Raw genomic sequence first — 54,267 nt, forward strand, 5'->3', positions numbered from 1 at the left:
CCCAGCGCCTCCAGCAGCCCGACCATGTCCCCGACCAGGTGGAGGATGGTGTAGTCCTCGACCGCCGCCGGCGCCTCCGTCCCGCCATAGCCGCGCATGTCGGGGGCAATGGCGCGGAAGCCGGCCCCGGCCAGGGCGGTGATCTGGTGGCGCCAGGAATGCCAGGCTTCCGGGAAGCCGTGGCAGAGCAGCACGGCGGGTCCCTCGCCGGCCTCCGCGATATGCATGCGGATGCCGTTGGTGGCGATGGTCTGGTGGCGGATCTGCATGGCGGCCTCCCCTCCCGCCCCCTGCCGTAGCCGAAAGCCGGCCGGGCGAATCATCGCAAATGCGGGGGGGAGGGCGGCCCCGGCCCGTCCGGCGCGGGCCGGCGCGATTGCCGGTCGGCGGCTTTCCACCCATCCTGTGGCGCAACCGCGCGCCGCACGCGCAAAGGGAGGAACGCATGATGAAGCGCCGCCACATGCTGGGCGCGGCCGGGCTGCTCGCGGCCCCGGGGCTCGCCCGCGCGCAGGCCTGGCCGGCCCGGCCCGTCACCCTCATCGTCCCCTGGGCCGCCGGCGGCGGCACGGATACCGTGGCCCGCATCTTCGCCCAGGGGCTGGAGCGGGAGCTGGGCCAACCCGTGAATGTCGTGAACCGCACCGGCGGCAACGGCATTACCGGCCATTCGGCCATCGCGACCGCGACGCCGGATGGCTACACCATCGGCATGGGGACCTCGGAATTCGCCAATTTCCGGACCCTGGGCCTGGTGGATTTCGGGCCGGAGAATTTCGACCTGCTCTCGCGGGTGGCGGTCCTGCCGGCCGGCGTGACGGTGTCGGCGCAATCCCCCTGGTCCGATTTCCCGGCCTTCGCCGCGGCCCTCAGGGAAAGCCGGCGCGGGCAGCTCACCGGCTCCGGCGTCGGTGCCGGCGGATCCTGGCACCTGGCCGCGGCCGGCCTGTGCCGCGCGCTCGGCCTGGAGGCCGACCGCATCCGCTGGATCCCGAGCAATGGCGGCGCGCCGGCGCTGCAGGACCTGGTGGCGGGCGGCCTCGGCGTCTTCACCGGCTCCCCGGTCGAGGCGCAGTCGCTGGCCGCCGCCGGGCGGGTGCGCGTGCTGGCGGTGATGGGGGAGCAGCGCCTCTCCACCATGCCGGAGGTGCCGACCCTGCGCGAGACGGGGCTGGACTGGGCCTATGCCAACTGGTTCTCCCTGGTCGCGCCGCGCGGGATCCCGGCCCCGGTGCGCGGCCCGCTGCTGGCCGCCGCGGCCCGCGCCCATGCCCGGCCCGAGGTGCAGGACCAGCTCCGCGGCCGCGGCATCGTGCCGGTCTGGGACGGGCCGGAGGGCTTCGCGGGCTTCGTCGCCGATTTCACCGAGACCTCGGCCAGGCTGCTGCGCGAGCTTGGCCTGGCGAAGGGATGATATCGCCCCGCAGGCAGGCTTGCGCTTGTCTGCGGCCCTGGGCGCCGATGGCACCTAGAAGGCAGGACCTTGCCGGCCGGCAGGAGCCGGCAGGACCGCGCGCCTATCGCGCGAAGTCCGGCGCCTCCTGCATCAGGATCCGCTTCACGCTCTCCAGGTGCAGGCGGGCGCTCTCGCGGTCGCCCTCCCGCATCTGCTCATAGGTCCTGCGCGCCATCTCCGGCGGCACGACCTTCAGCGGGCGGTTCATGGTCATGGCGAGCCGCTGCACCTCGCAGGCGCGCTCGAGGTAGTAGAGGTCGTCCCAGGCCTCGGCGATGGTCGGGCCCAGCACCATGACGCCATGGTTCTTCATGAAGACGATGTCCGCCTCCCCGATCGAGGTGGCGATGCGGTCGCCCTCCCTCTCGTCCAGCGCCAGCCCGCCATACTCCTCATCGACCACCGTGCGGCCGTAGAATTTCAGGGCCGTCTGCCCGGCCCAGACCAGCGGCGGGCCCTCCAGCATCGCCAGCGCGGTCGCGTTCGGCATATGGGTGTGGAAGGCCGCCCTGGCGCGCGGCACGTTCTTGTGGACGCGGGCATGGATGTAGAAGGCCGTTGCCTCCGGCACGCCCTCGCCGGCCACCACATTGCCGTGGAAGTCGCAGACCAGCAGGCGGGAGGCGGTGATCTCCGCGAAGGCCCAGCCATAGGGGTTCACCAGGAACAGGTCGTCCCGCCCCGGCACCACGAAGCTGAGGTGGTTGCAGATCCCCTCATGCAGGCCGAGCTTCGCCGCCATGCGGAAGCAGGCGGCGAGGTCGATCCGCGCCTGCTGCACCGCATCGGCGTCGAGGTCGCTGTTGCGGAGGATGGCGGGCGCCTTCGCGCCCCCGAAGGCATGGGCCATGGCGGGACTCCCGGTCGTTCCCGCGGAGGCTAGAACCGTTCGCCGAAGGGCGGAAGCATCCGCCGGTGCCGCGTTCCACCGGCCTGCATCCATCCGGACCGATATGATCCTGCCACCTGGCGCGCAGCCGCCGCACCGGCCCGGCGGGCGATGCCGGAGGGCGGAAGTCGGGGCGTCCGCGGCGCGGCCTCAATACGGATAGCTGCGCCAGCCCTGGCGGCGCCAGCGCTGGTACTCCCAGCGCTCGATCTGGTCGCGGGTCAGGTTGCGGCGGGCCTCCCGCGGGCCGTTCCAGAAGCGGTCGGCCGCCTCCTTCTCCCGCTGCCGGTCCCAGAACCCTTCCAGCTGCCGCTGGCGCTCGGCCGGGCTGGCGGCGGCGGGCGGGTCCTGCCGGGTGGGCAGCTCCGCGGCGCAGCCGGCCAGCGGCAGCACGGCGAGGAGGGCGCATCGGTGCATGCCAGGGATATCGGGGCCGCCGGCTCCTCTCGCCAGGGCGTGGCTTGCGCCGACGGCCGAGCCAAGGGAGGATCGGGCATGGCCGATGCCCCTCCACTCGCCGGCGTGCTCGAGACCGCGCTCTATGTGGACGACATGGCGCGCGCCCGCGCCTTCTACGAAGGGGCGCTGGGCCTCGCGCCGATGTTCGGCGATGAGCGCCTGACCGCCTATCCCGTGGGTGGCCGCAGCGCGCTGCTGGTCTTTCTCCGCGGCAGCACGACGGAAACCGTGCACCTGCCGGGCGGCACCATCCCGCCGCATGACGGCGCCGGGCCGGTCCATTGCGCCCTGGCCATCACCGCCGCCGATCTGCCGGGCTGGGAGGCGCGGCTGGCCGAGCGGGGCGTCGCGATCGAGGGCCGCACCCATTGGCCGCGCGGCAGCATCAGCCTTTATTTCCGCGACCCGGACGGGCACCTGCTGGAACTGGCGACGCCTGGCCTCTGGCCCGTCTGGTAGGCCGGGCAGGACCGGCAAGGGCGGTCCGGCCTTCCTGTCCGAAGGCCGATCCACGGCGGGGCCCGATATCTCCCGACCTGCCGCGATCTGCGCTAGACGGGGACGGAACCGTCCAGGGAAGAACCGCCATGCCGCTGCCAGGGCTCGAGGGCCTCGACTGCTACCGCGTCGAGGTCGAGGATTTCGTCGCCACCGCCACCATCGACCGCCCCCCGGTGAACGCCCAGAACGCGAAATTCCGGGAGGAGACCTGCCGGCTCTTCGATGTGCTGCATGACAGCCCGGAGGTCCGCGCGGTGGTCCTGACCGGCGCCGGCCGCGCCTTCTCCGCCGGCGCCGACCTGAAGGAGCGGCCGGGCATGGCGGAGAGCCGCGGCGCCTATCCCCGCCACAACCGCCTGGTCCGCGCCGCCTTCGATGCCCTGATCGAATGCGACAAGCCGATCATCGCCGCGGTCAACGGCGCCGCCATCGGCGCCGGCTGCGTGCTCGCCCTCTGCGCCGACATCATCCTCGTCTCGGAGGACAGCTTCATGTCCATGACGGAAGTGGATGTCGGCCTTGCCGGCGGGGTGAAGCATGTGCTGCGGCATTTCGGCCAGTCCGACGCGCGCCTCATGCTCTACACCGCGCGCCGCATCAGCGGACCGGAACTGTACCGGATGAATGTTGCCTCCGCCTGCCTGCCCGGCGACAGGCTGCTGGAGGCGGCCAAGGGGATCGCGCGGGAGATCGCGGGCAAGGTGCCGCTCGCGGTGCGGGCCGCCAAGCGGTCCTTCACCCTGGTCGAGGACATGGCCCTGCATGAGGGCTACCGCTACGAGCAGACGCAGACCGTCGCCCTGTCCACCACCGAGGACACGAAGGAGGCGCAGCGCGCCTTCGCGGAGAAGCGCAAGCCGGTCTTCAAGGGCCGCTGACGCCCGCAGCGGACCGGCATCCGGGACTGAATGCCGATCCGCCGGTGCTCTTTGTTTTTCGGGCAGGATCGCGCATTCGGTCGGTCACGGCCTCCGCGATCCGCTCTGGCCGGGAGAATACCAGGATGTCCATGTTGACCCGCCGCGCCGCGCTTGGGGGCCTCGGCGCCCTCGCCCTCGGTGCGCCCGCCCTGGCGCAGCCGCAGCAGCGCACCATCCGCGCCCTGCTCGGCTGGCCGCCCGGCGGCTCCTCCGACATCGTCTGCCGCACCATGGCGGAGCGCATGCGCGGCCCGCTCGGCGCCAATATCGTGGTGGAGAACCGGCCGGGCGCCGGCGGGCGCATCGCGCTGGAGGCGATGAAGGGCGCGCCGACGGATGGCAGCCTCTATATCCAGACGCCGGCCTCCATGCTGGTGATCTACCCGCATCTCTACCGGAGCCTACGCTACGACCCGCTGGCGGATTTCACCCCGGTGACGACGGTCTGCGCCTTTGCCTTCGCCTTCACCGTGCGCGCCGACCACCCCGCGAGGACGCTGGCGGAATTCGTCGCCTGGGCGAAGGGACGCCAGCAGACCGACTGGGCCAGTCCGTCGCCCGGGACGGCGCCGCATTTCATGGGCGTGGAATTCGCGCGGCGGGCCGGGATTGCCCTGAACCACGTGCCCTATCGCGGCGGCGCCCCGGTGATGACCGATGTGCTGGCCGGGGTCATCAGCGCCGGGATGAACGTGCTGTCGGAGCCGATGCCCTTCCACCAAGCCGGGCAGATGCGCATCCTCGCCATCAGCGCGCCCGCGCGGTCGCCGCGCCTGCCGGATGTGCCGACCTTCGCGGAGGCGGGCTTCCCCGAACTGACCCGGCAGGAATGGTTCGGCGTGCTGCTGCCCGCCGGCGCGCCGCAGAATGTGGTGCAGCCGCTGCATGCGGCCCTGGTCGCGGCCGTCCGCACGGCGGAGGTGCAGGAGGTGCTGACACGGCTGGAATTCACGCCGGAGGTGATGGAGCCCACCGCCTTCGCCGAGCGCATCCGCGCGGAGCGCGAGAGCTGGGGCCCGATCGTCGCCGCCTCCGGCTTCAGGCCGGAGGAGTAGGCGAGGCGGGGCCGGGTCCCGTCAGCCCTGCGCCGGCCCACCGAGGAAGCGGGAGAGGGTTGCGGCCTTCTCCCGCGGCCCGGCCTGGTCCGCCGCCATGTCCTCGTAGAAGCGGGCGATCGCCTGGTAGATCGCCGCCGCCTCCGGCCCGGTGAAATCCGCGATCTCCTCCATCTCGCCCACCCAGCGATAGGCCTTGTCGGGCATGGGCGGCACCATGCGCCGGAACCAGGCGAGGAGCTGGGGCTGGCTGCGCTCCAGCTCCGCCCGCAGCCCCTCCGCCGCGCCGGCGCGCGTCGCCGCCAGCATCATGGCGGAGGAGAGGGCGACCAGCCCCTTGGTGATGCCGGCATAGGACATTTTCAGCGCCGAGGCGGCCCCGATGGGCCCGGGCGTCACCCGGACATCAAGGCCGTGCTCGCGCAGCGGTGCCAGGCGCTCCGCCTCCTCGCCCGAGACATAGAGGGCCGGGGTGTAGCCGTCCTCGCGCGGCGGGCCGCCGCTGATGCCGCCATCAACGAAGGCCGCGCCGGTGGGAGCGATGATGGCTGCGACCTCCTTCGCCGTCTCCGGGCTGATTGCGTTGCAGTCCACATACACGGCCTTGCGCGGCGCGGCGGCGAGGGCCGGCGCCAGCCATTGCGCGCAGGCCCGCGCTTCCGCCGGCGGCAGGACGCTCAGGACGATGTCGGCGCCGGCCATCTCCTCCGGCGTCGCGTCCCGCATCCCGGCCTCCGCCGCCCGGCGGGCGCTGGCGGCGCTGCGGCCGGCGAGGCTGGTCAGCACCGTGGCGCCGCGCTGCGTCAGGTGGCGGCCCATGCCGGCGCCCATGGCGCCCTGGGCCTGGATGGCGATGACGGCCATGGCGTGCTTTCCTCCCCTGCAAGGAACCGTCCCGAGGAAGCGGCATCATGGACCACCTCACGCTCGCCGTCGTCTCCCGCAACTACTTCAACCTGCCGGCCTGGATCGGGCTGCATGCCGGGCTCTTCGCGGCGGAGGGGCTCGAGGTCCGGATCGACCATATCGAGGGCATCGAGGAGGTGAACGACCGGCTGCGGGACGGCCGCGCCCAGCTCGCCTATGGCGTGACCGAGCACGTGATCCTGGAGGCGGAGGCGGGCGGCCGGCAGAAGATCATCGGCGGCAATGTGAACCGCCTGCCCTTCTCCTTCATCGCGCGCCCCGGCATCCGCGATTATGCGGATCTGCGCGGCAGGCGGATCGGCGTCTCCTCGCTCCGGGCCGGCTCCTCCTCCCTCATCATCAGGCTGCTGGCGAAGCGCGGGCTGCACTGGCCGGAGGATTACGAGCTGGTGCCCTGCGGCCCCATCCTGGCGCGCTGGGACATGCTGCGATCCGGCGGCATCGATGCCGGGCTGCAGGGCGCGCCGCTCGATCATATCGCGCTCGACCAGGGTTTCGTCAGCCTGGGCAACCCGCGGGAGGAGGTGCCGGAATTCCAGTTCACCAGCCTGGATGTGGATGCCGGCTGGGCGGCGGCGAACCGCGACCTGATGCTGCGCTTCTGCCGCGCCTTCCTGCGCGCGCATGAGCGCTTCTACACGGACCAGGAGACCGCCAGCCGCATCGCCATGCAGGAGAGCGGGATCGAGCGCCGCTATGCCGACCGCGCCTGGGAGGAATACACACGCGACGCCATCTTCCCGCGGGACGGGGAGGCGAGCGAGGCCGGCGTGCAGGCGCTGATCGAGATCAGCAGCCTGATCCGCGCGCTGCCGGAGCGACCGCGCCGGGCGGCCGATTACATCGACCGCTCCTGGCTGGCCGAGGCGAGGGCCTCGCTGTGACGGGCGGCAGTGTAACCATCGACTACGGCGACCGCGCCCGCATCGGGCTGCTGGTGCCCTCCGGCAACAGCGCGGCGGAGCCGGAGATCCACGCCATGCTGCCGCCCGGCGTCACGGCCCTGGTGACGCGGCTGGAACTGCGCGGCAGCTCGGAGGCGGAGCTCACGGCGATGCTGGCGGCGCTGGAGCCGGCGGCCCGCCTGCTGGCGGATGCCCGGCCGGATCTCATCGGCTTCCACTGCACCGCCGTCTCCACCTTCGCGCCGGAGCGGGCCGGGGGCATCCGCGCGCGGATCGAGGCCGCCACCGGCCTGCCCGCCTGCAGCACGGCGGACGGCATCCTGGCGGCGCTCGCCGTGCTCGGCCTGCGCCGGGTGCTGCTGGTGACGCCCTATATCGAGCCCGTCCATGCGCGGGAGGTCGCCTGGCTGGCGGCGCATGGCATCGAGGTGGCCGGCGGCAGCCATCTGGGCGTCAACACCAATGCGGAAATGGCGCGCATCCCGCCCGCGACCATCGCCGAACAGGCGAGCGCCGCAGCCCGTGCCGCACCGGATGCGGCGGCCTGCTTCATCAGCTGCACCGCCATCCGCTCGGCCGGGCTGGTCGCGCCGCTCGAAGCCGCGCTCGGCATGCCCGTTCTCACCAGCAACCAGGTGATGGCCTGGCATGCGCTGCGCCGCCTCGGCATTCGCGAGGCCGTGCCGGGCTATGGGCAATTGATGGCGCTGTAGGGCCGGCGAGGGGGCTCCAGTGCCGGTTGGCGCGGCATGGCGGCCGGTGCTGACGGCCCGGCCCGGCGCCGGACGCCTCCGCCACGCGGCAGCGGATTGCATTCATGGCTGAACGCCCATCCGCTGGAGCTCTCTGATCTCCCGGCAGATTCACGCTCCCGGGCGTTCACGCCCGTCCGCGATCCACTCCAGGCAAGGTGCAGACCGACCCGAGCCCGCTTCTCGCGGGCCCATGGCTTGTTGCGCTGTCGCGGGCCTCTATGATCGGCGGCACGCGCCGGCGACAAGCCGGCCATGGGAGAAACGACCCGATGACCAGCCTGACCCGTCGCGGCCTCGGCGCCGCGGCCTTCCTCGCCGGCCTCGCGCCCGCCCTGCTGCGCGCTCAGGGCAGGACCGTGCTGCGCCTCGGCTGGACCAGCGGCGACGGGGCGCAGGACCCCTATGCCGTCGGCGCCCGCGCCTTCCAGAAGGCGCTGGCCGCGCGCGTGGGCGACCGGATCGAGGTGCAGCTCTACCCCAACCGCGCCATCGGCGACGAGCGCCCGATGCTGGACGGCATGCGGCTCGGTACCGTTGATATGGGCGTCATCACCAATGCCGTGATCGCGCAGATCGAGCCGGCCTTCCAGGTGAACGACATGCCCTTCCTCTTCAGCTCGGAGGCGCAGGCGCATGCGGTGCTGGACGGGCCGGTGGGCGCGCAGCTCCGGCAACGGCTGGAAGCGAAGGGTGTCATCCCGCTCGGCTACATGGAAGGCGGCTTCCGCCACATGATCAACAATGTCCGCCCGGTCGTGACGCCGGCGGACCTGCGGGGCATCAAGTTCCGCGTGCTGCAGAGCCCGATCTATATCGAGATGTACCGCAGCCTCGGCGGCAATGCGGTGCCGATGGCCTGGGGCGAGACCTTCACCGCCGTGCAGCAGGGCGCGATCGACGGGCTTGAGATCCCGCTCGGCATCATCGACCAGAACAAGTACCACGAGGTGACGAAGTACCTGTCCCTGACCGGCCATATCTACTCCATGATCGGCCTGCTGATCGCCAGGCGCAGCTTCGACCGGCTGCCGGCGGACCTGAAGGCGGCGGTGACCGAGGCGGGCGCCGAGGCGACGAAGGAGCAGCGCGCGGCCAATGCCAAGGCCCAGGCCGTGTTCCTGGATAACCTGAAGCGCAACGGCATGCAGGTGAACGAGGTGCCGGACAAGGCCGCCTTCCGCCGCGGCGTCATGCCGATGTACGAGAGCTTCAAGGGCCAGATCGGCGCCGACATCATCCGGGACGCGCTGGCGGCGGTGCAGTAGGTGCCGGTCCTCGGACCGCTGGCGCGCGGCGCGGCCTGGCTGACGCGCGCGAGCATCGGCCTCGCCGCCGCGCTGATGCTGGCCGCCATCACCTACCAGGTGGTGATGCGCTACGTCTTCGGCGACACGCCGAGCTGGTCCGAGGAACTGGCCGTGCTGCTCTTCTCCTGGACCGTGCTCGGCGGCCTCGCGCTCGGCGTGCATGAGGGCTGGCATGTCCGGCTGACCCTGCTGCCGGAACGCCTGCCGCGCGGCGGCCGCATCCTGGCGGAGCGGCTGACGGATGCGGTGACGGCGGCGCTCGGGCTCTTCCTCGCCTGGTCCGGCTGGCGCTTCCTCGACATCACCGCGGGCAGCGTTTCGGCCGCCATCGGCTACCCCATCGAGATCCTGAACGCGCTGGCGCCGGTCGCGGGCGCGCTGATGGCGCTGTTCGGGCTGGAACGCGCGCTGCGCCCCGGTGGCGCACTGCCTGTCGAGGAGCCGCCGGCGGCATGAGCGTCACTGCCTGGTGCCTGACCGCGGGCTTCGCCGGGCTGGTCCTGCTCGGCTTCCCCTTCGCCATCGCCATCGCGCTGGCGGTCACCGCCGCGCTGCTGCTGGCGGATATCGAGCCCGCCTTCCTGGCCCAGGCGGTGATCAGCGGCAGCCAGCAATTCAGCCTGCTCGCCATCCCGCTCTTCATGCTGGCGGGCGAATTGATGACGGCAGGGGGGCTTTCGCGGCGGCTGGTCGATCTGGCGGGCACGCTGGTGCGGCACCGGACGGGCGGCCTCGCCATGGTGGCGGTGCTGGCGGCGCTGGTCTTCTCGGCCATCTCCGGCAGCGCGCCCGCGACCACGGCGGCGATCGGCGCCATCCTGATCCCGGCCATGGTGCAGGCGGGCTATGACCGCGGCTTCGCCGCCAGCATCGCGGTCTCGGCCGGCGTTCTGGGTCCGCTCATCCCGCCCTCCATCGCCTTCGTCATCTGGGGGATCGTGGCGGAGCAGTCGATCGGCCGGCTCTTCCTCTCGGGCATCGTGCCGGGGCTGGCGCTGGCGCTCGGGCTGCTGGTGATCTGCTGGGTGCATGCGCGCCGCAACGGCGTGCCGCGCCTGCCGCGTGCCTCCCTGGCGGAGACCTGGGCCGCCTTCCACCAGGGCAAATGGGCGCTCGCCTCGCCCGTGCTGGTGCTCGGCGGCATCTATGGCGGCGTCTTCACGCCGACCGAGGCGGCGGCCATTTCCTGCGTCTATGCCCTGCTGGTCGGGCTGTTCATCGAGCGGCAATTGAAACCCGCGGCGCTGCCGGCGATCTTCGCCCGGGCGATGAAGACCAGCGCCATCGTCTGCGCCATCATCGCCGTCTCGGCCGGCTTCGGCATCCTGGTGGCGCAGGAGCAGATCGCCACGCGCTTCGCCCAGTGGATGGCGGAGAATGTGGAGCAGCGCTGGCTGGCGCTGGCCTCCCTCAACCTCGCCTTCTTCCTGCTGGCGGCGGTAATGGACGAGATCGCCATCATGGTGATCCTGGGCCCGATGCTGATCGCCATCGCCAACCGCTTCGGCGTGGACCCGATCCATTTCGGTGCCATCATCGTGACCAATGTCGCGATCGGGATGGCGGCGCCGCCCATCGGCTACTGCCTCTTCATCGGCATGGCGATCAGCGGGCTGTCGCTGGGGCGCATCGCCCGCGCCATCTGGCCGATGATCCTGCTGATGCTCGTCGTGCTCTTCCTGACGACCTACATCCCGGGCTTCGCCCTGATGCTGCAGCCGGCCGGAAGGTGACGATGCGCCCGCTCTTCGACCCCGCCGAATTCCGCCTGCCGCCCGGCATCACCCATGTCTGCGCCGGCGGGGAGACCGCCTTCCTCCGCCGGCACGACGCGGCGCTGGCGCGCTATGCCGAGGACAAGAGCGCGGGCCCGGCCGGGCGGCAGGCGCAGGAGGCGGAACTGGACCGCGCCCGCGACCTGGTCGCGGCATCCTGGGGCGTGGAGCGCGGGGATATCGGCTTCGTCTCCTCCGTCGCCGAGGGCGTCTCCCTGCTGGTCGAGAGCCTCGACTGGCGGGAGGGCGACAATGTCGTCGTGGACCCGGACGAGTATCCCTCGGTGGTCGCGCCCTTCGCCATGCGGCGCGGGGTGGAATTGCGGACGGCGCGCGCCGACGACCCGGCGGCGCTGGCGGCCGCGGCGGATGCGCGGACGCGACTGATCGCCGTCTCCCACGTCTCCTACCTGACCGGCACGCGCTACGACCTGGGGGCAATCCGGCGCCTGGCCGACAGCGTCGGCGCGCTGCTGGTGGTGGACCACACCCAGGCCGCGGGTTACCTGCCGATCCGGGCCGATCTCGCCGATTTCGCCTTCGCCGCCACCTACAAATGGCTGCTCGGCATGACCGGCACCGCCATCGCCTATTGGAACCGCAAGCGCCAGCCGGGCTGGGCGCCCAGCACGGCGGGGTGGCATTCGATCGAGGGCATGGCGCGGCCGGACTATGCCGCCGGGTTGCGGCTGCGGCCGGACGCCATGCGCTTCACCCGCGGCAACCCGGCGCATGCCGCGGTTTATGTCCTGGGCTCGGCGCTCGATTACCTCGGGCAATACGCGGCGGCCGAGGTGCAGGCGCATGTGCAGGCGCTGACCACGGCGCTGCAGGCGCGCCTGGCGGAGGCCGGCATCCCCAGCACCACGCCCGCCGATCCCGCCCGCCACGGCGCCAGCATCTGCATCGCCCATCCCCGGGCGGCGGCGCTGACCGAGGCGCTGGCCTGCCGCGGCGTCTGGGCCTGGAACGGCCGCGGCCGGATCCGCTTCAGCGTCCATGGCTACAATGGCGGCGCGGATCTGGACCGCATCATGCAAGCCCTGCTGGCCGAATGGCCGGGGGCGGCCCCGAACCCGGTTTCCCCATAGGATCACCGCCATGTCCGAGACGCTGAGCCCCGAACTGCAATCCTGGATCGGCCGCAGCCGCGTGGTGGAGGAGGAGGTCGGCCTCTCCGCCGTGCGCCGCATCGCCGGCATGCTGGACCTGGACCCCGGCGCCTTCCGCAACGGCGACCTGCTGCCGCCGCACTGGTTCACCCTGTTCTTCGCCGATGTGGCGCGGCAGAGCGAGATCGGCCCGGACGGCCACCCGAAGCCCGGCGTCTTCCTGCCGCCCATCCCGCTGCCGCGGCGCATGGGCGCGGGTCGGCGCGTGACGATCCATGACAGCCTCCGTGTCGGCGAGGTGGCGAGCAAGACGGCGGAGGTCGCCGCCATCCTGCCGAAGCAGGCGCGCACCGGCTTCATCACGGTGCTGACCATGCGCCACACCATTCGCGCCCTTGGCCGCCGCGGCAGGCAGGTGATCGCGGTGGACGAATTCGACGCCATCTACCGGGAGGCGGTGAAGCCCGGCGAGAAGAGCGGCACTGGCGCGCCCGTGCCGGCGCCCACGGACGCAGCCTGGCGCGTGGAGAAGCATCTGAGCGCGCCGCTGGTCTTCCGCTATTCCGCCGTCACCTGGAACGCCCACCGCATCCATTACGATGCGGACTACTCCCGGCAGGAGGAAGGCTACCCCAACACCGTGCAGAATGGGGGCCTGACCATGCAACTGCTGCTGGATGCGGCGGTCGCGCACACGCCCGGCACGCTGCGCGGCTTCAGCGCGCGCCTGACGCGACCGATCTATGTCGGGGACACCATCACCCTCTGCGGCCATGCGCCGCGGGATGGCAGGATGATGGCCTGGGTGCAGGACAAGGACGGCCATCTCTGCGCCCAGCTCGATTGCGAGTTCGCGTAATGGCAGGTGGACCACTCGAGGGGGTCAGGGTGGTGGACCTGACGACGGTGGTCGTCGGGCCGATCTGCACGCGCACCCTGGCCGACCAGGGGGCGGAGGTGATCAAGGTGGAGGCGCCGGACGGCGACATCCTGCGCACCCTCGCCGCCGGCAGCCGCACGCCCTCCATGTCCGGCAAATTCATCAACTTCAACCGCAACAAGCGCGCCATCACCCTCGACATCAAGCAGCCGGCAGGGCTCGAGGCGCTGCGGCGGTTGATCGCCGGCGCCGATGTCTTCGTCTCGAATGTCCGGCCCGCCGGGCTGAAGCGAGCGGGGCTCGATCCCGCCTCGCTCGTGCCGCTGAATCCACGGCTGATCCATTGCGGCATCGTCGCCTTCGGGGAGGGTGGGCGCTATGCCGGCCGCCCCGCCTATGATCCGGTCATCCAGTCCCTCTCCGGCGTCGCCGGCACCTTCGAGCGCGCGACCGGGGAGCCGCGCTTCGTGCCCATGGTGATGACCGACCACATCACCGGCCTGGTCGCGGCCCAGGCGATCGGCTTCGCCCTCTACCGCCGCGAGAAGACGGGGGTGGGGGAGGCGATCGAGGTGCCGATGTTCGAGGTGGCGGCAAGCTTCGTCACGTCGGAGCATCTCGGCGCCGCCACCTTCGACCCGCCGGAGGGGCCGACCGGCGATGCCCGGCTGCTGAGCCCCGACTACCGCCCTTTGCCGACGAAGGACGGCTACATCACCGTCCAGCCCAACAGCAACCCGCAGGCCTTCGCCTTCTTCGACGCCATCGGCCGGCCGGAGCTGAAGGAGGATCCGCGCTTCGACACCCCGATCGCCCGCACCGAGAACGCCGCCGAGTATTTCCGGGTGCGCGTGGAGGGCCTGGCGCAGAGGACCACTGCCGAGTGGCTGGAGATTTTCGCCGCCGCGGATGTGCCGGCGGCACGCTACAACCGCATCGACGATCTGCTGGAGGATCCGCACCTGCGGGATGTCGGCTTCTGGCAGTTCGACGAGCACCCGACCGAAGGCCGCATCCGCCGCACCCGCACGCCCGTCACCTTCGGCGGCGGGATGCGGGCGGAGGTGCTGCCCGCCCCGCGCCCCGGTGCCCATACCGATGAAATCCTGATGGAAGCCGGCTACAGCGCGGAGGAGATCGCCGCGATGCGCGAAACCGGTGCTGCCCAATGAGGACCCGACCCATGACGCTGCCCAACTGGCGCTCCCTGCTCTTCGTCCCCGCGACCGCGGAGCGCTTCGTCGCCAAGGCGCATAGCCGCGGCGCTGATGTCATCATCCTCGACCTCGAGGACAGCATCCCGCCGACCGAGAAGCAGGCGGCGCGCGATGCGCTGCCGGCGGCGGCGGCAACGGTGGGCCAGGCCGGCGCGGAGGTCGCGGTGCGCATCAACCGGCCGCTCGAGCTTGCCGTGCCGGACATCGCAGCCGCCGTCATGCCGCAGGTGACGGCGTTGATGCTGCCGAAGGTGATGGGGCCGGAGCATATCCGGCTGCTCTCCGAGGTCGTCGGCGCGCGCGAGGCGGCGCTCGGCCTGCCCATCGGCCGCACGCGCTTCATCGCCATCGTGGAGACGCCGCAGGCCCTGCCGCATCTTGCTGCCATCGCCGCCGCCGATCCGCGCATGGCGGCGCTCGGCGTGGGCTCGGAGGATCTCTCGACCGAGTTGGAAGCGGTGCCGGGCGCCGACCTGCTCTACCATTTCGGCATGATGGTGGTGGCGGCGGCGCGCGGCGCCGGCATCCTGCCGCTCGGCAGCGTCGGCGCCTTCGCCGATTTCCGCGACCTCGAGGGCTACCGGGCCTCCCTGCAGCGCTCCCGCAGGCTCGGCTTCGCCTGCGCCGCCTGCATCCACCCCGCGCATGTGCCGATCATCAACGAGGAATACGGCGTGCCGCCGGCCGAGGCGGACCGCGCCCGCCGGCTGATCGCGGCCTTCGAGGAAGCGCTGGCCCGGGGCGAGGGCGCCGTCGCCTTCGAGGGCGCGATGATCGACCTGCCTGTCGTCGAGCGGGCCCGCAGGTTGCTCGCTCGGGTGCGATAGGATGCGCGCGCGGCGCCTGCCGGCGCGGGCCCGCTGAGGAGGAGAGCAAGATGGACGCGACCCACGACCCGAAGCGGCGCAGCTTCGTCGCCTCCGCTAACGGGCATGCCGATTTTCCGGTCCAGAACCTGCCGCTCGGCGTGTTCAGCCCGAAGGGCGGCGAGGCGCGCGGCGGCGTGGCAATCGGCGACAGCATCCTCGATCTCGGTGCGGTGGCGCATCTGCTGCCGGGCGATGCCTGCAGCGCGGCGGAAGCGGCGGCGGGCGATGCGCTGAACGCATTCTTCGCCCTCGGTGCCGGGCCGCGCCGGGCGCTGCGCGCGGCTTTGTCCGACCTGCTCGCGGAGGGCAGTGCGCAGGAAGCCGCGCTGCGGCCCAACCTCTACGACGCCGCCGACTGCACCCTGCACCTGCCGGCGCGCATCGGCGACTACACGGATTTCTTCGCCGGCATCCATCACGCGACCAATGCCGGCAAGCAGTTCCGCCCGGACAACCCGCTGCTGCCGAACTACAAATATGTTCCGGTAGCCTATCACGGCCGCGCTTCCTCCGTGCGCGTCTCCGGCACCGCGGTGCGGCGGCCGAAGGGCCAGCGCAAGCCGGCCAAGGAGACGGTGCCGTCCTACGGCCCCAGCCGCAATCTCGACCACGAGATGGAATTCGGCATCTGGATCAGCACCGGCAATGCGCAGGGGGAGCCGATCCCGATCGGACGGGCCGCCGAGCACATCGCCGGCTTCTGCCTGCTGAACGACTGGTCGGCGCGCGATATCCAGGGCTGGGAGGCGCAGCCGCTCGGCCCGTTCCTGGCCAAGAATTTCGCCACCTCCATCAGCCCCTGGGTCATCACGCCCGAGGCGCTGGAACCCTTCCGCATCGCCCAGCCGCCGCGCCCGGAAGGCGATCCGAAACCGCTGGACTATCTCTGGGACGAGCAGGACCAGGCACGGGGCGCACTGGACCTGGCGGTGGAGGTGCTGTTGCAGACGAAGCAGGGCGGGCCCTTCCGCCTCTCGCTCTCCAACACCAGCCATCTCTACTGGACCTTCGCGCAGATGGTCGCGCACCATTCCTGCAATGGCTGCAACCTGCAGCCGGGCGATCTCTTCGGCAGCGGCACCATCTCCTCCCCCACCGAGGACGGCTTCGGCGCGCTGCTGGAGATCACGCTTGGCGGGCGCAAGCCGGTGATCCTGCCGAATGGCGAGGAACGGCGCTTCCTGGAGGATGGTGACACGGTGATCTTCCGCGCCCGGGCACAGCGCGACGGCTTCGTGCCCATCGGCTTCGGCGAGTGCCGGGGCACGATCCTGCCCGCGTCATGACCGGCATCCTGGCCGGCATCCAGGTCGTGGAACTCGGCCAGGTGCTGGCCGGACCCTTCGCCGGCGCCATCCTCGCCGATCTGGGCGCCGAGGTGGTGAAGGTGGAGAAGCCCGATGGCGGCGACGATGCCCGCCAGATGGGCCCCGCCTTCCGGCATGGCGATGCGCTGAACTTCCACGAGTTCAACCGCGGCAAGCAGAGCGTCACGCTCGACCTGAAAACCCCCGCGGGGGTCGAGGCGCTGCACGCGCTGCTGCGGGAGGCCGATATCCTGATCCACAACCTTCGCCCCGGCGTGGCGGAGGCGCTCGGCATCGGCCCGGCGGAGGTCACGGCGCGGCACCCGCGGCTGATCTACTGCGCCATGGGCGCCTTCGGCCACAAGGGGCCGCTGGCGCATCGCCCGGGCTATGAGCCGCTGTTCCAGGCCTTCGCCGGCCTCTCCTCCATCACCGGCGAGCCGGAGGGGCCGCCGGTGCGGATGGGCGCCAGCGTGGTGGACCAGGGCACCGGCATGTGGACGGTCATCGGCGCGCTCGCGGCCCTGCAGCAGCGCGCCCGCACCGGCCGCGGCTGCGTGGTGAACACCTCCCTGTTCGAGACGGCGCTGCTCTGGGCGGGGCAGAAGATCAGCGCCTATGTGAACCAGGGCAAGCTGCCGGAGCGCCACGCCTCCGGCCATCCGAATTTCGTCCCCTATCAGGCCTTCGACTGCGCCGATGGCCCGCTGCTGGTCTGCTGTGGCAATGACCGGCTGTTCCGGAAATTCGCCGAGGTGCTCGGCCGCCCGGACTGGCCGCAGGATCCGCGCTTCGCCACCAACCGCGCGCGGCTGGCGAACAAGGATGCGCTGCTGCCCGGGATCGCCGCGCTGCTGCGCGCCCGGCCACGCGCCGCGCTGGCGGAGGCGCTGGTGGCGGCGGGCGTGCCCTGTTCCCCCGTGAACAGCATCCCGGAGGTGCTGGCGGAGCCGCAGACCGCGGCCATGGAGATGCTCCAGCCCGTGCCGGGCGAGGATTTCTCCCTGGTCGCCATGCCGCTGTCCTTCGACGGCGAAAGGCCGCGCATCCGGCATGGCGCGCCACGACTTGGTGAGCAGCCTGCCGCCATGACCCCCGACGTCATCGATTCCGCGCCGCGCGACGGGTGATCCTGCCTGCGTCGGCGGACAGGTGCCGCCGCGCAACGCAGGAGAGACCCGATGCATGACGTCATCATCGACCGCTATATCGCCTGCTGGAACGAGGGTGATGCAGCGCGCCGGCGCGACCTGATCGCCGCTACCTTCACCGAAGCCGCCACCTATTGCGACCCGATGCTGCAGGGCGAGGGCCAGGCCGGCATCGACGCGCTGATCGCCGCGGCGCGGCAGCAATTCCCCGACCTGCGCTTCCGCCGCCGCGGCGGCGCCGATGCGCACCATGACCGGCTTCGCTTCGCCTGGGATCTGGGGCCGGAAGGGGCGGCGCCGGTCGCGGGCGGGACGGACATGGCAGTGGTCGCGGGGGATGGCCGCCTCGCTGCCGTCACGGGCTTCATCGACTTCGCGCCGAAGGGGGAGTGAGTGCCATGGAACGGATCATCCCCTCCGCCTTCCTTCGCCGCGTGCTCTGGGCGGATGCGCTGAGCTGCCTTGCCATGGGGCTGCTGCTCGCCCTGGCGGCCACGCCGCTCGCCCGCTGGTTCGGCCTGCCCGGCATCATGCTGCGGGAGGTCGGACTTTTCCTGCTGGCCTTCGCCGCGCTGGTCGCGGTGCTGGCGTGGCGCCGGGCCTCACCCAGGCTGCTCTTCTGGGCGGTCATCATCGGCAACGCGCTCTGGGCGCTGGACAGCGTGCTGCTGCTGGTCTCGGGCTGGGTCGCGCCCACGGCCCTCGGCGGCGCCTTCGTGGTGGCGCAGGCGCTGGTCGTCGCGCTGCTGGCGGAGCTGGAATACAGCGGCCTGCGCCGCTCCGCCCCGCTGGCCGCGTGAGGCACCCGGTGCAGGCCATGGCGGGCCGGATGCGGCCCGCCAGCCCTCCTACCAGTTCTTCTTCAGCCCGCCCCCGCCGGAGCTGAGCGGCTGCGCCGGGGCCGGCGGGATATAGCCTGCCTGCGGCGGCACATAGCCGGCCGGCGGCACGATCCAGCTCGGCGCCGGCGGGGCATAGACCACCGGAGGGGGCGCGTAGATCACCGGCGGCGGGGCATAGACGACCGGCGGCGGCAGCCAGGCCGGCGGCCCCCAGTAACCATAGGGGCGCGGCGCGTAGTAGTAGGGCGCGGGCGGGCCGAAGGTGATGCCGAAGCCCACCCCACCCCCGCGCCGGCCATGGGCGGCCGCATCGGCCGGGGCGAGCGCGACGGCGAGGCCGAGCGCGGCGGCGAGACAGGCGGCGCGACGGATCGACATGGGCGGGGCCTCCGGGGCCGCGCCGGGCGCGGCCAGCAACTGCATCCATGAGATAGTGCGGCGGCTTCGTGGCGCAATCAGGGCCGTCACCCCGCCAGTTCCCGCGCCAGGGCGAAGCAGCGGTCGCGCGCCGCTGCGACGCGCCGGGCGATGCCTTCTGCCGCCGCCGCATCCCGCACCAGGGCGCCGCTCCGGGCCTCCAGCATCCTCGCCATCTCGGCCGGCGCCGGGCCGCCCTGCACGGTGCGGGCACGGATATTCGCCGCCGGATCGAGCGCCTGCGCCACCGCTTCCTCGGGGATGCCGAGCGGCCTGCCGAAGAGCGCCTCCGCCGCCCGGTCGAGATCGGCGCCGCGGAGCGTCTCGGCGCTGCGGCCGGCCTCCAGCGCCTCCCGCACCACCAGCGCAACCACGTTATGCGCCATGCGGAAGGACAGGCCGCTTTCCCGCACGATGACATCGGCAAGCTCGGTCGCGGTGCCGAAACCCTCGGCCGCGGCACGCGCCATAGGTTCGGGCCGCAGGGTGAGGCCGGCGAAGACCTCTTCCATCAGCGCGAGGATGCGGCGGGTGCGGGTCGCGGCATCGAGGATGGGCTCGTTCACCGCCGTCACGGCATCGTTCACATCGGCGAAGGCGGTGTTCTTCGTGCAGCCCAGCGCGGCGGCGAGCGCGCCCTGCACCATCCCGGCGGCGGCGCGGACATGCTCCAGCGCCGCCGGGTTCTTCTTCTGCGGCATGATGGAGGAGACGGCGCAATGCCGGTCCGCCAGTTCCAGGAAACCGTATTCCCAGGTGGACCAGGCCATCAGGTCGGTGGCGAGGCGCGACAGGAAGGTCGCCAGCACCGCCAGCGCCGCGCCCGCCTCCAGCGCATCGTCGCGGGAGGAGACGGCATCATAGGCGATCTCGAGCGGCGCCGGAAAACCGAGCAGTTCCGCGGCGAGGCCGCGGTCAAGCGGGAAGGCGGTGGTGGTGAGCGCCCCGGCGCCGAGCGGGCAGAGATCCGCATGCGCCAGCGCGCCGGCCAGGCGGGCCTGGTCCCGCGCCAGCACATCGGCGGCCGAAAGCAGCCAGTAGCCGAAGGTGACGGGCTGCGCGTGCTGGGTGTGGGTGTAGCCCGGCATCACCACCCCGGCATGCTCCCCGGCCAGGCGCAGCAGCGTGCCGCGCAGCCCGAGCAGGGCGCGCTGCGCGTCCAGCAACTGCGTGCGCAGCGCCATGCGCCAGGTGGTGGCGTTCAGGTCGTTCCTGCTGCGCCCGGTATGCAGCCGCCCGCCGGTATCGGGGCCGAGGGCCTGGACGATCCGCTTCTCGACATAGGAGTAGAGATCCTCCGCGCGGTGATCGACCGGCACGCTCTCCGGCCCCTGCGCCGACATCTCCAGCACCACGCGCAGGCAGGCGGCAATCGCCTCCCGCCCCACGATCCCCTGGCGCTCCAGCATCAGCCCATGGGCGCAATGGGCCCACATCTCGTGGTCGAAGACCTGGGCCTGGGCGCGGGCGACGGCCGGGCGGTAGTAGCTCTCGACCAGCATGGCGGAGGGCGGCTCCTTCACCCGTTCGCGCAGGCTCACTGCCTCGGCCATGGCGTCCTCCCCCTTGTTCCTGCCGTGATTGGCGGCGAGGCTAGCGCAGTTGCGGAGCGGATTCACGCCTCCGGGTCCATTCGCGGCAGCGCCGCGAAGCCCTCCGGCGATCTGCCCCGGGCCAGGGACGGAAACGGGACAAGCGCCATGCGCATCGAGCGGATCGAGGCCATCGCCATCGAGATACCCCTGCCGCGGCGCTTCGCGGGCAGCGTCTATGCCATGACGACGCGCTGCGCCGTCATCACCCGCCTCCGCACCTCGGACGGGCTGGTGAGCGAGGTCTATAACGGCGACAACCGGGAGCATGGCGCGGAGATCGTCCGCCTCATCACCGGGGAGATCGCGCCGCTGATCCTGGGCGAGGACGCGACCGCCTATGAACGCCTCTGGCGGAAGGCGCATGCCATCACCATTCCCAACCGCGACCGCAAGCTGGCCATGGAGGCGATCGCCTGCGTGGACACGGCGGTCTGGGACCTGCTGGGCAAGCGGGCGGGGCTTTCGGTGCGGCAGTTGCTGGGCGGGTACCGGTCCGAACTGCCGATCATCTCCATTGGCGGCTATTACGCCGAAGGCAAGACGCTGCTCGACCTGGCGAAGGAGATGGAGCAGCTGCGCGCCTGGGGGATGGGCGGCTGCAAGGTGAAGGTCGGCGGCCTCTCGCCCGAGCAGGATGCCGAGCGCGTGCGGGCCGCGCTGGACGGGGCGGGGGAGGGCTTCCTGATCGCAGTGGATGCCAATCGCGGCTGGAGCACGGCCGATGCCATCCGCTTCGCCCGGCTGATCGAGGAGTGGCCGATCGCCTGGTTCGAGGAACCCTGCCACTGGTATGACGAGGCGCGCGGCATGGCGGAGGTGCGGCGCGCGACGCGCATCCCGGTCAATGCCGGGCAGAGCGAATACAGCGCGCATGGCGTCCGGCGGCTGCTGGATGCCGGGGCGGTGGACATCGTGAATTTCGACGCCTCCGAGGCCGGCGGCATCACCGAATGGCGCCGCGCCGCGGCGGCCTGCGCCCTGGTGGATGTGCGCATGGCGCATCATGAGGAGCCGCAGATCGCGGCGCATATGCTGGCGGCGATCCCGCACGGGATCTGTGTGGAGTGCTTCGCCGATCCGGCGCGCGACCCGCTCTGGCCGCATCTGCTGCCCGATGCGCCGCGGCCGAAGGATGGGATGCTGGCGGTGCCCGACCGGCCCGGCTTCGGGATCGCGCTGGACCAGGATGCGGTGCGGAAGTTCACGATCGCGTCCGCTGCGGCGTAGCCCAAGGCCGGGTCCAGGGGGCGGATGAGCGCCTTTGGCGCTCAATCCCCTGGCGGGGAAGCGCGAGGGGGCGAGGCCCCCTCGTTGCTGGTTATTCGTAGATCAGCGACAGCGTCTCCGCGACCAGCGCCGGCCGCTCGCTGCCCTCGACCTCCACCGTCGATTCCATGGTCAGCCGGGCGCCGCCCTCGATTGTCTCGACATTCTTGAGCGTCAGGTGCCCGCGCACGCGCGCCCCCGCCGGCACCGGCGCGGTGAAGCGCACCTTGTTGGAGCCGTAATTGACGCCCCGGCTCCGCTTCTTCACGCGGAAGATGCCCTGGTTCAGCTTCGGCAAAAGGGAGAGGGTGAGATAGCCATGGGCAATGGTCTTGCCGCCCGGCATCTCCTTCTTCGCCCGCTCCACATCCACATGGATCCACTGGTGGTCGCCGGTCGCCTCGGCGAACTGGTCGATCATCCGCTGGTCCACCACGAGCCAGTCGCTGGTGCCGAGCTTCTTGCCGACATGGTTCGGCAGGTCGGCGATGGAGTCGATCTCGAGCATCGTTTCCTCCTCATGCTTCGCCGGAATTCCTGCCATGCCCGACCGGGCTTGGCCAGACGCGCGGGCCGGGGGATCATCCGGCGCGATGCCCGAATTCCAGCCCGCACCCGCCACCCTGCCCCCCGGCCACCGCGTCTATGCCATCGGCGATGTCCATGGCTGCGATGACCGGCTGGCGACGCTGCATGCCAGGGTCGCGGCGGATCTCCGGGCGCGGCCGGTGGCCGAGCCGCTGCTGCTCCATCTCGGCGACTATGTGGATCGCGGGCCGGACAGCGCCGGAGTGGTGGCGCGGCTGGCCGCCGGCTCGCCGCTGCCGGGCGTGCCGATGGTGAACCTCATGGGCAACCATGAGCGCACCATGCTGGATTCGCTGGCGGGCGAGCGGGCCTCGATCACGGACTGGCGGATCTGCGGGGGGCGGGAGGCGCTGGCGAGCTGGGGGCTCGATGCGGATGGCGACCCGTCGCTCTGGGCGGCGGGCATCCCGGTGGCGCATCTCGAGTTCCTCCGGGGCCTCGCGCTGCATCACCGCCTTGGCGGCTATCTCTTCGTCCATGCCGGGCTGCGGCCGGGCCTGCCGCTGGAGGCGCAGTCGCCGGACGACCTGCTGCGCATCCGTCACAGCTTCCTGAACTCGGAGGCGGATTTCGGCGCCGTGGTGGTGCATGGCCATTCGCCGACGCGCGGCCCGGTGGTGAAGGCCAACCGCATCGGCATCGACACCGGCGCGGTCTTCGGGCGGGAGCTGACCTGCCTGGTGCTGGAGGACGACCGGCTGGCCTTCCTGCAGGCATGAGGCGCGGCTCCTACCCGGGCCACCGCCCTGGCCGCGGCGGCGCCAGGCGCGCCGCGCCCCGGCAGGACGGCAAGGGCAGGGGAGGCCGGCGCCGGCCCTCCCGCCGGCCGGGCGGCCTGCCCTGATGCGCGGCAGGGTAGGGGCCGCGCTCCTCCGGCTACCCGCCATCCTCCTCCTCGCGGCGCTGCTGGGCGGCGGCTGCGCCGGGTCGGCGGCCAGAGAGGGCGCGCCATCCGCGCAGAGCCACGGCGAGCTTCTCTGCGCGCCGCGCATGGGCGCGCGCCGGGAGCCGCCGCCCGCGATGGCCAGCGGCGATATCGACCGCCTGGTCGGGCTGGGCGTTCCGCGCGCCGCGGCCGAGGTCGCCGATGCCATCGGCGCCGGCGAGCCCCTGCTGCACCTGGCGGCGCTGGAGGCAGAGGGGCGCCGCGGCACGGCCGCGCAACTCCGCCTCCTGCATCTGCGCCAGGCGGTGATGGACCGGATCATGCTGGCGATGCTGGACGTCTCCGGCATGCTGGCGGCGATCGACTGCGAGGGGGAGCGGGGCGACCAGCTCCGGGTGCGCCTGCAGGGCATCGAGAACCGGCGGGCGCGCCGGCTGGGCATCGCCAGCATCATGGTCGGCGCCCTCACGGCGGCGCTGTCCGGCGGCCTCTCGGTCGCCGGCAGCGGCAGCGCCGATGTCGTGGCGATGGTGGGCGGCCTCGGCGAGGCCTCGGTGGCGACGGCCCTGCTGGTCGGCTCGGCCAGCGGGAAACTGCGCACCGAACGCAATCTGCTGCGCGATGTCCGGGAGCAGCCGGCCCGGTCCGAACTCTTCCCCGCAACGGTCTGGCGCTACCTGACGCGGCGGCCGGGCGGCGAGGCCGGCCGGCCCAGCATCGCCGAGACGGTGGTCGCGGCCTGGCGCGCCGCCGAACTGCTCGGGGAGCCGGGCTCGGAGACGGAGCGCAGCCGGGCCGCGCTGCTGTTCGGGCCGGGCGGCACCTATACGGTCGAGGAGCTGGAGGCGCGGGATGCGATGCTCGACCTGCTGGAGGCCAGCATCGCGCTGATGAGCGAGGACCTCCGGATGCTCCTGCAGGAGTTGCCGGCGGCGGGCGGCCAGGGGCCCGCAGGGCGCTGACCGTCGGGCCGTCCGCCCGGAGCAGATCGCGGGAGGCCGTGGACGACCGGGCGCGTGACCCTGCCCGGACACCGAAAAGCTTCAGCGGATGGGCGTTCAGGTATGAAGGCCCATCCGCTGGCGTGGGGCCAGGCGGTCCGGGCGCGGCGCGGTCAGCGCCGGCCCATGCCCCTGGGGCTGGTGTACATCACCTGGGCGTCCTCGCCCCCGCCGAGCAGCCAGGCCTCGCGGCCCATGCCGCCCGGGGCGGGCGCGCCGTAGATCCAGTACGGGCTCCCGCCATTATTGCCGCCGAAGGTGGCGACCCGGCCGGGCTGCTCCTGGGTGGCGCCGCCGCCGGCGCCGCCACCGCCATAGGTGATGGTCCGGTCGTCGCCGCCACCGCTGAGGCTGGCGCTGCCGCCGCCGATGACATTGCCGGCCCGGACCGGCAGGCTGCCGCCATCGAGCGGGGCCTGGGCGAGGGCGGCTGCCGGGGCGGCAGCGAGGGCGCCGAGGAAGGCGAGGGACTGGAATGCGGTGCTGCGTGCCATGGTATCCTCCATCGCGGCCTTCTGAATGCCGCGTTCCGGGAGCGGGCTGAAAACAGGCAAGTCGGCAACGCCGTCTCTTTTATGCGGCCGGGGCGCTAAAATCTGTGACGCGGCGCACGGTACGGGCAGGGGCGGCCAAGGCCAGGACCCGGCCCTGGCGGCCGGTGGTCCGCCGGTCGGGAGGCTTCCCATGCCTGGCGCGTGACGTCCCGAGCTGCGGCCGAGGAAGGCGCGCCGCGGCCGGTGCTGCGCAGCCAAGGCCCGAAGGGCCGCCCGCTTCTGGGGCAGGACAGGCGTCAGCCTGTCCTGCCCCAAGGATCAGGCGCCCGGCTTCTTCCTGGTCTGGCTCCAGCCGATCCACAGCCCCGCCGCCATGATCACGGCGGCGCCGAGCCAGACGCCGGCATCCGGCCAGTCCCGGAAGAACAGCCAGCCCACCGCGACCGAGCCGATGAGCTGGAAGTACTGGAAGGGGGAGACGATATTGGCCGGCGCATAGCCCAGCGCCTTCGCCACGCACCAATGCCCGAGCGCCCCGAGGATGCCGAGGCCGCAGAACAGCGCGATGTCGAACAGGCTGCCCGGCGTGATCCAGACGAAGGGCAGGACCAGCAGCATCCCGAAGGCGCCGATGACCGAGCTGTAGACCGTCGAGGTCTCGGGCGAATCCACCCCGGCGATGCGGCGCGTGAGGATCTGGTAGATCGCGTAGCAGGTCGCGCTGCCGAGCACGAGGAGCGAGGCCCAGTGGAAGACCTCCGAGCCCGGCCGGATCACGATCAGCACGCCAAGGAAGCCGCAGGCCAGCGCCGCCACCCGGCCCGGTGTCGTCCGTTCCCCCAGCATCGGCCAGGCCAGCAGCGCCACGATCAGCGGCGCGGTCAGGCTGATGGCGGCCGCCTTGGCGATCGGGATGAAGGTGATGGCGAAGAAATGGCAGAGATTGGAGGTGAACAGCATGCAGGAGCGCAGCAGCTGCACCCCGGGCCGCCTGGTGCGCAGGATGCCCAGGCCGTAGCGCGGCAGGAACAGCGCCAGCAGGAAGACGATATGGCCGAAGGCCCGGGCCCAGGAGACCTGCAGGCTGGAATAGTCGGCACCCAGGATCTTGGCGAAGCCGCCCATGACCGGGAAGAGCAGCCCCGAGAGGCACATGAAGACGATGCCGAGGAGGATGCGCTGGGCAGGGTAGGCCGGGGTGGCAGGGGTGGTGGCCGTGGCGGCGGCCGGCGCCGGTGCCGGCGGCCTCGTCTCATGGGTCACGCGTGCTGCCGCCCCGTTTTTTGCTGCCATGCAGCATGGAGGGTGACGCTTTCCCTGGCAACGGCCTGCGTCGCTCCCATATAAGGCATGCCGCCGGCAGGGGTGTCATCGCGCCCCCGGAACGCCTAAAAGGCCATCGAACGGCCCACGGCTTGCATCCGGCAGCCCATCTGGCCTGTTCCATGGCGCGACCCCCGCGAGGGTCGCGGAGAGTACTGCTTTGACCACACCCTATGATGTCCCCTTCGACCCGGTCGACCTGCCGGAGGCCGATCTGCGGCGCGGCGTCTCGCCGGCCGAGGCGGCGATCCTGGCCGCCGGCCTGGAGGTCGAGGCGCGGGAGATGCCCGCGCTGATCCGCCGCGTGGAGCGGCGGATGCCGGCCGATGCCGACGCCGTCCGGACCGCGCTCTGCGAGGTGCGCCGCCGCGGCTGGATCGCCCGGCTCAACGACCTCGCCAACCGCGCCGGCCGCGTCTGGGTCCGCCGGGCGGATAACGAGACCGCCGTCGGCACCGTGACCGAGCTGGTCCCGGCCGATGAGACCCTGCTGGCCGCGCTGGACCAGGCGCTCGCCAACCGCTTCCGTGCACTCGGCCCGACGCCCGAGGCGGCGCTGGAGGCGGTGGTGGCGGAGCTGACCGAGTCCGGCAATGCCGGCCTTTCGGCCGACCGCCATGCGACCCTGGCGCGGGAGGTCGCGGCCGCCTTCGGCCTGACCGGCGACGACTCCCTGCCCTTCCTCGATGAGGTCGGCGCCCGCGAGGCCCGCCGGCGCCGCGAGGTACGGGAGGCCGAGACCGCCGCCCGGGCCAAGCGCCGGGAGGAGGTCGCGCGGCTGCGCGCCTGGGAGAAGAGCCTGGTCGAGTTCCGCGAGGTGCCCGACCTGCTCGCCTGCGGCGAGCGGGAGGCGCTGCGCTGGATCGCCGCCGGCCTCATCCCGGTCGCCCGCCGCATCCCGCAACGGGGTGGGCGGGAGAAGTGGGAATTCGACCCGGCCGAGCTGGCGCCGTTGCGCACCGTGGTCCCGCAATGGCGGGAGGCCGACAAGGCGGCGGTCGAGGCGAAGAAGCGGGGCGGCCCGGCCGCGCCGGCGCTGAAGCTGGGCAAGGGGGCGGTCGCCGCCATCGCCCGGGTCGCGGCGCTCGACCGCTATGCCGGCCATTTCGCCACCGCCCGCGCGCTGAACCGGCGGATCACGCTGGTCACAGGCCCGACCAATTCGGGCAAGAGCCATACCGCGCTGGATGCCCTGGCCAAGGCCGATAACGGCATGGCGCTGGCCCCGCTGCGGCTGCTGGCGCATGAGTTCCGCGATGCGCTCGGCAGCCGTGGCGTCCCGGCCTCCCTCTCCACCGGGGAGGAGCGGATCCCGGTTCCCGGTGCCCGGCACCTGGCCGCCACCGTCGAGATGTGCCCCTTCCACCTGCCGGTGGATGTGGCGGTGGTCGATGAGATCCAGATGCTGGCCGACCGCGACCGCGGCGCCGCCTGGACCGCCGCCATCATGGGCGCCCCGGCCCGGCATGTCTTCGTCCTCGGCGCGCCGGAGGGCGCGACCCAGGTGCGGCGCATCGCCGAGCTCTGCGGCGACCCGCTCGAGGAGGTCAGCCTGCAGCGCAAGAGCCCGCTGATCGCGGCGAAGGCCGCGGTCGGCCTCGGCGACCTGCGGCCGGGCGATGCGCTGGTCGCCTTCTCCCGCCGGGAGGTGCTGGACCTGCGGGCCGAGCTGGTCCGCCGTGGCAAGCGCGTGGCGGTGGTCTATGGCGCCCTCAGCCCCGAGGTGCGGCGTGCCGAGGCGGCCCGCTTCCGGGAGGGCGATGCGGACATCCTGGTGGCGACGGATGCCATCGGCATGGGGCTCAACCTGCCGATCCGCCGCGTCATCTTCTCGACGCTGCGCAAATTCGACGGCGAGGAGCGCCGCGAGCTGCATGCGCAGGAGGTGAAGCAGATCGGCGGCCGCGCCGGCCGCTTCGGCCGCTTCGAGGAGGGCGTGGTGGCGGTGCTGGCCGGCGCCGGCAGCCCGGAATTCGTGCGCATGATGCTGGAGGCGCCGCCGGTGCCGCCGGAGGACCCGCGCCCGCTGGTGCAGCCGGATGCCGACATCATCGCCAATGTCGCCCAGGAGATCGGCTCGGACAGCCTGTTCGGCGTGCTGGCGCGCATCAAGCGCGCGGTGCTGCGGCCGGATGATCCGAACTACCGCCTGGCCGACCTGACCCAGGCCATGGCCGTGGCGGGCGCCATCGACGGCGTCGGCGGGCTGGACCTGCTGCAGCGCTGGACCTATGCGCTCTGCCCGGTGGATGAGCGCGACAATGGCGTCGCCCGCCTGGCCCGCTGGGCCATCGAGCATGGCGCCGGCCGCCCGGTCCCGCCGCCCAATGCCGGCCGCCTGCCGGCGCCGGAGCGCGCCAGCCGGGATGAGCTGGAGCGGGCCGAGAAGACCCACAAGCGCCTGGTCGCTTGGCGCTGGCTCTCGCTGCGCTTCCCGCAGGCCTATGTCGCGCGGGAGGAGGCGGTGGCCGAGACCGAGCGGCTGGACCGCTGGATCGAGGATGTCCTGCGCCAGCAGCGCCGCGCGAAGCTGGTGGCCTGAGAGCAGATCGCCGCAGGGCCGACCCGCCCGGAGGCGAGACGCTGCTCCATGAGACAGGAGCAGATCGCCGCGGGGCGGAAGCGCCCGGCGGTGTCACTCTGCTCCATGAACGAAGGCCGGAGCGTCCCGACGCCGCCATGGGCGGCGTCGGGACGCTCCGGCACGGCCCGCCCTGCCCGCCCCGGGGCACGGGCGGACCACCGACCCCCTGCAGGCCGGTCCCGAGCCGGCCACCCCCTGTGCGCCTCCACCCGCCGCTCGGCGGGGCGCGGAGTCGCCCCGACCCGAGTATCGCATCAATGCCTTTCCCCTCCCTTCCTGCCCCGCTCCTCGCCGCGCTGACCGAGCGCGGCTATGCCGAGCCTACCCCCGTGCAGGCGGCCGTCCTGCAGCCGGATGCCGTGGGCCGCGACCTGCTCGTCTCCGCCCAGACCGGCTCCGGCAAGACCGTCGCCTTCGGCCTCGCCATGGCGGCCGAGCTGCTGGGCGAGGCCGAGCGCCTGCCGCCGCCCGGCGCGCCGCTGGCGCTGGTGGTAGCCCCGACGCGTGAACTGGCCCTGCAGGTGCAGTCGGAACTCGCCTGGCTCTACGCCCCGGCCGGCGGCCGCGTCGTCTCCGGCGTCGGCGGCACCGACCCGGTGGCGGAGCGCCGGGCGCTCGCCCGTGGCGCCCATATCGTCGCCGGCACGCCCGGCCGCCTGCGCGACCATCTGGAACGCGGCAATCTCGACCCCTCCGCCATTCGCGCCGTGGTGCTGGATGAGGCGGATGAGATGCTCGACATGGGCTTCCGCGAGGAACTGGAAGCGATCCTGGAGACGACGCCGGCGGAGCGCCGGACGCTGCTGTTCTCCGCGACGGTGCCCAAGGGCATCGCGCAACTGGCGAAGCAGTACCAGCGCGACGCGCTGCGCATCTCCGCCGGCGACGAGGGGTCCCAGCATGGCGACATCGACTACCAGGCCCTGCTGATCGCCCCGCATGAGACCGAGCGCGCGGTGGTCAATGCGCTGCGCTTCTTCGAGGCGCGCGCGGCCATGGTCTTCTGCCGCACCCGCGCGACGGTCGCCCGGCTGCACGGCAACCTGGCGGAGCGCGGCTTCGCCGCCGTGGCGCTCTCCGGCGAACTGTCCCAGGCCGAGCGCAACCGTGCGCTCCAGGGCCTGCGGGACGGCCGCGCCCGGGTCTGCGTCGCGACCGATGTCGCGGCGCGCGGCATCGACCTGCCGGATCTCGGCCTGGTCATCCATGCCGAACTGCCGAACGACCCGGAGACGCTGCTGCACCGCTCCGGCCGCACCGGCCGCGCCGGCCGCAAGGGCACCAGTGTGCTGCTGGTGCCGCACAACCGCCGCCGCGCGGCGGAGCGCCTGCTGACCGAGGCGCGGGTCCGCGCGACCTGGGCCCCGGCGCCTTCGGCCGAGGCGATCCGCGCCCAGGACGATACCCGCATCCTGGCCCAGGCCATGGAGACCACGGGGGAGGAGGCTTCGGATGGCGACCTGGCGCTGGCCCGCAAGCTGCTGGAGGACCGCGCGCCGGAGGCCGTCGCCGCCGCGCTGATCCAGGCGCTGCGCGCGCCGCTGCCGGCACCCGAGGAACTCGCTGCGCCGGCGGAGCGCGCGCCCGCCGCGCCGCGCCAGCCGCGCGGGGCGGCGGGCCAGGACGGAGTCTGGTTCCGGATGAATCTCGGCCGCAGCAACGGCAATGCCGATCCGCGCTGGGTCCTGCCCTTCCTCTGCCGCCGCGGGCATGTCACCCGGCAGGAGATCGGCCGCATCCGGGTCATGGACCGGGAGACGCAGTTCGAGGTCGCGCCCTGGGCCGCCAACCGCTTCGCCGCCGCGGCGCAGCGGCCGGCCGAGGAGGAGGACGCACATATCCGCATCCTGCCGCTGCAGGCGGCAAAGGGCGGGGAGGAGGCAAAGCGCCGCCGGCCCCGCGCCTGACCGGGCCGTCCTGCGCGCATACTGATGCGCAGGGCGGTCAGCCCCATGGTTCGAACGAGCGATCGCGCCGCCCGGGTGGGTTCACCCGGGCGGCGTTTGCGTCAGGCAGGGCGCGGGCGAAGGGCGTCAGGCCCTGATGGCCTTTCGCTCCGGACGTCGCCGGCCCTGTCCGGGGCAGGCTACCGCCAGGCCGGCCGGCCGAGATTGACGTCCCGCCCGCTGGTCAGCGCGCCGCCCGCGGCACCTGCCGCGCCACCGAGCAGCGCGCCGGTGCCGACGCTGCCGCCGGTCAGCGCGCCGATGCCCGCGCCGGCGCCCGCGCCCAGCAGGCCGCCCGAGACCGCCCGGTCGCCGGTGGAGTAGCCGCAGGCGCCGAGGCCGAGGGCGGCGAGGGTCAACAGGCCGAGGCCTAATTTCCGCATCTGTCGTCTCCTCTCGAGAGGGGACCCGATCAACGCGGAGCGTTACGGTCCGGTTGCGCACGGGAGTGGCAGAGGCCCCGGCGGGGTTTCGGTCGGTCCGTGGACAGAAGGCTTGAGCCCGGGCCGGCGGGGGGGTAAGCCAACGCCGCAGCCCGACCCCCCGCAATCGTGATCGGGGGCCCCGCCCCGTCCGGAGGGCCGCGCCGGCGCCGCGGGCCATGACATCTGAGTGGAAGGTTTCCTTCGCATGTTCTCTCGCCTGTTCGGCTTTCTCTCGGCCGACATGGCCATCGACCTCGGGACCGCGAACACGCTGGTCTATGTGAAGGGTCGGGGCATCGTGCTGAACGAGCCGAGCGTGGTCGCCATCGCCGACCATCGCGGCCGCAAGCAGGTGCTGGCGGTGGGCGAGGAGGCGAAGATGATGCTCGGCCGCACGCCCGGGAACATCGCCGCCATCCGCCCGCTGCGCGACGGCGTCATCGCCGATTTCGAGGTGGCGGAGGAGATGATCAAGCATTTCATCCGCAAGGTGCACAACCGGCGCAGCTTCGCCTCGCCCATGATCATCGTCTGCGTCCCCTCGGGCTCCACGGCGGTGGAGCGCCGGGCGATCCAGGAGAGCGCCGAGAGCGCGGGCGCACGGCGCGTGCTGCTGATCGAGGAGCCGATGGCCGCGGCCATCGGCGCCGGCCTGCCGGTGACGGAACCCAGCGGGTCCATGGTGGTCGATATCGGCGGCGGCACCACCGAGGTCGCCGTCATCTCGCTGGGCGGCATCGTCTATGCCCGCAGCGTCCGGGTCGGCGGCGACAAGATGGATGAGGCGATCATCAGCTACATCCGCCGCCACTTCAACCTGCTGATCGGCGAGAGCAGCGCCGAGCGGATCAAGATGGAGATCGGCGCCGCCACCATTCCCGATGACGGCGAGGAAGGCCCGCTGACCGAGGTGAAGGGCCGGGACCTGATGAACGGCGTCCCGCGCGAGGTGGTGGTCAGCCAGCGCCAGGTCTCGGAAAGCCTGGCCGAGCCGGTCGGGCAGATCGTCGAGGCGGTGAAGGTGGCGCTGGAGAACACCCCGCCCGAGCTCGCCGCCGACATCGTGGACAAGGGCATCGTGCTGACCGGCGGCGGCGCCCTGCTGCACCGGCTGGACGAGGTGCTGCGCGACGCCACCGGCCTGCCGGTGGTGGTGGCGGAGGAGGCGCTGTCCTGTGTGGCGCTCGGCACCGGCCGCGCGCTGGAGGAGATGAAGCGGCTTCGCCAGGTGCTGAGTTCCATGTATTGATGGGCAACTGAGCTGGCGCCCACGGAGGAGCCGTGATCCGTCTCAGCGTTCCGCTCCGGCAGGCTCTTTCGCGGCTGTCGCTTCCCGTGCTGATCGCCGCGGCCTTCGGCACCATGCTGCTCGGCAAGGCGGATGCCCTGCTGGCGGAGCGGGCGCGGATGGCGCTGGCCGATGCCCTGACCCCGATCTGGGGCGTGCTGCAGCAGCCTGTGGCGGCGACGCGGGACAGTTTCCGGGAAGCCGGCATGCTGTTGAACATGCGCAGCGAGAATGCCCGGCTGCGCGCGGAGAACGAGCGGCTGCACCGCTGGCAGGCGGCGGCGCTGGCGCTGGAGGCGGAGAACGCCATGCTGCGCCGCCAGCTCGCCTTCGTGCCGGAAGCGGCGCCCGCCTTCACCACCGCCCGGGTCGTCGCCGATGGCGGCGGCACCTATGCCCGCGCCGTGCTGCTGGCCGCCGGCCCGCACCACCCCGTCCGCAAGGGCCAGGTCGCACTGGATGACCGCGGCCTGGCGGGCCGGGTGACGGAGGTCGGCGCCCGCTCCGCCCGCGTCATGCTGGCGACCGACATGAACAGCCGCATCCCGGTGGTGCTGGAGGGCAGCCGGGCGCGGGCCGTGATGGCCGGCACCAACGGCGCCCGGCCGCGGCTGCAATACTGGCCGGCCGGCACCCAGCCGCAGGAGGGCGACCGCGTCGTCACCAGCGCGGAGGCGAATGCCTTCCCGGCGGGCCTGCCGGTCGGGGTGGTGCGCTGGAGCGAGTCCGGCGCCGCCGAGGTGGAGCTCTTTGCCCGGCTCGACCGGCTGGATGTGCTGCGCCTGTTCGATTACGGCCTCTCCGGCATCCTGCCGCCGGAAGCGGTGGCGCGGCCGGAGCCGCGATCCAGGCGTTGAACGCCTGCAGACGAGGTGTCCCATGCTTCGCCATGGACGCCGTGACCGGAACCAGGGAGCCCGCATGAAGGGAAGGCCGGCACCCGCTTCCGGCCTGCTGCGGCAGGCCGACGCGCTGGCGCGCGCCGCCCTGCCGACCGGGCTGACCGCGATCCTGCTCGTGCTCGCCGCCGTGCCGGTCGGGCTGTTCGGGCTGGTGCCGGCGGTCGCGCTGCCCTGCGTCTTCTTCTGGTCGGTCTTCCGCCCGGCCGCGCTGCCGCCGCCGGCGGTCTTCGGACTCGGCCTGCTGCAGGACCTGCTGACCGCGGCGCCGCCCGGCGCCGGCGTGCTGGTGCTTCTGGTCACGCACGGGCTGGCGGCGCGCTGGCGCCGCTTCCTGGTGAAGCAGTCCTTCCTGGTGGTCTGGCTGGTCTTCTGCGGCTTCACCGCCGGGGCCGCGCTGCTCGGCGGGGCGCTGCAGGCGCTGCTTCTCTGGCGCTTCCTGCCGGTGCCGCCCGGCTTCTGGCAGGCACTGCTGACCGCCGGCCTCTATCCCGGGCTCGCCTGGATGCTCACCCGGGTGCATGAGGCGATGCTGCGGGCGGAGGCGGCGCCATGAGCCGTCGCGCGGAGGGCGCGCCATGAGCCGTCGCGCGGAGAGCGCGCCATGAGTCTGGGCAGGGGCGTCCGCAGGGAGGAAGAGCAGCGCCGCAGCGTCTTCACGCGGCGGGCCCTCGCCCTCGGCATGGGGCAGCTCGCGCTCTTTGGCTTCCTCGGCACGCGGCTCTGGCGGCTGCAGTCGGAGGAGGGGGATCGCTACCGCACGCTGGCCGAGGAGAACCGCGTCTCCGCCCGGCTGATCCCGCCGCCGCGCGGCCAGGTGCTGGACCGCAACGGCCGGGTCATCGCGGGCAACAGGCTGAACTGGCGCGCCCTGCTGGTGGCCGAGCAGACCCAGGATGTGGGCGCGACGCTGGAGACCTTCTCCCGCATCGTGCCGCTGCAGGACCATGAACGGGCGCGGATCGAACGGGACGTGCGCCGCCGCCGCCGCTTCGTGCCGGTCACGGTGCGGGAATTCCTGGCCTGGGAGGAAATGGCCCGGATCGAGGTGAATGCCCCCGACCTGCCCGGCATCATCATCGATGTCGGCCAGACGCGGCTCTACCCCGAGAACGAGCACCTCGCCCATATGGTCGGCTATGTCGCCCCGCCGGCGGAGCGCGACATGGATGGCGACCCGCTGCTCGAACTGCCCGGCATCCGCGTCGGCCGTGCGGGGATCGAGAAGCATCACGACCTGGCGCTGCGCGGCCGGGCCGGGGCGGTGCAGCTGGAGGTGAATGCGGTCGGCCGAGTGATCCGGGAGCTGGACCGGCGGGAGGGCATTCCGGGCCAGGATGTCCAGCTCTCGGTCGATGCCGAGCTGCAGAAGGCGCTGCGCGGCAGGATCGAGGAGGGCACCAGCATCGTCGTGCTGGACGCCCGGAACGGGGAGGTGCTGGCCATGGCCTCCCAGCCCTCCTTCGACCCGAACATCTTCAATGCCGGCGTCTCCGCCCAGCAATGGCGGGAGTGGACGCGCAACCGCGCGACGCCGCTGATCAACAAGGCGACCAACGGGCTCTACGCCCCGGGCTCCACCTTCAAGATGATCGTGGCGCTGGCCGGGCTGGAGGCGAAGGCGGTGACGCCGGCCGACCGAGTCTACTGCCCGGGCTACCTGGATCTCGGCGATACCCGCTTCCATTGCTGGCAGAAGCACGGCCATGGCAGCGTGGACATGCGGGCCGGCATCAAGGTCTCCTGCGACGTCTATTTCTACGAGGTCGCCAAGCGCGTCGGCATCGACCGCATCGCCGCCATGGCCAGCCGCTTCGGCCTCGGCGTCGAGCTGGATATCGAGCTGCCGGGGACGAAGAAGGGGCTGGTGCCGACGCGGGGCTGGCGGCAGGCCCAGGGCAAGCCCTGGAACCTCGGCGACACCATCGTCCACGGCATCGGCCAGGGCTTCTACCAGGTCACCCCCCTGCAGCTTGCCACCATGGCGGCGCGGCTGGCGACCGGGCGGGCGGTGCAGCCGCACCTGACGCGCAGCATCGGCGGCCGGCCGGTGCGCGGCACGAAGCCGGAGGACTGGCCGAGCCTCGGCATCCCCGAGCGCGACCTGCGGCTGATGCGGGAGGGCATGTGGGCGGTGGTGAACGAGCCGGGCGGCACCGCGCTGGCCAGCCGCCTGCCGGGCAGCCTCGGCGTCATGGCGGGGAAGACCGGCTCGGTGCAGGTCCGCCGCATCAGCCGGGAACAGCGCGAGCGCGGCTTCAAGACCGAGAGCCTGCCGCGGGAATGGCGGCCGCATGCCCTGTTCGTGGCCTTCGCGCCCTATGACAACCCGGTCTATGCCGTGAGCGTGGTGGTGGAGCACGGCATGAGCGGCTCCGGTGCCGCGGCGCCGCTGGCACGGGACACGCTGGTCGAGGTGTTCAACCGCTTCCGCACGCCGCCGGCCGCCCCCGGCCAGCGGGTCGCCGAGGGACCGCGGCCATGAGCGCGACCTTCGAGCGGCGGCTGCTGACGCGCGACCGCGGCCACGGCCTGCTGCAGAAATTCTGGCGCATCCCCTGGCTCTTCGTGCTGCTGCTGAGCGCGGTCGCCGCGGTCGGCTATGTCGCGCTCTACTCGGCCGGCGGCGGGCCGGAGGCCTATGCGGCCAAGCATGCGCTGCGCTTCGGCTTCGGCCTGGTGCTGATGCTCTCCATCGCCGTCATCGACATCCGGGTGATCGCGAAGCTGGCCTGGCTGGGCTATGCGATCGGCGTCGGGCTGCTGGTGCTGGTGCTGCTGCACGGCAATATCGGCAAGGGGGCGCAGCGCTGGATCGATATCGGGCCGCTGCAGCTCCAGCCTTCCGAGCTGATGAAGATCATGCTGGCGCTCGGCCTCGCCGCCTGGTTCCAGCGGGCGAGCTGGGAGCGCGTCGGCAACCTGCTCTTCCTCCTCCCGCCCGCGATCATGGTGCTGCTGCCCGTCGGGCTGATCCTGAAGCAGCCCAATCTCGGCACGGCGCTGATCACCGCCATGATCGGCGGCGCGGTCTTCTTCGCCGCCGGCATGCGGCTGTGGAAATTCGCCCTTCTCCTGGCCGCGGTCGGCACGGCGGCGCCGATCGCCTACACCCACCTGCACGACTACCAGAAGGCCCGGATCACCACCTTCCTCGATCCGGAGAGCGATCCGCTCGGCGCGGGCTACAACATCATCCAGTCGAAGATCGCGCTCGGCTCGGGCGGGATCTGGGGCAAGGGATTCCTGCAGGGGACGCAGGGGCACCTGAACTTCCTGCCGGAGAAGCAGACCGACTTCATCTTCACCATGATCGCCGAGGAATTCGGGCTGGTGGGCGCGCTGTCGGTGCTCGGGCTGCTCGCCCTGGTGGTGCTGTTCTGCTACCTCGTCGCCTTCCGCTGCCGGCACCAGTTCGGCCGGCTGCTGGCCGTCGGCCTCGGCACCAACATGTTCCTCTACATCTTCGTCAACATCGCCATGGTGACGGGATCCATCCCGGTCGGCGGGGTGCCGCTGCCGCTGATCTCGCATGGCGGGTCGGCCATGCTGACCACCATGCTGGGCTTCGGGCTGCTGATGTCCGTCCATGTCCACCGTGACGCGGAATTCGGCCCGGCGCGGGACTGATGGCGAACCGCGGATGCTGGCTACGCGCCATAGGGCGCGGCGCCCATCCGGGCGCTCAGCCGTCCGGGGCGGCTGCAGGCCAGCCATCATGCGGCTTGGCATGAGGCCGCAGACAGGCGCCAGCCTGTCCGCGCGCAGGCATGATCAGGACAGCCGCAGCCACGCGCCATTGTCGAGGCTGCGGCCGGTGAGCGCGTGGATGAACCCCCAGTGGCAGACGACGAGGGTATGCGCGCGGTCCGGCAGCGCCGCCATCTCGGCGCGGAACAGGGCGGCGCGGGCCGCGAACTGGTCGTGCGGCTCCTCGATCGCGGGCCACCACACCTCCTCCACCGCGGTGAAGTCGAGCGCCGGCCAGGCCAGCGCCAGCTCCGTCCGCGCCGTGCCGATGTCGCAGCTTGCCGAATAGCGTTCCCGCACCGTCGGCGTGACGGTGATGGGCAGGCCGAGCCGCCGCGCGATGGGCGTCGCGGTCTGCAGCGCGCGGGTATAGGGGGAGCAGAGGATGCGGCGGATATCCTCGCCCGCCAGTGCCTCCGCCGCCGCCGCGGCCTGGGCGTGGCCGAGCGGGGTCAGCGGCGCATCCGGAATGCCGGGGTCGCGGCCGGTCGCGGAGAGGTGGAGGTTGAACTCGCTCTGGCCGTGGCGGAGCAGGATCATGCCGCAAGCGCCCCCTGCAGCCGCGCGGCATAGCGGGCGACCGCCGCCCGCAGCCGGGCGGCTTCCTCGGCATCCGGCGCGGCCTCCGCCGCCATGGTCCAGTGGCCGAGCTGGAAGGCGCAGTAGCAGGGCAGCAGCAGCGCCAGCAGGCCGGGGTCGACAGGGCGGCCGGACGCGGCCTCCAGGATGGGGATCAGGCGCGCATCGAGCCCCAGCTCCACCATGGCCCCCGCCACGTCCCAGGCGATGTCCTGGCAGCCGATCAGGTCATGCGCGGCGTGGTGGTCCAGCGCATCGGCCTTCAGCAGCCGCCCGTCCGGCAGGGCCAGCCATTCCCAGGCATGCAGCCGGTTGTCGGTCTCGACCGGCCGGGCGCGGACGCCGAGCGCGGCGAGCTCCGCCGCCGTCCAGCGATCGAACCGGCGCGCCGCCGCCTCGCCCAGCGCCAGGCCGGCATTGTGCCGCGCCATCTCCAGCAGGCTGGCCGGCGAGGCGCCCTGCTCGGGCGCGGCCGGGAAGGCGCGGGCGCGGAATCCGAGATAGCGGCCGACCTGCTCCGCCAGCCGGTCCTGGTCCATCCGCGCCGGGTCGAGCGGGCGGGCCGCCTCCAGCCAGCGCTCGACGAGGAAGCCGTGGCACCAGCCGGCGACGGGCGGGGTGAAGCCGGCCTCGGCCAGCGCCCGGCCACGCCCGGCCTTGCGCTCGCCATCCGCGCCGAGCCCCACGAATTTCAGCAGCCAGGTCGCGCCGCCGGCGGGCAGGAGGAATTTCCGCCGCTCCTGCTGGGCATGGACGGGCGGCCAGGCCGCCCCGGGGTAGCGGCCGGCGCGCCAGGCACCGCCGGAGATATCCGTCAGCGGCCCCTCCGCCGGGCCGGTCAGCGTCCCGGCCCAGGCGGCGAGGCGGGGCTGCACCACCGTCTCGAAGCCCTGCCAGTGCCGCGCGGCGCGATCCCAGCGGGCGCGGTGGCGCGGGCTGGCCATGGGGCCGGGCGCGCCGCCATGGCTCGGGAAGAAGGCGATGCGCCCGGGCGGCACGCCGCGGTCCTCCAGCCAGTCGGCGACCGCGCCGAAGGAACTGCCGGAGAGGCCCGGCCCCTCATCCACCACCGCAACCGGCAGGTCCGGGGCGGGCAGCAGCCGCGCGGCGAGGGCCGGCGCCACCGCAAGCTCCCGCCGGAAGGGATGGCCGGCCGGGCGCAGCGTGACGGGCGCCGCGGCGCCGAGCGCCGATGCCACCATGGCGCCGAGCGGAACGCCGATGCTGCGGAGGCCGATGACGCGGGTCGCGGGCGGCAGGCCGGCCGCGGCAGCGGCCATCGCATAGGCTTCCGGGTAGAGGGCGTAGAAGGCGAAGCCTTCGGGCTGGCGGATCTCGATGCGCCCGGGGAGTTCAGGAAGCTCGGGGATGGCGGGCAGCGGCCCGGCCGCGAAGCCGCTCTCCCAGGAATGCCGCAGCGCCCCAGCGCAGCGGAGCAGCAGCGCCATGGCGGCTTCCGTCGCGGGGCAGGAGGCATCGGCGCCGCGGGCGGCGAAGCCGGCATCGGCGATGCCCTGGGTCAGCTCGCCCACCGCGATGAAGGCACCGGCCAGCGTGCCGTGGCGGGCGATTCCGGGGGGCAGGGCGGCGGCCCGGGCGAGCAGCGCGCCGAGGCACCCGACCACCGCCTGCGTCTCCTGCACCTGCACCCTGTCGCCATAGACCAGCATTGCCGCCCTCGCTTCCGCGAAGCGGCAACGCGGCGAAGGGGAGCGGGATGCGGGGCCCGGTGCCGCCCGCCGGGCCGCGTGACGCGGTGCGCGCTGCTCCCGGCGGGCCGGTCCGGGGTGACCGTGACGTTCGGTGGAGGAGGGCGTGCCGGCGCCGCCGTCCCGGTCCGACCTCCGCGCCGCGCCCCTCCCTGCAGCTCCCTGTTTCCCGGCAGATTCACGCTCCCGGGCGTTCACGGCCGTCCGCGCCCCGCCCTAGAGGTAGCGCTGGATGTCCAGCGTGCTCTCCCGCCCGATGGTGTCGAAATGCTCGGAGAGGAACCTGTCCGCCGCCTCCCAGCCATAGCGCCGCAGCGTCAGCAGGAATTCCCAGTCGCCGTTCAGCTTGGTGGAGAGCTTGAACTGCCGCATGCGATCCTCGTCGTCCACGCAGTGGAGGAAGATGCGCCGGTAGCGCGGCTGCTCCAGCCGCCCGGAATCCAGCAGCCGCTGCACGAAATCGATCGCCCGCATCTCCGCCATGAGGGAGGCGTTGAAGCTGATCTCGTTCAGCCGGTTCATGATGTCGGACGGCGTGGTCGGCAGCTCCTGCCGCATGATGGCGTTGATCTGCACGAGCAGGATGTCCGGCGCCCCGCGCTCGTAATAGAGCGGCCAGATCGCCGGGTTGCCCAGGTAGCCACCGTCCCAATAGGCCTCGCCGTCGATCTCGACCGCGCGGAAGATGTTCGGCAGGCAGGCGGAGGCGAGCACGACATCCGTGTTGACCTCCGTGCGGGTGAAGACGCGCGGCTTGCCCGTCCGGACATTGGTCGCGCTGATGAACAGCCGGATGGCCTTCGGGTCGCGCTTCAGCCGGGCCTCGTCGAGGTTGTCGGTGATCACCTGGCGCAGCGGGTTGAACTCCGCCAGGAAGGGGTTGAGCTGGTAGGGGGAGAAGACGCGGCTCAGCGTGTCGAAGGTCTGGTAGGCGACCGAATAGGTCAGGTCGTAGCCCCAGAGCGCCTTCTCGATCGGCGTGTTGCGCAGCGGGCTGACGGCCAGCCGCGCGGCCACGTCCCGCCACATCTTGTCGAGCGCGCGGCGCGCTCCCTCCCGCCCGCCCTCGGCCAGGCCCTGGACGAAGATCACGGCATTGATGGCGCCGGCGGAGGTGCCGGAGACGCCGTCGAAGGCCAGCCGCTCATCCTCCAGCAACCGGTCCAGCACGCCCCAGGTGAAGGCGCCATGCGTGCCGCCGCCCTGCAGGGCCAGGTTGATGCGCTTGGTCTGGACCGGCTTCGCCACCGCCGGCTGGCCGAGCGGCTGCGGCTGCGAGTCCGGCGCGGTCGGGCGGGGCGTCAGCGCCTCGGGCAGCGGGCCCTCGCCGCGGAGATCGCCGGTCGGCGCGGCGTGGCCCGCGCCGTTCGGCCGGGTGCCGGCGGGCTTTCCCGGGCCACCCCGCTCGGTTGCCATCAGCTCGCGGTCCAGCCGCCATCGATCGACAGGGCGGAGCCGTTCACCCCGCCGCTGCCCGGGCCGCAGAGATAAAGCGCCATCTGTGCCACCTCCTCCACCTCGATCCAGCGCTTGGAGGGCTGCTTCTCCAGCAGGTGGTCGGTCAGCGCGGTCTCTTCGGAGACGCCGTGCTTCTTCGCCAGCGGGGCGACCTGCGCCTCGGCCAGCGGGGTGCGGACGAAGCCCGGGCAGATGGCGTTGCAGGTGATCGGCGTGCGCGCGATCTCCAGCGCCACGGTCTTGGTCAGCCCGACCACCGCATGCTTGGCCGCGACATAGGCGGATTTGTTGGGCGAGGCGACCAGGCCATGCGCCGAGGCGACATTGATGATGCGGCCCCAGCCGCGCGCCTTCATGCCCGGCAGCGCCGCCTTGATGGCGTGGAAATTCGAGGTGAAGTTGATCGCGATGATCGCGTCGAACTTCTCCTCCGGGAATTCATCGACCGGCGAGACGAACTGGATGCCGGCGTTGTTCACGAGGATGTCGACGGCACCGAGCGCATCCTTCGCCTCCGCCACCATCTGCCGCACCGCCTCGGGCTTCGAGAGGTCGGCGGCGGAATAGGGGGCCTCCGCCACGCCCATGGCGGCGCCGACCTCGGCGCGGGCGCGGGCGATCTCCTCCGGCCTGCCGAAGCCGTTCAGCATCACCTTCGCCCCGGCCTGCGCATAGAGCAGCGCGATGCCGAGGCCGATGCCGCTGGTGCTGCCGGTGACGAGGGCGCTGCGCCCTGCGAGAGTCTGTTCCATGGCCAATCCGATCCTTCGCGGGTGCGGCATCATGCTCAGGGCAGGCGTTTGAGCAAGCCGATAAGCCGCTTCACCCCGGGCGATAACAGTTTCGGTGCGTAGAAGTCCCCGGCCGCCCGCTTCCCCGCCTCGGCGAGGGTGGGATAGGGCAGGACCAGGGAGGCGAGGGCCGAGAGCGGCAGCTTCCGCCCGATCATCAGCCCGTAGGCGCCCGCCATCTCGCCCGCCCTGGGTGCCAGGATGCCGGCGCCGAGCAGCCTGCCCCGGGCCGAGACGACCAGCTTCACCAGGCCTTCCGGCCGGCCCTCGGCGATGGCGCGGTCGTTCTCCGCCAGCGGCCAGCGATGGATCCGCAGGTCCTCGTGCCCCTGCTCGCGCGCCTCCGCCTCGGTCAGGCCGATCTGCGCCAGCTCCGGGTCGGTGTAGGTCACGCGCGGCAGGGCGGCGTAGTCCACCTTCGTGCCCGGCAGGCGGAACAGCATGGAGCGCACCAGCACCCCGGCATGCTGGCCGGCGACATGGGTGAAGGCGCGCGGCCCGATCCCCTCCGGGTCGGCGATGTCGCCCACCGCCCAGACCCGGGGGTTGGAGACGGAGCGGAGATCCGCCCGGGTGCGGATGCCGCGCGCGCTCGCCTCGACATTCCCCGCGACCAGGTCGAGGCTGGCGAGGCGCGGCGCCCGGCCAACCGCCAGCAGCAGATGCGTGCCGGCGATCCGCGTCCCGTCCTCCAGCACCGCGACCACGCCGGCCTCGGCGGCGTGCGAATCGGGCTCCAGCTGCTCCAGGCGGGCGAGCTTCACCCCCTCCCGCAGCGTGACGCCGTCCTGCAGCAGGGCGGCGCGCAGCCCCTCCGCCAGCTCCTCATCCTCCCGCGCGGCGATGCGTGGCGCGGCCTCGATCACCGTCACCAGGCAGCCAAGCCGGGCATGGGCCTGCGCCATCTCGAGCCCGATCGGCCCGCCGCCCAGGATGATCAGGTGGCCCGGCGGTTCCTCCAGGCCGAAGATCGTCTCATTGGTCAGCCAGGGCACACCATCCAGGCCGGGGATGTCCGGCACCACCGGGCTGCTGCCGGCGGCGATGACGCAGCGGCGGAAGGTGAGGCGCCGCCCGCCCGCCTCCAGCTCGTCCGGCGCGGTGAAATGCCCCGCCGCCTCGATCACCTCGACACCCATGCCGCGGTAGCGCGCTGCGCTGTCATTTGGCGCGATGCGGGTGATGGCGCCCTGGACATGGGCGCGCACGCCCGCCCAGTCGATCTCGGGCTCCGGCAGGCGGATGCCGAGGCGCCCGGCCCGGCGCGCCTCCGCCGCGGCATGCGCGGCGGCGAGCAGGGCCTTGGAGGGGACGCAGCCGTAATTCAGGCAGTCGCCGCCCATCCGCCCGCGCTCGATCAGCGCCGTCCTCAGGCCGAGGCCGCTGCAAATGGCCGCGACCGAAAGGCCCGCGGCCCCGGCGCCGATCACCGCCACGTCGAAGTCAGGCATGCGTCTTCCCTTGTCTGTTCACTTCGGGCGCTCCGGCACGGCCGCCGGGCGCGGGTTCCTGGCCTGCCCGGGCCGCGGCCGGACCGTTGCGGGGGGCGGCCATCATGCCGCGCGCTGGCGCCGGCGCCACCAGGCGCCGAGCAGCGACAGCGCGGCGAGGCCGAGCAGCGGCAGCAGGATGCCGGGGGAGAAGATCACCGTGAGGTCCGGCCGCCCCCCGCTCTCGAAGACCTGGCCCAGCCCGGCGCCGATCCCGGCGAAGACCAGGCTCGCCGGAATGATCCCGAGGAAGGTCGCCGCGGCATAGGGCGCAAGCGGCATGCCGGCCAGCGCCGGGGCCAGGTTGACGAACCAGAAGGGCAGCACCGGCAGCAGGCGCAGCGAGAGCAGGTACCAGAACCCGTCCCGCGCCAGCGCCTCCCGCAGCTTGCCGAGCCGCGGCCCGGCCCGCCGCGCCAGGCTGTCCGCCAGCGCATGCCGCGCCGCCAGGAAGAGCAGGCAGGCACCGATCGTCGCGCCGGCCACCGCCGCGGCGGCGCCGAGCCAGGGGCCGAAGAGGAAGCCGCCCGCGAGCGTCATCACGGTCGCCCCGGGCAGGGAGAAGCCGACCACCACTACATAGGTGAGGACATAGAGCAGCAGCGCCGGCACCGGCCGCGCCGCGACGAAGCCCGCGAGGGTGGCGCGGTGCTCGGCCAGCGCCTCGAAGGAGAGGACCCGGTGCAGGCCGAGCGCATAGGCGAGGCCGATCGCCGCCAGGAGGAGGGCGAGCGGCCAGAGGCGCAGCCAGGGCCGGCGGCGATCGGATGCGGTGGGCGAAGGATCATCGGGCATGCCGGCGTCGTCTCCGTCTGGCATGGCGTTACGCCAGCGGCGCCATGCGCGCTACCGCGCCGCCGCGATTGACGGAAGCCCCCCTGCCTCCCTATAGGGACCCCCTTCGCCGGGGCCCGCACGGAAGGGTCGCCGGCCGTCGCTGCAGCGCGCCTTCGGGGAGCCCTCTCCCGGGGGGGGCGCGCCGACGCCTTTCCTGACGGAGATCGACCCGTGAAGCGTACCTACCAGCCCTCGAAGCTCGTCCGGAAGCGCCGGCATGGGTTCCGGTCCCGCATGGCGACGGTGGGCGGCCGCAAGGTCCTCGCCAACCGCCGCGCCAAGGGCCGGGCCAAGCTCAGCGCCTGAGCCAGGTGAAGGGGACCCTGCCATGCCGGGCCGCCTGCCTCGGCTGACCCGGCGCGGCGAGTTCCTGAAGGTCGCCAGCCGAGGCCGCAAGGCTGCACGCCCCGCTCTCGTGCTGCAGGCACTGCCGCAGCCGGAGGGAGGGCTGCGCCTCGGCTTCACCGCGACCAAGAAGATCGGCAACGCCGTCGCCCGCAACCGCGCCAAGCGCCGGCTGCGGGAGGCGGCGCGACTGACATTGGGCGAGGCGCCGCCCGCCGGCTGGGACCTAGTGCTGATCGCGCGCGATGCGACCGGCACGCGGGAATGGCCCAAGCTGCTGGGGGACCTGCGCGGCGCTCTGCGCCAGGCCGGCGTGCCCATCGAGCCGCCGGCGGAGCCGGCGCCATGAGCGCGCAGCGCATCGGCCCCGGCGCCCAGGCCCTGCGCGGCGCCGTCATCGCCTACCAATGGACGCTCCGCCCCTTCATCGGGGCGCATTGCCGGTTCCATCCCTCCTGCAGCCATTACGCGCTGGAGGCCCTCGGCACGCATGGTGCGCTGCGCGGCGCCTGGCTGTCCGGGCGCCGCATCCTGCGCTGCAACCCCTGGCATCCCGGCGGCTACGACCCCGTCCCGCCCGCCTCCGATGAGCCGGGTCGGACCGCCGCGCCGTCGGCGGATGCCCAATCTTTCCAGCCCGTTCCGAAAGGCTGACCCCGTCCCATGGACCAGAAGCGCCTGCTCGCGGCGATCGCCCTTTCCATTGGCATCCTGCTGATCTTCGACCTGTGGAACCGCCCGGCGCGCGAGGCGCAACTGGCGCAGCAGCGGCAGGCGGCAGAGGTGCAGCAGCCGGCGCCGACGCCCGGCCCGGTCGGCCCCCTGCGCGCCCCGACCGATGCCGCGCCCGCTGCCGGCACGCCGGCCACCCCGGCCGCCCGGCTCCCCATCGAGGGGCCGCGCGTGAAGGGCACGCTCAACCTGCGCGGCGCCCGGCTGGATGACCTGGTGCTGAAGGACTACCGCGAGACGGTGGACCGCAACTCGGCGCTGGTGCGCCTGCTGGCGCCGCGCGAGGGCTCCGCCCCCTATTACGCGCAATGGGGCTGGACGGCGGTGGATGGCCGCACCCGCGTCCCGGGCAATGACACGGACTGGGCGGCGGAGGGCAATGCGCTGGCCCCCGGCCAGCCGGTCACGCTGCGCTGGGACAACGGCCAGGGCCAGGTCTTCGAGATCGCCCTCGCGCTCGACGAGAACTACATGCTCACGGCCGAGCAGCGCGTCCGCAACGCCGCCGCCGAGCCGGTGCAGGTGCTGCCCTGGTCGCGCGTCCGGCGCGAGAACACGCCGCCGACCCAGGGTTTCTTCATCCTGCATGAAGGCTTTGTCGGCGTGCTCGACGGCCGGCTGCGGGAGGTCACCTATTCCGACGCCAAGAGCGAGGGCCAGAAGCGCAGCGGCGTGGCGCTGGAGCAGGAGACCGGCGCCGGCTGGGCCGGCTTCACCGACAAGTACTGGCTGACGGCCATCACCGCCACCGACCCGGCCATCCGCACCCGTGCCAGCTTCCGGCACGTGCCGGAAGGCGGGCAGGATCGTTGGCAGGTGGATTTCGCGCCGACCGCCGCGCAATCCGTGGCGTCCGGCGCCGCCGCCTCCCTCGCCACCCGGCTGTTCGCCGGCGCCAAGGAGGTGCACCTGCTGGATGCCTATGCCGACCGGCTGAACATCCCGGACTTCGACAAGGCGATCGATTTCGGCTGGTTCTACTTCCTGACCAAGCCGTTCTTCTACGCGCTCGATTTCCTGTTCAAGCTGTTCGGCAACTTCGGCGTGGCCATCCTGGTCTTCACCGTGTTCCTGAAGGCCGCCTTCTTCCCGCTGGCCAACAAGGCCTACAAGTCGATGGGCCGGATGAAGGTTCTCGGCCCGAAGATGCAGGAGATTCGGGAGCGCTACAAGGACGACCCGGCCAAGGCGCAGACCGAGATGATGGCGCTGTACCGGACGGAGAAGATCAACCCGGCCAGCGGCTGCCTGCCGATCCTGATCCAGATCCCGGTCTTCTTCGCCCTCTACAAGGTGCTGTTCGTCACCATCGAGATGCGGCACGCGCCCTTCTTCGGCTGGATCCAGGACCTCTCGGCGCCCGACCCGACGAACCTGTTCAACCTGTTCGGCCTGCTGCCCTTCGACCCGACGCAGCTCTCCAGCTTCCTGCACATGCCGGTCTGGGCGCTGCTCATGGGCGCGACCATGTGGGCGCAGCAGAAGCTGAACCCGCAGCCGCCGGACCCGATCCAGGCCAAGATCTTCCAGTGGATGCCGATCATCTTCACCTTCATGCTGGCCAGCTTCCCGGCCGGCCTGGTGATCTACTGGACCTGGAACAACCTGCTCTCCATCGCGCAGCAGTGGTACATCATGCGGCTGGAGAAGCAGCGGAACGCCAAGGGTGGCGGCGCGGTGGCGATCCCGGCGGCGGTGCCCGCCGCGGCGAAGCCGAAGAAGGGGTGAGCGGCCCCATGGGCGAGGGCGGAGCCGTGCCGCTGCCGGCCGGGGGCCTCTCCGAGGCCCGGACGCCGGAGGAGCGGGCGGCGCTGTTCGAGGCCGGGCGGCTGCTCTTCGCCCGGCCCTGCACCTTCTTCTTCGCGGCGCAGCGGATCGACCAGCTGCCGCCCGTGGCGGGGCCGGAGATCGCCTTCTGCGGCCGCTCCAACGTCGGCAAGTCCTCGCTGGTCAATGCGCTGACCGGGCAGAAGGCGCTGGCCCGTGTCTCCAACACGCCGGGCCGGACCAAGCAGCTCAATTTCTTCAACCTCGGCGACCGGCTGACGCTGGTGGACATGCCGGGCTACGGCTACGCCCAGGCCTCGAAGAGCGTGAAGGCGGACTGGCAGGGGCTGATGTTCGACTTCCTGCGCGGCCGCCCCACGCTCCGGCGCGTCTTCCTGCTGCTGGATGCGCGGATCGAGACCAAGCCGGCGGACCGGGCGGCGATGACGCTGCTGAACGAGGCCGCGGTCGCCTTCCAGATCGTGCTGACCAAGGCGGATGATGCCAAGCCCTGGTGGCTGGAGCAGCGCCGGCAGGAGGCGGAGAGGCTGGCCCGTGGCCACACCGCCGCCCATCCGCTGGTGATGGTGACCAGCAGCGAGACCGGGCTCGGCATCCCCGAGCTTCGGGCGGAGATCGCGGCGCTGGCCGCGCCGGGCTGAGCGGCCCGCCCGCCGGGCGGGCCCCCGGAGGTCAGGCCGCTTTCAGGTTGCTGAACATCAGCACCTTGCGGTCGAGGTCGAAGGTGGTGTGCCCGCTCCGGCCGAAGGTCTTCAGGATGACGTCCATGTCCTCGGCGGCCAGATCGAGGATGTACTCCTCCACGCCGCTGTCGAGGATGAGCTGCAGGGTGAATTTGCCCGGCCGGCCCCGCTCCTGCTCGACCCAGGAGGCCTGGATGTTCGTCACCTGCCGCACATTGTAGCGGCGCTGCAGCCCCTGCTCCTGCGCCTCCTTCGTTCCCGACATCCGCCTGCCTTTCCTGTTGGAGGCCGGTGCGGCCCGACCGCGCCGGCGCTCGCATAAAGGCCGGGACCGCAGGGCGTTCCCGCTCGATCCGGTGCCGGCCGCTTCCGCCCCGTGGCGATCTGCTCTAGAGCAGATCGCGGACGGGCATGAACGCCCGTGAGCCTGAATCTGCTCGATAAACAATGACCTACGGCGGATGGCGTTCCGTTCCGAACGGCATCCGCTGCAGGAGCGCGCGACGCCAGACCGCGGGAATACCGGCCGATGACCGACGACACGCCCGATCCGATGAAGATCCTTGCCGGGGCGCTGCCCTTCCTGAAGCGCTACGACGACCAGATCGTCGTGGTGAAATACGGCGGCCATGCCATGGGCGAGGAGGAGACGGCGCTGCGCTTCGGCCGCGACATCGCGCTGCTGGAGCAGGTGGGCGTGAACCCCGTGGTGGTGCATGGCGGCGGGCCGCAGATCAATGCCATGCTGAAGCGGCTGAACGTGCAGTCCACCTTCGTCCAGGGCCTGCGGGTGACCGACGAGGCGATGCTGGACGTGGTCGAGATGGTGCTCGCCGGCCCGGTCAACAAGCAGGTGGCCGAGGCCATCACCCGGGCGGGCGCGCTGGCCGTCGGCATCTCCGGCAAGGATGGCGGGCTGGTGCGGGCGCGGAAGCTGACCCGCAAGGTCCGCGACCCCGGATCCAACCTCGAGCAGGTGCTCGACCTCGGCTATGTCGGGGAGCCGGAGTCGGTCGACACCAAGGTGCTGAAGCTGCTGATCGGCGCCGATATCGTGCCGGTGGTGGCCCCGGTCGGCATCGGCGCCAATGGCCAGACCTACAACATCAATGCCGATACCGTGGCGGGCGCGATCGCCGGCGCGCTCGGCGCCGAGCGGCTGCTGATGCTGACCGATGTGCGCGGCGTGCTCGGCCCCGACGGCCGGCTGATCCCCGAGATGACGGTGGCCGAGGTGCGGGCCGGCATCGAGGCCGGCTGGATCTCGGGCGGCATGATCCCGAAGGTCGAGACCTGCATCTACGCCATCGAGAAGGGCGTGAAGGGCGCCGTCATCCTGGATGGCCGCGTGCCGCACGCGGTGCTGCACGAACTCTTCACCGATGGCGGGGCCGGCACGCTGATCAAGCCCTAGAGCAGATCGCGGAGGGGCGTGAACGCCCGGGAGCGTGACTCTGCTCGAAAAACAATGAGCACCAGCGGATGGGCGTTCAGTCTTGAACGCAATCCGCCGTAGGGCGGGAAGCGTCCTGTCCGTCTCCGCGATGCTTGCGCTGCGCGACAGCGACGCGGCGGATATCCCGGCCATCGCCCGGATCCACCGGCGTTGGGTCCTGCACGGGCTCGCCAGCCTCAAGCTGGAGCCGCCTGGCGAGGAGGAGATGGCGCGCCGGCGCGCCGTCATCCTGGCCGGCGGCTTCCCGCCCCTCCGCGATCCGCCCTATCGCGCCTCCACCGGCTCGGACAGCAGTTCGATCTGCCAGCGCATTTCGGCCTCGGTCAGCGGCCAGCCACCCTCCGGCGAGAGGGGGATGGTGGCCGACGGGGCGATGTGGCCGAGCACCGTCTGCGCCGGCAGGGCGCAGCGCGGGGGGAAGCCGGCCTTCCAGCACAGGCTGATCAGCGCCTTGCCGCTGCGCAGCCGCGCCGCGTGCTCGACCGCCCGCATCGGCACGCCGGCCTGCTCCGCCAGCAGCCGCAGCATGGTGCCCTGGTCGCCGTGCAGTCCCGCTTCCTCGAAGGCCAGTTCGGGCGGCAGGTGGCCGGACCCTTGCCGCTCCAGCCGCAGATCGACGCGGGCCCGCAGCACCCGCGCGAGGGTGGGGTCGAGATCGGTGCGTGCGGCCAGCGGCTCCAGCAGATGGTCGGCCACCACCGCGGCCAGCGCCAGGGTCGCGCGCGGGGGCAGGCCGGCGCGACGGACCAGGCGTTGTTGCCATTCCTGATGGGTCGCCGCCTGGGCGATCAGCGTGTCGAGCGTCTTCTCCCGGATGGCGGCGGAGTCGTTTTCCAGCAGGGCCGTGATCGCCTCGGTCCCGGCCCGGGCGGCGACGGCATCCGACAGGCTCTCGCTCAGCCGCGGGCGACGGGCAACCGCCGTTACCGTCTCCGGCACCGGTGGCGCCTCGATCAGCGCCAGCAGGTCGGCCTCGGTCAGCAGGGGGGAAAAGCGGATGACCGGCGCCGCGACCTCCATGGCCGCGTCCTGCGCCAGGCGCAGGATCAGGTCGCGCGGCGCGTCCGGCATCGCCTGCAATTCCTCGGCGATCACCGCCCGCACCATCACCGCGGTGTCGGCCGCGAGCGCGCAGAGGGTCCGCCAGGCAAGCCCATGCAGCCGGTCCGTCGCCTCGGCCAGGGCCGGGGCGCGCGGCGCGAGCTTGCGGCCGATCACGGCCCGCACCCGCGGATCGCCATCCCCGGCCAGCAGGCTATCGGCCTGCGCCGGGGTCGCGGCATTGGCCGCCACGGCCGCACGCACCCGGAGCTGCCCGTCGCCGGCGAGGAAATAGAGGATCTCCGGTGCCGCCTCGGGGTGGGAGGCGAGGGCGATCCGCTCCGCCTCCGTCCCCTCCGCGACGATGCGCTTGGCGGCCTCGTAGGATGGCGGCGGCTTCATGGGGCGCCCCGCTCCGGCGTCGCGGCAGGCCCGTCCAGCACGCAGCGATTCCGCCCGGCGCGCTTGGCGGCGTACATGGCCGCATCGGCGCGCGCCAGCAGCGTCTCCGGCGTGTCCGCATGGCCCGGGCGGCGGATGGCGCAGCCGAGGCTGAAGCTGAGCGGCGGGGTGCCCTCCCGCAAATGGTGGTCGAGCGTGGCGGCGGCGGCGCAGAGCGCGGCGGCGCGCTCGGCGGCGCCCCCGGCATCGGCGCCTTCCAGCCAGAGGGCGAACTCGTCACCGCCGAACCGCGCCACGAGGTCGGTGGGCCGCGTCATCTCCCGCAGCAGCCCCGCCACCGCGACCAGGGCGGCATCCCCGGCCTCATGCCCCAGCTGGTCGTTGATCGGCTTGAAATTGTCGAGGTCGAGAAAGAGCAGCGCGCCCTCCGCCCGGCCCGCCCGCTCCGCATCCAGCGCCTGGCGGCGCAGCCGGCGGCCGAGATCCTCGAGGAAGGCGCGGCGGTTCAGGAGGCCGGTCAGCGCATCGGTGCGCGCCAGGCGCTCCAGCCGCTGCTGCAGCGCCTGGTTGCCGAGCACGACGAAGAGCAGGTCGGCGAGGGCGACCAGCAGGTGCCGGTCATCCGCATCGAAGGGGCGCTGCCCGGCGGCGCGCCAGGCGAGAAGCATCTGTGGCCGGTCATCTGCCGGCGCGTGCGGCAGCAGGGCGAGGCTCTCGCCGGAGGGCCCGTCCGGGAAGCCGGGGCCGGGATGGCTGGCGTAAGGCGCGATCCCGGGCAGCAGCGGCGCCGGGTCGGCACCCCGCCGGTGGGTGACCGTGGGGCCGGCATCGGTCCGCCATTCCAGCACCGCGGCGCCGGCGCAGCCGAGGGCGGTCTGCAGCGCCTCCAGCGTCGCCGCCAGCATCTGCGGCGCCAGCACCGCCCGCCGCACGCGCCGGACCAGCATCTGCAGGGCCTCGGCCCGGCGGAGGGCGACAGCCTGCGCCTCCGCCGCCAGCATCTCCTCGGTGATGTCATGGCCGCAGCCGCGCAGCCCGGCGAAGCGCCCCGCCGCATCGGTCAGCGGCGCGACGGCCAGGCTGAAGCAGGCGCTGCCGCCCCCGGAACGCCGAAGCCAGGCGCGCAGGCCGCGGGTGGGGGCGCGCAGCGCGAAGGGGTCGGGCTCCGGCACGGCCAGCAGCTCCCGCCCCGGGCGGCCGAGCAGCGTCTCCGCCGCCCAGCCGAGCGGGGCATCCGGGGCGAGGAAGGTGAGGCGGCCTTCCGCATCCGTCTCGAAGGCGAGGTCGGCGGCCAGGACCGCGAAGTCCCGCCAGCGCTGGCGCGATTCCAGCAACGCCCCGCGCAGGCCGGGATCCGTTCCCGGCCCGGCATGGCCTGTGGCGGGCGGCGGGGAAGCGTGGGGCGGTGCCGCCAGGCGCCTGGCCCGCGCAGGGCGTGGCGGGGGCGGATCGCGGGCCTGATCTACCGTGTCGTCCAGGGGGCGCATGCGGCGGAATCTCGCCGGATGGGATGAAGGACGCGTTATCGGCCGTCGGCAGGGCGCGTTGACAGGCGCGTGTCGGCATCGGCATGGTCCGCCGCTTCCGAGCCGGGTTGGGGTGTATCTCCCAAGGGCATCGGGTTGGTTGAGGGCCATCGCCTGGGATTTGCGTCCGCAAGCACCAGGGGGGCCTCCGGCGGGTGTTTTCCGCCCTGGCATCAGGCGGCGGCATGTTCTGCACATGCCGTCGGCGGGCCTGCCGATGCATCCCGCATCGGCCGCCTCCGCCGGCCTGCCGGCAGGAGGAATCCCCCGCACCAGCCCGCCACTGCCCTCATTGCGGAGAGACCCTGGCCGGCGCGGGCCGGAATTCGCCTCGGGACACGGATCATGGACGCCAGCACGCTGCAGTCGCGCATCGAAGCCCTGTGGGAGCGCCGCGACACGCTCTCCCCCGCCACCGGCGGGGATGACCGCGCCACCATCGAGGCGGCGCTGGAACTGCTCGATTCCGGCAAGGCCCGGGTGGCCGAGCCGGCCGGCGCCGCGGGCGAGTGGCGGGTGAACCAGTGGCTGAAGCAGGCGGTGCTGCTCTCCTTCCGCCTGACCGATTCGGCGCCGATGGACACGGCCGCCGGCGCCTATGACAAGGTGCCGCTGAAATTCCAGGGCTGGGGCCCGAACCGCTTCAAGGAAGCCGGCTTCCGCGCCGTGCCGGGCGCCGTGGTGCGGCGTTCCGCCCATATCGCGCCCGGCGTGGTCCTGATGCCCTCCTTCGTCAATCTCGGTGCCTATGTCGACCGCAACACCATGGTCGATACCTGGGCGACCGTCGGTTCCTGCGCCCAGATCGGCAAGAACGTGCATCTCTCGGGCGGCGTCGGCATCGGCGGCGTGCTGGAGCCGCTGCAGGCCAATCCAGTGATCATCGAGGATGACTGCTTCGTCGGCGCTCGCTCCGAGGTCGCGGAGGGCGTGATCGTCGAGCGCGGCGCGGTGCTCTCCATGGGCGTCTTCATCGGCGCCAGCACCAAGATCATCGATCGCGCCACGGGCCAGGTTCATGTGGGCCGCGTCCCCTCCTATTCCGTGGTGGTGCCGGGCAGCCTGCCCGGCAGGCCGCTGCCGGACGGCACGCCTGGGCCCTCGCTCTACTGCGCCGTCATCGTGAAGCGGGTGGATGAGCAGACCCGCGCCAAGACCAGCATCAACGAGCTGCTGCGCGACTGACGCGCGCCATGGCCGCGCGGCGCCTGCCGCGCGGCCGAGACACCGGGGCAGATCGCGGGACGCCGTGCACGACCGGACGCGCGAATCTGCTCGAGGAACAAGAGGCCCCAGCCGATTGCCGTTCGATTCCGGACGCAATCCGCTGTAGGAGCCCGGCGTGACCCGGACCGAGCAAGGCATGCGCAACACCCCGACCGATCCGCTGCCGCTGGCACAGGCGCTGATCCGCTGCCCGAGCGTGACCCCGGCCGATGCCGGCGCGCTCGGCGTGCTGGAGGCGGCGCTCGCGCCGCTCGGCTTCACCTGCCACCGGCTGCGCTTCGGCGAGATTGAGAACCTCTATGCCCGGCGCGGCACCGGCGGGCCGCATTTCTGCTATGCCGGCCACACCGATGTGGTGCCGCCCGGCCCGGCCGAGGGCTGGGCGGACGACCCTTTCTCCGGCCTGGTGAAGGACGGCACGCTTCATGGCCGTGGCGCCTGCGACATGAAGGGCGGCATCGCCGCCTTCCTCGCCGGGCTGACCGACTACCTCGCCGCCAATCCCGGCCATCCCGGCAGCATCAGCCTGCTGATCACGGGGGATGAGGAAGGCCCGGCCAGGGACGGCACGGTGAAGGTGCTGGAATGGATGGCCGGGCGCGGCGAGATCCCGGACATGGCGCTGGTCGGGGAGCCGACCTCCCGCGCGCGCCTGGGCGATATCGTCAAGGTCGGCCGCCGCGGCAGCATGACGGCCTATATCACGCTGCTGGGCACCCAGGGGCACAGCGCCTATCCGCAGCGCGCCGACAACCCGATCCACCGGCTGGTGCGGGTGCTGCACCGGCTGATCGCGCAGCCGATCGACCAGGGGAGCGAGTTCTTCGAGGCGACGACCCTGCAGGTGACCGGCTTCGATGTCGGCAACACGGCGAACAACGTCATCCCCGGCGAGGCGCGGGCGATGCTCAACATCCGCTTCAACGACCTGCACACCAGCGCCTCCCTGACCGAGATGCTGCATGCGGCGCTGCAGGCGGAGGAGGCGCGCTACGAGATGCGCATCGACTGCTCGGGCGAGAGCTTCCTGACCCAGCCCGGCCCCTTCGTGGATGCGCTGCGGCGGGCCGTGGTCCGGGCCACGGGCGCGGAGCCGGCGCTGGATACCGGCGGCGGCACCTCCGATGCCCGCTTCATCGCCCGCTACTGCCCGGTGGCGGAGCTGGGTGCGGTCGGGTCCACCATGCACAAGGTGAATGAGTGCGTGCCGGTCGCGGAATTGCGGGAGCTCGCCGGGCTCTACCGCATGGTGCTCGAGGAGGCCTTCGCCTGAGCGGCGCCCCTGCCGGAGCCCCCGCGCCGCCGCCGACGCGGGAGGTGATCTCGGCCGGGCTGCGCGGCGCCTTCCGCCTGGCCCAGGGCAAGCCGGATGGGCTGGCGCTGATCGACCTGACGCCGGAGGGCATCCTGCGCA

At 72.5% G+C, this 54,267-nt stretch carries 55 protein-coding genes (2 of these 55 running past the window's edge); 36 read left to right on the top strand and 19 right to left on the bottom strand.

The features are described from left to right. Positions 1 to 269, bottom strand: partial view of an alpha/beta fold hydrolase gene (locus LHA35_RS02755; protein WP_226604184.1) — the 5' portion only. Its footprint begins 682 nt before the window's first position; the window shows 269 of its 951 coding nt (coding positions 1-269); it begins with the start codon at positions 267 to 269; its stop codon lies off the left edge, out of view. A gap of 176 nt (positions 270 to 445) precedes the next feature. Between LHA35_RS02755 and LHA35_RS02760 the strand changes: the two genes are divergently transcribed. After that, positions 446 to 1,414, top strand: coding sequence for a Bug family tripartite tricarboxylate transporter substrate binding protein (locus LHA35_RS02760; protein ID WP_226604186.1), 969 nt, complete (start codon positions 446 to 448; stop codon positions 1,412 to 1,414). A gap of 103 nt (positions 1,415 to 1,517) precedes the next feature. On the opposite strand, the gene LHA35_RS02765 is transcribed toward LHA35_RS02760, so the two are convergent. Continuing rightward, the gene (locus LHA35_RS02765) at positions 1,518 to 2,306 is read right to left on the bottom strand and encodes an aldolase (protein WP_226604189.1); all 789 of its coding nucleotides are present in this window, start codon (positions 2,304 to 2,306) and stop codon (positions 1,518 to 1,520) included. Positions 2,307 to 2,495: 189 nt separating this feature from the next. Next, positions 2,496 to 2,762, bottom strand: a complete 267-nt coding sequence (locus LHA35_RS02770; RefSeq protein WP_226604192.1) for a hypothetical protein — start codon at positions 2,760 to 2,762, stop codon at positions 2,496 to 2,498. A 78-nt stretch (positions 2,763 to 2,840) separates the two neighbouring features. Between LHA35_RS02770 and LHA35_RS02775 the strand changes: the two genes are divergently transcribed. The 3 genes from LHA35_RS02775 to LHA35_RS02785 all read left to right on the top strand — a co-directional run bounded on the left by LHA35_RS02775 (position 2,841) and on the right by LHA35_RS02785 (position 5,280). Further along, the gene (locus tag LHA35_RS02775; RefSeq protein ID WP_226604194.1) at positions 2,841 to 3,263 is read left to right on the top strand and encodes a VOC family protein; all 423 of its coding nucleotides are present in this window, start codon (positions 2,841 to 2,843) and stop codon (positions 3,261 to 3,263) included. A 128-nt stretch (positions 3,264 to 3,391) separates the two neighbouring features. Next, positions 3,392 to 4,183: an enoyl-CoA hydratase/isomerase family protein gene (locus LHA35_RS02780; RefSeq protein WP_226604197.1), complete on the top strand. Its 792-nt coding sequence runs from the start codon at positions 3,392 to 3,394 to the stop codon at positions 4,181 to 4,183. Between the two features lie 125 nt (positions 4,184 to 4,308). Beyond that, on the top strand, positions 4,309 to 5,280 hold the full coding sequence (locus LHA35_RS02785) for a tripartite tricarboxylate transporter substrate-binding protein (protein ID WP_226604199.1): 972 nt from the start codon (positions 4,309 to 4,311) through the stop codon (positions 5,278 to 5,280). Between the two features lie 21 nt (positions 5,281 to 5,301). Here LHA35_RS02785 and LHA35_RS02790 read toward each other — a convergent pair whose 3' ends face one another. Continuing rightward, a complete protein-coding gene (locus LHA35_RS02790; protein ID WP_226604201.1) occupies positions 5,302 to 6,144 on the bottom strand; it encodes an NAD(P)-dependent oxidoreductase in 843 nt (280 codons plus the stop codon). A 47-nt stretch (positions 6,145 to 6,191) separates the two neighbouring features. Between LHA35_RS02790 and LHA35_RS02795 the strand changes: the two genes are divergently transcribed. From LHA35_RS02795 to LHA35_RS02855, 13 genes are all read left to right on the top strand, one after another. After that, positions 6,192 to 7,091, top strand: a complete 900-nt coding sequence (locus tag LHA35_RS02795; protein WP_226604203.1) for an ABC transporter substrate-binding protein — start codon at positions 6,192 to 6,194, stop codon at positions 7,089 to 7,091. Then, positions 7,088 to 7,825 carry a maleate cis-trans isomerase family protein gene (locus LHA35_RS02800; RefSeq protein WP_226604205.1) on the top strand — a complete coding sequence of 246 codons (738 nt, stop codon included), beginning with the start codon at positions 7,088 to 7,090 and terminating at the stop codon, positions 7,823 to 7,825. The genes LHA35_RS02795 and LHA35_RS02800 overlap by 4 nt, the downstream gene beginning before the upstream one ends. A 311-nt stretch (positions 7,826 to 8,136) precedes the next feature. Then, a complete protein-coding gene (locus LHA35_RS02805) occupies positions 8,137 to 9,132 on the top strand; it encodes a TRAP transporter substrate-binding protein (RefSeq protein WP_226604206.1) in 996 nt (331 codons plus the stop codon). After that, positions 9,133 to 9,630, top strand: a complete 498-nt coding sequence (locus tag LHA35_RS02810) for a TRAP transporter small permease (RefSeq protein ID WP_226604208.1) — start codon at positions 9,133 to 9,135, stop codon at positions 9,628 to 9,630. It abuts the gene before it with no gap. Then, positions 9,627 to 10,907 (top strand): TRAP transporter large permease, encoded by a 1,281-nt coding sequence (locus tag LHA35_RS02815; RefSeq protein ID WP_226604211.1) that lies wholly within the window; start codon positions 9,627 to 9,629, stop codon positions 10,905 to 10,907. Before LHA35_RS02810 ends, LHA35_RS02815 begins: the two co-directional genes overlap by 4 nt. A 2-nt stretch (positions 10,908 to 10,909) precedes the next feature. Beyond that, entirely contained in the window at positions 10,910 to 12,040 is a 1,131-nt protein-coding gene (locus LHA35_RS02820) for an aminotransferase class V-fold PLP-dependent enzyme (RefSeq protein WP_226604640.1), read from the top strand. A 10-nt stretch (positions 12,041 to 12,050) separates the two neighbouring features. After that, entirely contained in the window at positions 12,051 to 12,920 is an 870-nt protein-coding gene (locus LHA35_RS02825; RefSeq protein ID WP_226604213.1) for a hypothetical protein, read from the top strand. Continuing rightward, positions 12,920 to 14,113 (top strand): CaiB/BaiF CoA transferase family protein, encoded by a 1,194-nt coding sequence (locus LHA35_RS02830; protein WP_226604215.1) that lies wholly within the window; start codon positions 12,920 to 12,922, stop codon positions 14,111 to 14,113. The genes LHA35_RS02825 and LHA35_RS02830 overlap by 1 nt, the downstream gene beginning before the upstream one ends. Positions 14,114 to 14,124: 11 nt before the next feature. Next, positions 14,125 to 14,985 carry an HpcH/HpaI aldolase/citrate lyase family protein gene (locus LHA35_RS02835; RefSeq protein ID WP_226604218.1) on the top strand — a complete coding sequence of 287 codons (861 nt, stop codon included), beginning with the start codon at positions 14,125 to 14,127 and terminating at the stop codon, positions 14,983 to 14,985. Between the two features lie 50 nt (positions 14,986 to 15,035). Next, the gene (gene fahA, locus LHA35_RS02840; protein ID WP_226604221.1) at positions 15,036 to 16,313 is read left to right on the top strand and encodes a fumarylacetoacetase; all 1,278 of its coding nucleotides are present in this window, start codon (positions 15,036 to 15,038) and stop codon (positions 16,311 to 16,313) included. Beyond that, positions 16,310 to 17,464, top strand: a complete 1,155-nt coding sequence (locus tag LHA35_RS02845) for a CaiB/BaiF CoA transferase family protein (protein WP_226604225.1) — start codon at positions 16,310 to 16,312, stop codon at positions 17,462 to 17,464. Before fahA ends, LHA35_RS02845 begins: the two co-directional genes overlap by 4 nt. A 51-nt stretch (positions 17,465 to 17,515) precedes the next feature. Next, entirely contained in the window at positions 17,516 to 17,878 is a 363-nt protein-coding gene (locus LHA35_RS02850; protein WP_226604228.1) for a nuclear transport factor 2 family protein, read from the top strand. Between the two features lie 5 nt (positions 17,879 to 17,883). Next, positions 17,884 to 18,285 carry a hypothetical protein gene (locus LHA35_RS02855; RefSeq protein ID WP_226604230.1) on the top strand — a complete coding sequence of 134 codons (402 nt, stop codon included), beginning with the start codon at positions 17,884 to 17,886 and terminating at the stop codon, positions 18,283 to 18,285. Positions 18,286 to 18,333: 48 nt separating this feature from the next. On the opposite strand, the gene LHA35_RS02860 is transcribed toward LHA35_RS02855, so the two are convergent. Together LHA35_RS02860 and argH are read right to left on the bottom strand one after the other, a co-directional pair. Next, entirely contained in the window at positions 18,334 to 18,705 is a 372-nt protein-coding gene (locus tag LHA35_RS02860) for a hypothetical protein (RefSeq protein WP_226604232.1), read from the bottom strand. Between the two features lie 86 nt (positions 18,706 to 18,791). Beyond that, positions 18,792 to 20,297 carry an argininosuccinate lyase gene (gene argH / locus LHA35_RS02865; protein ID WP_226604235.1) on the bottom strand — a complete coding sequence of 502 codons (1,506 nt, stop codon included), beginning with the start codon at positions 20,295 to 20,297 and terminating at the stop codon, positions 18,792 to 18,794. Positions 20,298 to 20,444: 147 nt separating this feature from the next. Between argH and LHA35_RS02870 the strand changes: the two genes are divergently transcribed. Then, positions 20,445 to 21,566 carry a mandelate racemase/muconate lactonizing enzyme family protein gene (locus LHA35_RS02870; RefSeq protein ID WP_226604236.1) on the top strand — a complete coding sequence of 374 codons (1,122 nt, stop codon included), beginning with the start codon at positions 20,445 to 20,447 and terminating at the stop codon, positions 21,564 to 21,566. Between the two features lie 91 nt (positions 21,567 to 21,657). On the opposite strand, the gene LHA35_RS02875 is transcribed toward LHA35_RS02870, so the two are convergent. Further along, entirely contained in the window at positions 21,658 to 22,113 is a 456-nt protein-coding gene (locus LHA35_RS02875) for a MaoC family dehydratase (protein ID WP_226604239.1), read from the bottom strand. Positions 22,114 to 22,198: 85 nt separating this feature from the next. Here LHA35_RS02875 and LHA35_RS02880 point away from each other — a divergent pair, with 85 nt between their 5' ends. Continuing rightward, positions 22,199 to 22,912, top strand: coding sequence for a metallophosphoesterase family protein (locus LHA35_RS02880; RefSeq protein ID WP_226604241.1), 714 nt, complete (start codon positions 22,199 to 22,201; stop codon positions 22,910 to 22,912). 124 nt (positions 22,913 to 23,036) lie between these two features. Further along, on the top strand, positions 23,037 to 24,041 hold the full coding sequence (locus tag LHA35_RS02885; RefSeq protein WP_226604244.1) for a hypothetical protein: 1,005 nt from the start codon (positions 23,037 to 23,039) through the stop codon (positions 24,039 to 24,041). A 152-nt stretch (positions 24,042 to 24,193) separates the two neighbouring features. On the opposite strand, the gene LHA35_RS02890 is transcribed toward LHA35_RS02885, so the two are convergent. Then, positions 24,194 to 24,574: a hypothetical protein gene (locus tag LHA35_RS02890; RefSeq protein ID WP_226604245.1), complete on the bottom strand. Its 381-nt coding sequence runs from the start codon at positions 24,572 to 24,574 to the stop codon at positions 24,194 to 24,196. 318 nt (positions 24,575 to 24,892) lie between these two features. Beyond that, complete coding sequence (locus LHA35_RS02895) at positions 24,893 to 25,837, bottom strand: DMT family transporter (RefSeq protein WP_226604247.1); 945 nt, start codon at positions 25,835 to 25,837, stop codon at positions 24,893 to 24,895. 259 nt (positions 25,838 to 26,096) lie between these two features. Here LHA35_RS02895 and LHA35_RS02900 point away from each other — a divergent pair, with 259 nt between their 5' ends. Together LHA35_RS02900 and LHA35_RS02905 are read left to right on the top strand one after the other, a co-directional pair. Next, complete coding sequence (locus LHA35_RS02900) at positions 26,097 to 28,439, top strand: helicase-related protein (RefSeq protein ID WP_408902303.1); 2,343 nt, start codon at positions 26,097 to 26,099, stop codon at positions 28,437 to 28,439. A 299-nt stretch (positions 28,440 to 28,738) separates the two neighbouring features. Continuing rightward, a complete protein-coding gene (locus LHA35_RS02905; RefSeq protein ID WP_226604248.1) occupies positions 28,739 to 30,388 on the top strand; it encodes a DEAD/DEAH box helicase in 1,650 nt (549 codons plus the stop codon). Between the two features lie 179 nt (positions 30,389 to 30,567). Here LHA35_RS02905 and LHA35_RS02910 read toward each other — a convergent pair whose 3' ends face one another. Further along, positions 30,568 to 30,810, bottom strand: a complete 243-nt coding sequence (locus tag LHA35_RS02910; protein ID WP_226604250.1) for a hypothetical protein — start codon at positions 30,808 to 30,810, stop codon at positions 30,568 to 30,570. A 247-nt stretch (positions 30,811 to 31,057) separates the two neighbouring features. On the opposite strand from LHA35_RS02910, the gene LHA35_RS02915 reads away from it, so the two are divergent. The 5 genes from LHA35_RS02915 to rodA all read left to right on the top strand — a co-directional run bounded on the left by LHA35_RS02915 (position 31,058) and on the right by rodA (position 36,669). Beyond that, entirely contained in the window at positions 31,058 to 32,101 is a 1,044-nt protein-coding gene (locus LHA35_RS02915; protein ID WP_226604253.1) for a rod shape-determining protein, read from the top strand. A 32-nt stretch (positions 32,102 to 32,133) separates the two neighbouring features. After that, positions 32,134 to 32,997, top strand: coding sequence for a rod shape-determining protein MreC (gene mreC / locus LHA35_RS02920; protein ID WP_226604257.1), 864 nt, complete (start codon positions 32,134 to 32,136; stop codon positions 32,995 to 32,997). Positions 32,998 to 33,061: 64 nt separating this feature from the next. Further along, positions 33,062 to 33,595, top strand: a complete 534-nt coding sequence (locus LHA35_RS02925; protein ID WP_226604260.1) for a rod shape-determining protein MreD — start codon at positions 33,062 to 33,064, stop codon at positions 33,593 to 33,595. A gap of 48 nt (positions 33,596 to 33,643) precedes the next feature. Continuing rightward, entirely contained in the window at positions 33,644 to 35,524 is a 1,881-nt protein-coding gene (gene mrdA, locus LHA35_RS02930; protein ID WP_226604263.1) for a penicillin-binding protein 2, read from the top strand. Then, positions 35,521 to 36,669 carry a rod shape-determining protein RodA gene (gene rodA / locus LHA35_RS02935; protein ID WP_226604265.1) on the top strand — a complete coding sequence of 383 codons (1,149 nt, stop codon included), beginning with the start codon at positions 35,521 to 35,523 and terminating at the stop codon, positions 36,667 to 36,669. Before mrdA ends, rodA begins: the two co-directional genes overlap by 4 nt. Positions 36,670 to 36,813: 144 nt before the next feature. Here the strand turns inward: rodA and LHA35_RS02940 are convergent, their stop codons facing one another. The 6 genes from LHA35_RS02940 to LHA35_RS02965 form a co-directional block, all read right to left on the bottom strand. Next, positions 36,814 to 37,329, bottom strand: coding sequence for a histidine phosphatase family protein (locus tag LHA35_RS02940; RefSeq protein WP_226604266.1), 516 nt, complete (start codon positions 37,327 to 37,329; stop codon positions 36,814 to 36,816). Continuing rightward, positions 37,326 to 39,038 carry a hypothetical protein gene (locus LHA35_RS02945; RefSeq protein WP_226604268.1) on the bottom strand — a complete coding sequence of 571 codons (1,713 nt, stop codon included), beginning with the start codon at positions 39,036 to 39,038 and terminating at the stop codon, positions 37,326 to 37,328. The genes LHA35_RS02940 and LHA35_RS02945 overlap by 4 nt, the downstream gene beginning before the upstream one ends. Positions 39,039 to 39,293: 255 nt before the next feature. Then, a complete protein-coding gene (locus LHA35_RS02950) occupies positions 39,294 to 40,493 on the bottom strand; it encodes a patatin-like phospholipase family protein (protein ID WP_226604269.1) in 1,200 nt (399 codons plus the stop codon). After that, positions 40,493 to 41,287, bottom strand: coding sequence for a 3-hydroxybutyrate dehydrogenase (locus LHA35_RS02955; RefSeq protein WP_226604272.1), 795 nt, complete (start codon positions 41,285 to 41,287; stop codon positions 40,493 to 40,495). Before LHA35_RS02955 ends, LHA35_RS02950 begins: the two co-directional genes overlap by 1 nt. A gap of 35 nt (positions 41,288 to 41,322) precedes the next feature. After that, positions 41,323 to 42,777: a dihydrolipoyl dehydrogenase family protein gene (locus LHA35_RS02960; protein WP_226604276.1), complete on the bottom strand. Its 1,455-nt coding sequence runs from the start codon at positions 42,775 to 42,777 to the stop codon at positions 41,323 to 41,325. Positions 42,778 to 42,879: 102 nt separating this feature from the next. Then, the gene (locus tag LHA35_RS02965; RefSeq protein WP_226604278.1) at positions 42,880 to 43,611 is read right to left on the bottom strand and encodes a TVP38/TMEM64 family protein; all 732 of its coding nucleotides are present in this window, start codon (positions 43,609 to 43,611) and stop codon (positions 42,880 to 42,882) included. Between the two features lie 213 nt (positions 43,612 to 43,824). Here LHA35_RS02965 and rpmH point away from each other — a divergent pair, with 213 nt between their 5' ends. Genes rpmH through yihA form a run of 5 tightly spaced genes read left to right on the top strand, consistent with a single transcriptional unit; the run spans position 43,825 to position 47,159 of the window. Next, positions 43,825 to 43,959: a 50S ribosomal protein L34 gene (rpmH, locus tag LHA35_RS02970; RefSeq protein ID WP_226604281.1), complete on the top strand. Its 135-nt coding sequence runs from the start codon at positions 43,825 to 43,827 to the stop codon at positions 43,957 to 43,959. Positions 43,960 to 43,981: 22 nt separating this feature from the next. After that, positions 43,982 to 44,347 carry a ribonuclease P protein component gene (rnpA, locus tag LHA35_RS02975; RefSeq protein ID WP_226604284.1) on the top strand — a complete coding sequence of 122 codons (366 nt, stop codon included), beginning with the start codon at positions 43,982 to 43,984 and terminating at the stop codon, positions 44,345 to 44,347. Beyond that, entirely contained in the window at positions 44,344 to 44,652 is a 309-nt protein-coding gene (gene yidD / locus LHA35_RS02980; RefSeq protein WP_226604287.1) for a membrane protein insertion efficiency factor YidD, read from the top strand. Before rnpA ends, yidD begins: the two co-directional genes overlap by 4 nt. A gap of 9 nt (positions 44,653 to 44,661) precedes the next feature. Beyond that, positions 44,662 to 46,458, top strand: coding sequence for a membrane protein insertase YidC (gene yidC / locus LHA35_RS02985; protein ID WP_226604290.1), 1,797 nt, complete (start codon positions 44,662 to 44,664; stop codon positions 46,456 to 46,458). A gap of 8 nt (positions 46,459 to 46,466) precedes the next feature. Continuing rightward, the gene (gene yihA / locus LHA35_RS02990; RefSeq protein WP_226604294.1) at positions 46,467 to 47,159 is read left to right on the top strand and encodes a ribosome biogenesis GTP-binding protein YihA/YsxC; all 693 of its coding nucleotides are present in this window, start codon (positions 46,467 to 46,469) and stop codon (positions 47,157 to 47,159) included. A gap of 31 nt (positions 47,160 to 47,190) precedes the next feature. Here yihA and LHA35_RS02995 read toward each other — a convergent pair whose 3' ends face one another. Further along, on the bottom strand, positions 47,191 to 47,466 hold the full coding sequence (locus tag LHA35_RS02995) for a hypothetical protein (RefSeq protein ID WP_226604297.1): 276 nt from the start codon (positions 47,464 to 47,466) through the stop codon (positions 47,191 to 47,193). A 264-nt stretch (positions 47,467 to 47,730) separates the two neighbouring features. On the opposite strand from LHA35_RS02995, the gene argB reads away from it, so the two are divergent. Continuing rightward, positions 47,731 to 48,615 carry an acetylglutamate kinase gene (argB, locus tag LHA35_RS03000; RefSeq protein WP_226604300.1) on the top strand — a complete coding sequence of 295 codons (885 nt, stop codon included), beginning with the start codon at positions 47,731 to 47,733 and terminating at the stop codon, positions 48,613 to 48,615. 306 nt (positions 48,616 to 48,921) lie between these two features. On the opposite strand, the gene LHA35_RS03005 is transcribed toward argB, so the two are convergent. Further along, on the bottom strand, positions 48,922 to 50,100 hold the full coding sequence (locus tag LHA35_RS03005) for a DUF2336 domain-containing protein (RefSeq protein WP_226604303.1): 1,179 nt from the start codon (positions 50,098 to 50,100) through the stop codon (positions 48,922 to 48,924). After that, positions 50,097 to 51,434: a diguanylate cyclase domain-containing protein gene (locus LHA35_RS03010; protein WP_226604305.1), complete on the bottom strand. Its 1,338-nt coding sequence runs from the start codon at positions 51,432 to 51,434 to the stop codon at positions 50,097 to 50,099. Before LHA35_RS03010 ends, LHA35_RS03005 begins: the two co-directional genes overlap by 4 nt. 537 nt (positions 51,435 to 51,971) lie before the next feature. Between LHA35_RS03010 and dapD the strand changes: the two genes are divergently transcribed. The 3 genes from dapD to LHA35_RS03025 form a co-directional block, all read left to right on the top strand. Further along, positions 51,972 to 52,811 (top strand): 2,3,4,5-tetrahydropyridine-2,6-dicarboxylate N-succinyltransferase, encoded by an 840-nt coding sequence (gene dapD, locus LHA35_RS03015; protein ID WP_226604308.1) that lies wholly within the window; start codon positions 51,972 to 51,974, stop codon positions 52,809 to 52,811. Positions 52,812 to 52,989: 178 nt separating this feature from the next. Further along, positions 52,990 to 54,126, top strand: a complete 1,137-nt coding sequence (gene dapE / locus LHA35_RS03020; protein WP_226604647.1) for a succinyl-diaminopimelate desuccinylase — start codon at positions 52,990 to 52,992, stop codon at positions 54,124 to 54,126. Positions 54,127 to 54,170: 44 nt separating this feature from the next. Beyond that, positions 54,171 to 54,267, top strand: partial view of a hypothetical protein gene (locus tag LHA35_RS03025; protein WP_226604311.1) — the 5' portion only. It continues 461 nt past the right edge of the window; the window shows 97 of its 558 coding nt (coding positions 1-97); its start codon is at positions 54,171 to 54,173; the stop codon falls past the right edge of the window.

Source organism: Roseicella aerolata, assembly GCF_020523605.1.
In the GTDB taxonomy this organism is placed as follows: Bacteria; Pseudomonadota; Alphaproteobacteria; order Acetobacterales; family Acetobacteraceae; genus Paracraurococcus; species Paracraurococcus aerolatus.

What these genes read in the sequence shown, in the direction of transcription:
- rnpA (WP_226604284.1), top strand. Translation starts at nt 43,982, where the DNA reads ATGCCGGGCCGCCTGCCTCGGCTGACCCGGCGCGGCGAGTTCCTGAAG.
- LHA35_RS02830 (WP_226604215.1), top strand. Translation starts at nt 12,920, where the DNA reads ATGGCAGGTGGACCACTCGAGGGGGTCAGGGTGGTGGACCTGACGACG.
- LHA35_RS02870 (WP_226604236.1), top strand. Translation starts at nt 20,445, where the DNA reads ATGCGCATCGAGCGGATCGAGGCCATCGCCATCGAGATACCCCTGCCG.
- LHA35_RS02995 (WP_226604297.1), bottom strand. Translation starts at nt 47,466, where the DNA reads ATGTCGGGAACGAAGGAGGCGCAGGAGCAGGGGCTGCAGCGCCGCTAC.
- LHA35_RS02855 (WP_226604230.1), top strand. Translation starts at nt 17,884, where the DNA reads ATGGAACGGATCATCCCCTCCGCCTTCCTTCGCCGCGTGCTCTGGGCG.
- LHA35_RS02805 (WP_226604206.1), top strand. Translation starts at nt 8,137, where the DNA reads ATGACCAGCCTGACCCGTCGCGGCCTCGGCGCCGCGGCCTTCCTCGCC.
- LHA35_RS02850 (WP_226604228.1), top strand. Translation starts at nt 17,516, where the DNA reads ATGCATGACGTCATCATCGACCGCTATATCGCCTGCTGGAACGAGGGT.
- fahA (WP_226604221.1), top strand. Translation starts at nt 15,036, where the DNA reads ATGGACGCGACCCACGACCCGAAGCGGCGCAGCTTCGTCGCCTCCGCT.
- LHA35_RS02845 (WP_226604225.1), top strand. Translation starts at nt 16,310, where the DNA reads ATGACCGGCATCCTGGCCGGCATCCAGGTCGTGGAACTCGGCCAGGTG.
- LHA35_RS02780 (WP_226604197.1), top strand. Translation starts at nt 3,392, where the DNA reads ATGCCGCTGCCAGGGCTCGAGGGCCTCGACTGCTACCGCGTCGAGGTC.
- mrdA (WP_226604263.1), top strand. Translation starts at nt 33,644, where the DNA reads ATGAGTCTGGGCAGGGGCGTCCGCAGGGAGGAAGAGCAGCGCCGCAGC.
- LHA35_RS02775 (WP_226604194.1), top strand. Translation starts at nt 2,841, where the DNA reads ATGGCCGATGCCCCTCCACTCGCCGGCGTGCTCGAGACCGCGCTCTAT.
- LHA35_RS02910 (WP_226604250.1), bottom strand. Translation starts at nt 30,810, where the DNA reads ATGCGGAAATTAGGCCTCGGCCTGTTGACCCTCGCCGCCCTCGGCCTC.
- LHA35_RS02765 (WP_226604189.1), bottom strand. Translation starts at nt 2,306, where the DNA reads ATGGCCCATGCCTTCGGGGGCGCGAAGGCGCCCGCCATCCTCCGCAAC.
- LHA35_RS02790 (WP_226604201.1), bottom strand. Translation starts at nt 6,144, where the DNA reads ATGGCCGTCATCGCCATCCAGGCCCAGGGCGCCATGGGCGCCGGCATG.
- yidD (WP_226604287.1), top strand. Translation starts at nt 44,344, where the DNA reads ATGAGCGCGCAGCGCATCGGCCCCGGCGCCCAGGCCCTGCGCGGCGCC.
- LHA35_RS02795 (WP_226604203.1), top strand. Translation starts at nt 6,192, where the DNA reads ATGGACCACCTCACGCTCGCCGTCGTCTCCCGCAACTACTTCAACCTG.
- LHA35_RS02890 (WP_226604245.1), bottom strand. Translation starts at nt 24,574, where the DNA reads ATGGCACGCAGCACCGCATTCCAGTCCCTCGCCTTCCTCGGCGCCCTC.
- LHA35_RS02815 (WP_226604211.1), top strand. Translation starts at nt 9,627, where the DNA reads ATGAGCGTCACTGCCTGGTGCCTGACCGCGGGCTTCGCCGGGCTGGTC.
- LHA35_RS02880 (WP_226604241.1), top strand. Translation starts at nt 22,199, where the DNA reads ATGCCCGAATTCCAGCCCGCACCCGCCACCCTGCCCCCCGGCCACCGC.
- LHA35_RS02915 (WP_226604253.1), top strand. Translation starts at nt 31,058, where the DNA reads ATGTTCTCTCGCCTGTTCGGCTTTCTCTCGGCCGACATGGCCATCGAC.
- LHA35_RS02835 (WP_226604218.1), top strand. Translation starts at nt 14,125, where the DNA reads ATGACGCTGCCCAACTGGCGCTCCCTGCTCTTCGTCCCCGCGACCGCG.
- LHA35_RS02785 (WP_226604199.1), top strand. Translation starts at nt 4,309, where the DNA reads ATGTCCATGTTGACCCGCCGCGCCGCGCTTGGGGGCCTCGGCGCCCTC.
- LHA35_RS02955 (WP_226604272.1), bottom strand. Translation starts at nt 41,287, where the DNA reads ATGGAACAGACTCTCGCAGGGCGCAGCGCCCTCGTCACCGGCAGCACC.
- LHA35_RS02905 (WP_226604248.1), top strand. Translation starts at nt 28,739, where the DNA reads ATGCCTTTCCCCTCCCTTCCTGCCCCGCTCCTCGCCGCGCTGACCGAG.
- LHA35_RS02945 (WP_226604268.1), bottom strand. Translation starts at nt 39,038, where the DNA reads ATGCTGGTCTATGGCGACAGGGTGCAGGTGCAGGAGACGCAGGCGGTG.
- LHA35_RS02860 (WP_226604232.1), bottom strand. Translation starts at nt 18,705, where the DNA reads ATGTCGATCCGTCGCGCCGCCTGTCTCGCCGCCGCGCTCGGCCTCGCC.
- argH (WP_226604235.1), bottom strand. Translation starts at nt 20,297, where the DNA reads ATGGCCGAGGCAGTGAGCCTGCGCGAACGGGTGAAGGAGCCGCCCTCC.
- LHA35_RS02885 (WP_226604244.1), top strand. Translation starts at nt 23,037, where the DNA reads ATGCGCGGCAGGGTAGGGGCCGCGCTCCTCCGGCTACCCGCCATCCTC.
- LHA35_RS02960 (WP_226604276.1), bottom strand. Translation starts at nt 42,777, where the DNA reads ATGCCTGACTTCGACGTGGCGGTGATCGGCGCCGGGGCCGCGGGCCTT.
- LHA35_RS02965 (WP_226604278.1), bottom strand. Translation starts at nt 43,611, where the DNA reads ATGCCCGATGATCCTTCGCCCACCGCATCCGATCGCCGCCGGCCCTGG.
- yihA (WP_226604294.1), top strand. Translation starts at nt 46,467, where the DNA reads ATGGGCGAGGGCGGAGCCGTGCCGCTGCCGGCCGGGGGCCTCTCCGAG.
- LHA35_RS02820 (WP_226604640.1), top strand. Translation starts at nt 10,910, where the DNA reads ATGCGCCCGCTCTTCGACCCCGCCGAATTCCGCCTGCCGCCCGGCATC.
- LHA35_RS02925 (WP_226604260.1), top strand. Translation starts at nt 33,062, where the DNA reads ATGAAGGGAAGGCCGGCACCCGCTTCCGGCCTGCTGCGGCAGGCCGAC.
- yidC (WP_226604290.1), top strand. Translation starts at nt 44,662, where the DNA reads ATGGACCAGAAGCGCCTGCTCGCGGCGATCGCCCTTTCCATTGGCATC.
- LHA35_RS02950 (WP_226604269.1), bottom strand. Translation starts at nt 40,493, where the DNA reads ATGGCAACCGAGCGGGGTGGCCCGGGAAAGCCCGCCGGCACCCGGCCG.
- LHA35_RS03005 (WP_226604303.1), bottom strand. Translation starts at nt 50,100, where the DNA reads ATGAAGCCGCCGCCATCCTACGAGGCCGCCAAGCGCATCGTCGCGGAG.
- LHA35_RS02875 (WP_226604239.1), bottom strand. Translation starts at nt 22,113, where the DNA reads ATGCTCGAGATCGACTCCATCGCCGACCTGCCGAACCATGTCGGCAAG.
- LHA35_RS02760 (WP_226604186.1), top strand. Translation starts at nt 446, where the DNA reads ATGATGAAGCGCCGCCACATGCTGGGCGCGGCCGGGCTGCTCGCGGCC.
- LHA35_RS02940 (WP_226604266.1), bottom strand. Translation starts at nt 37,329, where the DNA reads ATGATCCTGCTCCGCCACGGCCAGAGCGAGTTCAACCTCCACCTCTCC.
- dapE (WP_226604647.1), top strand. Translation starts at nt 52,990, where the DNA reads ATGCGCAACACCCCGACCGATCCGCTGCCGCTGGCACAGGCGCTGATC.
- LHA35_RS02770 (WP_226604192.1), bottom strand. Translation starts at nt 2,762, where the DNA reads ATGCACCGATGCGCCCTCCTCGCCGTGCTGCCGCTGGCCGGCTGCGCC.
- LHA35_RS02825 (WP_226604213.1), top strand. Translation starts at nt 12,051, where the DNA reads ATGTCCGAGACGCTGAGCCCCGAACTGCAATCCTGGATCGGCCGCAGC.
- dapD (WP_226604308.1), top strand. Translation starts at nt 51,972, where the DNA reads ATGGACGCCAGCACGCTGCAGTCGCGCATCGAAGCCCTGTGGGAGCGC.
- argB (WP_226604300.1), top strand. Translation starts at nt 47,731, where the DNA reads ATGACCGACGACACGCCCGATCCGATGAAGATCCTTGCCGGGGCGCTG.
- rodA (WP_226604265.1), top strand. Translation starts at nt 35,521, where the DNA reads ATGAGCGCGACCTTCGAGCGGCGGCTGCTGACGCGCGACCGCGGCCAC.